Source organism: Lactobacillus amylolyticus DSM 11664, from assembly GCF_000178475.1.
Lineage (GTDB): Bacteria > Bacillota > Bacilli > Lactobacillales > Lactobacillaceae > Lactobacillus > Lactobacillus amylolyticus.
Genome location: NZ_ADNY01000056.1, coordinates 1 through 50,547, shown reverse-complemented (window position 1 = coordinate 50,547; position 50,547 = coordinate 1). Strand labels below are relative to the sequence as shown.

Here is a 50,547-nt window from a genome sequence, read left to right as displayed (position 1 = left end):
TAAAAATATATCAAACAATCAGTTTCAAAGCGATCTTTCTTTTGGCAAATGTGTAAAATAATGGAGAAATTTATAAATATGTTAAAATTTGAATGCAAAATAGAGGGGTGATTTTTTGGCAACTGAACTAATTGAAAACAAATTGAAATTCTTACCGGCCAAACCGGGATGCTATTTGATGAAAGATATTAACGGTACGGTGATTTATGTTGGCAAGTCGAAAAATTTAAAAAATCGTGTCCGTTCATATTTTAAAAGCAAGCAAGTTGGCAGAAGAGCTGAATTAGTTCGTGAAATTCGTGACTACGATATCATTACTGTTTCTACTGATAAAGAGGCCTTTCTGCTTGAAATTACTCTCATTAAAAAATATCAACCTTATTATAATGTGCAATTAAAGCAGGGAACAGGCTATCCTTATATTGAAATTACTAACGAACGTGATCCGCAAACCAAGCTGACCAGTGTGGTTCATAAGGATAAAGGCTATTATTTTGGACCGTATCCTAATGTCTATGCGGCACAGGCAACGCTTAAGTTTATTCAAAAAGTATTTCCATTGCGCCGTTGCAATGGCTATCAAGGCAGACCGTGTCTTTACTACCATATGGGACAATGTCTGGGAGCTTGTTTTAAAAAAGTGCCTGAAAAAGAATATGCAGAGCAGATCAAGAAAATAAAAAGCTTTCTAAATGGTGATATTGGCTGGGTTAAACAAGACTTAACGCAAAAGATGGAAACAGCTTCGCAACAATTAGAATTTGAACGAGCAGCGGAAATTCGTGATCAGTTAAAATATATTGAGGAAACAGTCGAAAAGCAAAAAATTATTTCTAATGACAACACTCAACGCGATATTTTTAATTTCTATGTTGATAAATCTTGGCTGTCAGTTCAAATCTTCTTTTTACGGCAGGCTAAACTATTAAGACGAGAAACAAGAATGTTTCCCTTGACTGATGCTGGTGAACCGGAAGATGAATTTGTTTCGTTTATCGTTCAGTTCTACAATCAAAGAAATCGTGTATTGCCAAAAGAAGTTTTAGTTCCCAAAGGAATTGACAATGAAGATTTATCCGAAGTCTTGCACGTGCCGGTGAGAACTCCGCAACGAGGCCAAAAGCGTGCTCTGCTTGAGATGGCTAAAGACAACGCTAAGCTAAAACTCGATGATAAATTCCGTCTGCTAGAATTAGGCAATCGTAAAACCAAAGGCGCGCAAAAAGAAATTTTTGCAGCTTTAGGTTTGCCTTACGGTCACATTATTGAAAGTTTTGACCACTCGCATATTCAGGGAGCGGATCCGGTATCGGCATTAGTAGTGTTCAAAGATGGTGAAACTGACAAGACTTCATATCGTAAATATAAATTAAAAGGTGAAGTTGAACATCAGAACGGTGGCGATGAATTGCGCAATACTCGTGAGGTAGTGCGCAGACGTTATGGCCGCTTACTAAGAGAGCATAAAAAGATGCCTGATTTAATTTTGATGGATGGTGGTCAGATTCAGGTCGAGGCTTGTGAAGACGTTTTGCGCAATGAGCTTAATCTGAACATTCCAGTTGCCGGTATGGTTAAAGATGATAAGCATAGAACCAATCACTTATTATTCGGCGATCCGATTAATGGGCAGCCGTTTAAACTAATTCCAATGGATCCAAAATCGCAGGGCTTTTATTTAATGACCAGAATTCAGGACGAAGTGCACCGTTTTGCGATCACTTTTCATAGAAGAACTCATGCTAAGAATGCTTTATCTAGTCGACTGGATTCAATTAAGGGTATCGGCCCAAAGAGTCGCAACAAGCTTTTGCGTCAATTTGGCTCAATGAAGAAAATCAAAGAGGCTTCAATTGATGAATTAAGAAATGCTGGTTTGACCCTAACCCAGGCACAATCTGTTAAATTAAGTTTGTAATCTCTGAAAGAATAGCTTATTATAGCCATTTCTGTGTTATTATATTAAAGTTAGAAAGACGGAAGGAGTTTTCACATGCCAACATTTGTAGATCAAACAAAAATTGAAGTTCAAGCCGGAAAAGGCGGAGATGGCATGGTTGCTTTCCGCCATGAAAAATTCGTCCCTAACGGCGGTCCAGCTGGTGGTGATGGCGGTCGTGGCGGCAGCATAATTTTTGTGGCTGATAGCGGCTTAAGAACATTGATGGACTTTAGATATCGGCGAAAGTTCAAGGCTGATAATGGTGAAAACGGTAGAATCAAGGCACAATATGGTCGTGCTGCCAAGGATCTTTATTTGAAAGTTCCTGTTGGTACGACAGTATATGATTTTGATACTAACGAAGTTATTGGTGATTTGGTTGAGAATGGTCAAGAGCTTGTGGTTGCTAAAGGTGGCCGCGGCGGAAGAGGAAACATCCATTTTGCTAATAGTGTTAATACTGCACCAGAAATTGCTGAAAATGGTGAGCCTGGTGAAGATCGCGTTCTGCGTTTAGAGCTGAAAATGTTGGCTGATGTCGGTTTGGTCGGCTTTCCTTCAGTGGGCAAATCAACTTTGCTGTCAGTAGTAACCAAAGCCAAACCAAAAATTGCGGCATATCAATTTACTACGTTAACGCCAAACTTGGGTATGGTAATCTTGCCTGATGGTCGCGACTTTTCAATGGCAGATTTGCCAGGATTAATTGAAGGTGCAAGTCAAGGCGTTGGCTTAGGGATGCAGTTTTTACGGCATATTGAACGTACCAAGGTTATTTTGCATTTAGTGTCAATGGATCCAAACAATGGTCGTGAGGCAATCGAAGACTATCATGTTATTAAAAAGGAATTGGCTAATTACGCCACTGACTTAACTAAAAAACGCGAATTGATCGTTGCAACGCAAATGGATATTCCTGGTGCTGATCAGAAGTATCAAGAATTTAAGGATGCATTAGCACAAGAGAAGATTGGTGAACCGGTTTATGCGATTTCCAGCGTAACTCATCAAGGCATCAATGAATTAATGCGCGATGCAGCTAACTTAGTAGAAAAAGTTGAAGAAGAACGCAGCCAAACTGAAGAAAAACCAGTGTCTGTTCAGAAGAATAAAGAATATAAATTCAAAGCACCAAAGACTAATGAGTTTACAGTTGAAAAAGTGGATGAACATGCATTTATCGTTAAAGGTGAGGGACTTGAACGATTGGTGCAAAGAATCAATTTGGATCACCAAGATGGAATTATGCTACTTGCACGTAAATTGAACAATCTTGGCGTTGATGAGGCCTTAAGAAAGGCTGGCGCAGAGAATGGCGATGATGTTGCAATTGGTGACTTTAACTTTGAATTTGTACAATAACTTGGAGAGTATTTGAGAATTTAATAATGAAAAAGAATCGGTTTATTACAGGATATTCGGGGCTCAGAGCATTAGCGGTAATTGGCGTTATTCTATATCATCTTGATCCGAATACGTTTGGTGGTGGCTATCTTGGCGTACTGATCTTTTTTGTGCTTTCAGGATATCTGGTTACTGACCATATGCTGCGGTCATATCAGGAAAAAGGTAGTTATGATAATAAACGATTTTACTCGCATCGGATTAAACGCTTATACCCGCAATTAATTGCTGTATTGTGGCTTTCCTCTGCCTGGATAGTACTTTTTCAAAGAAATTTACTGGCAAAATTAAATCAAATTGTGATCAGCAATTTGCTGAATGTTTATAATTTTTGGCAAATTTTAAATGGTCAAAGCTATTTTGAAAGATTTGTCAGTAATGAATCACCATTTACGCATTTATGGACGATGTCCATAGAAGGGCAATTTTATATTCTGTGGCCAATTGTCATCTTTTTATTAGTAAAATTTGCTCATTCTCGTAAACATATTTTTTGGATCATATTTGCCTTTTCACTGCTTTCTGCGTTAGAAATGGCAATTCTGTACCTTAGAGGGGCCGATATTAACCGAATCTATTATGGTACTGATACTCGCTTTTTCTCACTTGGACTAGGTGCTGCAATGGCAGTGATCTGGCCAGTTGAAGATTTGCGGTCATCGATTGCAAAGCGTAATAGTCGAATATTGGATCTGACAGGGTTGATTGCTTTTGTTGGCATGCTGCTCATGTTCTTCAGCAGTACAATGAACCCACAAACAGCATTTACATATTGTGGTGGAATGCTCATCTTCTCCATTTTGACGACAATTATGATTGCAATTATTGCGCATCCAGGCAGTCATTGGAATCGAATCCTTACTAATCCTGTCTTCAGTTGGATAGGTTCTCGCAGCTATGGAATATATCTGTATCAATTTCCGGTTATGATCTTCTTTGAAGATAAGATGACTGATATTGGCGATCACGCTACTCTTTATCATATTATTGAAATAATCTTGATATTGTTAATCAGCGAAGCAACTTATCGTTTGATTGAACGACCAATGGGACGAATTACGTGGCAAGGCACCAAAAATTATTTCAGTCATTTATTTGATATGAGAAATAATAATTGGTCTAAAAAAGTTATGGCCGCTTTTGTCGCTTTTGTTTTAATAATTGGCAGCATTGGAATAGCAATTTCACCAACAGCTAAAAGCGTTGACTTCAATAAAACGCAATTAGCTAAGAGAATTAAAGCCAATCGCGCAAAACAGAAAAAAGATAATCAAGCACTAATTAAAAAATTTAAAAAGACACCTAAGAAACAAAAGACAAGCAAGGTTGTTCAAAAGGCCAAAAAAGAAGCCAAAAAGCATCCAGTGAACAAGAGCTACGTTAAATATGGTATTTCTCAAGTTGATTTACAGTTGGCTCAACAAATGCCAGTAACGGCAATCGGCGATTCCGTAATGGCCAGCTCAAGCAATGACTTAAAGCAGTTAATGCCTAAGGCAATCATTGACGCTGCTGTGTAAAGGCAAATGAATGTTGCTTTTGGATTGCTAAGCAGCTATCAAAATCAAGGTGCACTTGCTGATAATGTCTTAATTGGTTTAGGAACCAACGGACCTTTCTCAATGGGTGATTTAGATCGATTGATGAATCAGGTTGGAAAAAAGCGGCATGTGTTCTGGATTAATACTCATGTACCAACTAGACAATGGCAAGATCAAGTTAATAGCTTGCTTGACCAAGCCCAAAAACATTATGATAATCTTACGGTTATTAATTGGTATAGATATTCAAAGAACCATCCAAATTGGTTCTATCAAGATAAAACTCACCCTACGCCAAAAGGATCGAAATATTATAGTGCATACATTGTAAAAACAATTGTGAAGCATGCAAAATTTTAGAATAGGAAAGTAGTTCATGGAATTACAATTTTTAGGAACTGGGGCTGGTCAGCCTTCAAAGCAGCGCAATGTTGCTGGACTGGCTTTAAAGCTATTAGACGAACTCAATGAAATTTGGTTGTTTGATATTGGTGAGGCTACACAGCATCAAATTTTAAAGACAAATATTCGTTTAAGAAAGGTAACCAAAATATTTATTTCACATAATCATGGAGATCATATCTTTGGGTTGCCCGGCTTGCTAGCCACGCGTTCTTTTCAAGGGGATGTAGGACCGTTAACAATTTATGGACCACCAGGTTTAGAGCAATTCGTTAAAACATCATTGCGCGTTTCACGTACTAAAGTTTCTTATCCAATAAAATTCGTTGAGTTAACTGAGGGCGGACTGATTTATCAAGGAAAAGATTTTAGAGTTTATACAGAAAAATTAGATCACCGAGTTCCGAGTTTCGGTTATCGTATTGTCGAAAACTCTCGGCCTGGTGAGCTTTTGATGAATAAACTTGCGAAATATCATATTCCAAATGGACCTTTATATGGTAAATTAAAGGCGGGCGAGCAAATCGCTTTGGCAGACGGTACTATTTTGAATGGAAAAGACTTCTTGGGACCAGCAAGACCCGGAAGAATTGTAACAATCATATACGATACTCGTTCAACCCCTAATATTGCCAAATTGGCGCAAAATGCGGATGTATTGGTTCATGAATCAACATTTGCTGGCAATGAAGCCAAGTTGGCTCATTCATATTACCATTCAACTTCTGTTGAAGCAGCGCAAGTTGCCCGTGATAATGGCGTAAAGAAATTGTGTTTAGACCATATTTCAGCCAGATATTTGGGCAATAAGGCTAAGCGTTTAGAAAAACAAGCTAAGAAAGTTTTTCCTAATACAATATTAGTTAATGATTTGGATCAAATTAATATTCAAATGAAAGGAACAAATTAAGATGAGTAATTCTTTAAGAAATAAGGTAGTCGTAATCACAGGTGCTTCTAGCGGCATTGGACGTTCAATTGTGCTAGAGAGTGCCGGACGTGGTGCAACAGTTATTTTAATTGCACGAAACGAAGGCAAACTAAATGAAATTGCTTCTGAAGCTAAAGAATTATCAGGAACTGATGCATATGTTTTCCCAACTGATATAGGTAAGGCAGATGAAATCAAAGCAACCTTTAAGAAAATTATTGCCAGCGTCCAACATATTGATTTCTTGGTAAATTGTGCCGGTTTTGGCAAGTTTGAAACCTTTATGGACAGTGATATGCAAGATGCCACCAATATGTTCCAAGTAAATGTTCTCGGACTGATGTACTTTACTCGTTTGGTAGGTCGGGTAATGATGGAAGAAAAGACTGGTCAAATTATTAACTTTGGTTCAATTGCCGGTAAAATTCCAACAACCAAATCTGCAGCTTATAGTGCATCCAAGGCTGCAGTGATTCAATTTTCAAATGTATTGCGCTTAGAATTGAAGCCATTTGGCGTTAAAGTTATGACGGTCAACCCAGGCCCTGTTTATACCAATTTCTTTAATATTGCTGACAAGACCGGTAATTACGTCAAAAATGTTCAAGCATTCATGCTTGATCCTAATGATGTTGCTTGGCAAGTTGTTCACTACTTCGGTAGCGATAAGCGGGAATTGAATTTGCCGATTAGCTTGGCAATTGCAGCAAAATTCTATAATTTGTTCCCAACGATAGGTGATATTATTTCACTCAAAGTGGCTTCTAGAAAGTAAGAAAATGAAATTGAAGAATAAACGACAGATAAATTTGATTATTAGTTTAATTTTAGCTTTATTAGCAGTAATTTTCGTTGTTTTAAATACAAAGCTAGTAGAAATCAATTTTGGATTGTTTTCATTTAAATTACCGTTGATTATTGTCTTAGTGGTGATGATTATCATCGGTGTTTTGCTAGGTTATTTTTTAGGACATGATCAGCAAATTACTAAGAAGAAAAATTAATAATCTTGATTTATCAGTGATTCAATAGTATCATTGAAGCATATGAGTGATTAGGCTCACTTTTTAGTGTGGTCGAAGCTTAAGTCTACAATAAAGGAGATCAAAATCAATGGCAGTTCCAGCAAGACATACTTCTAAACAAAAGAAACGTTCTCGTCGTGGTCATATTAAGTTAACTGTCCCAGCAATGCACTATGATGCAACTACTGGTGAATACCGTTTAAGCCACCGCGTTTCACCTAAGGGTTATTACAAGGGTCGTCAAGTTGTTAACAAGAACAGCGAAAGCGACAATAAGTAATTAAAGGACACCGGTTTGTGGTGTCTTTTTTTATGCCTAAATTCGAAGGGAAAATTATGAAATTAGTGTTTTTACATTCAAGTGATACCCATGGCTTTTTATTGCCGACAGACTATCAGAATAAAAACAATTATGAAGCGCCTTTTAGTTTGAGTCGAGTAAGTACTGCTATTAAGACTGAAAAAAATAAATTCGGCGCAGATCATGTTGTGGTGACAGATGCCGGAGATTGCTTGCAAGGATCTCCACTTGCTTCGTATGCACATTCTACTGGTGATTACCGGGACTTGGTAATTTTTACCGAAGCCTACAATAAAGTAGGCTACGATGCACGTTGTCTAGGAAACCACGACTTTAATTTTGGACAAGATTATTTAACCTATTATATCGATAACAATAAAGCACCAATCATCAATGACAATATTTTGGATGCAGAAACCAATGTACCAGCTTTTGGCAAAGAATATCAAATTATTGAAAAAAGTGGAATTAAGATTGGTATTTTAGGAATTACAACTCAATATATTCCGCACTGGGAACCTAAAGAAAACATTGCTGGGTTAAAATTTATTTCTGCTTATGAACAGATAAAGCATTATACAAAAATCTTAAAACCAAAAGTAGATATTTTGGCAGTAATATATCATGGCGGCTTTGAGAGCGATCCTGTAACTGGTGAAGTGACAGAACCACATCGTGGAGAGAACGAAGGCTATAAGATTTTAACCGAAATCCCGGAAGTAGATGTCTTTTTGACAGGACACCAACACCGCCGGTTAAATGTGGTATCAAAAAATACCGCAATTGTTCAACCAGGTTATCGTGGAGAAGCTATTGCGGAAGTTATGCTTGATATTGATGAAAAAACAAAAAAGATCAATAGCATGTCTACTAGATTAATTGATACTAAAGATTATGAACCTGATCCAGAAATTGTGGAGCTTGTTCATAATTTAGACGAACGAACTCAAAAATGGTTAGACCAGCCAATTGCTAATTTGAGTGAACCTGCACCGATTGAAGATGCAATGAAAGGGCGTTTGCAAGGAGCCCCATTTATTAATTTGCTGCAGCAAATGCAGCTTTGGTTTACCAAGGCAGATGTGTCTGCTACTGCTGTTATGAGTGAGAAGGCTAAGGGATTCGGCAAAGAAGTTACAATGCGTGATGTTTTGCTCAATTATCCTTATGCCAATCAGCTTTGTCGCGTAAAACTAACCGGTAAACAGCTGCGTCATATTATTGAACATAGTGCAAGTTTCCTAAAAAAGGATACTGATGGCAAAATCAAATTCCTTGATCGCTGGATCAAACCTAAGCCATTGCTGTATCATTTTGATGTCTTTTATCCAATCGAATACGAAGCAGATATTTCTAAACCAGCCGGTGAACGTTTAACTAAGCTTGTTTTAAATGGCAAGCCGATCGAAGATAATAAGATTTATCATTTAGCAGTCAACAATTATCGTGCAATGGGTGGCGGTTTCTATCCAGAATACAGCATGGATAAAATTGAATTTACGCTGGATAAAGATTATGTTCAAATGTTTTCGGAATATTTAACTCATGGGTCGATTAAAGTAGATACAAAACATAATTATCGTTTTTACTAAAAAATAAACCGTTAGTCATCTGACTAACGGTTTATTTTTTATTCTACTTAAGATTTGAAAACTTGCTTTTGTCTTTATGTGAATGAGCAGTGATGGTTGGAATAATTGCTGCAAAGAGGATACCAAAGACAACTCCAATAATAAGAGCTTCTTTTGGATTAAAAGCACTTTGGGTTAAAGGAGCAGCAATAAAGCCAATAACCATCATGTAAATAACGCTCCATACAATAGTTACGATATAGCGACCCATAATCATTCCTTCTTTCATCTCACGATTTTATCAAAAATAAAGAATGTTTTCAATCCATTAATTTAAAGGTGATTTGCTATACTATTTATAAAAGAACAGGAGGCCAAACAATGAAAATTGCAGCATTGCAAAATCTAAGTGCTTTTTCTTTGCTGGAAAGTCCAACTAGAGTTAAAGATTTGCTTACGACTGCCAAAAAAAGAAATTATGGTGCCGTTGCTTTAACAGATATCAACGTGACTTATGGATTGGTCAATTTTTTTGAGTTGGCTAAAGAGGTCGGCATTAAAGCTCTGCTGGGGATGCAAATCAGAATCAATGGTTTGATCGATCCTACTTCAAAATATGATTTGATTGCAATCGCCAAAAGCAATGCTGGCTACCATAATTTGTTACGCCTTTCTAGTGCAATCAATTTGCTGACAGATAATGGTAACAATAATAAAATTCTTACTCTAAAAGAATTGACTAAGTATTTAGATGAAATGGTTATAATTGTCCCGGCTAATCAGCATAGTGAGCTGGTAATGCTTTCGCAGCGTAATGATCAGTTGGGAGCCGATTTTGTTCGTGAATTAAAAGAGATTGTTCCTGCCACAAGTCAGCTATATTTAGGCGTTTACGCAAGCAAGAATCAAAATAATTACATTGATTATATTCAGTCTTTAGCAAAGCAATTTGCTTTACCTCTTGTTGCGACTGAAGATTGTCAGTATTTAAATCCGCAAGATCACTTTTTGCGTAAAACTTTGCAGGCAATAAAACAAGGGGATAAGCTGCAAGATATCGTTCCCCTTTCTAAACAAACAGGATCGCATTATTTGGCAGAGGGAGAAGAGCTTTTTTCTCGCTATCACGATTTCTACCTAGATCAAGCCTTGAATAATACTTGGAAAATCGCAGAAGAATGTAATGCTGAAGTGATTTTTCAAAAGCCAGTTCTGCCAAAATATCATCAAGATAAATTCGCTAGTTCGAAAGAGTATTTGCTTTATTTGGCTCAGAATGGCTTAAAGGCACGTTTTAAGGGTAAAAACGTCCCAGAAGCTTATCAAAAACGGTTGCGTTATGAGCTAGATGTAATAAATCGCATGGGTTTTGATGATTATTTTTTAATCGTTTGGGATGTAATCAATTATTGCCATAGAGTTGGCATTACTACTGGTCCCGGACGTGGGTCAGCATGTGGTTCTTTAGTTTCCTATGCCTTAAGAATTACCGAAGTCGATCCGCTAGAATATCATCTTCTTTTTGAAAGATTTTTAAATCCAGCTCGACATGAAATGCCTGATATTGACTTGGATATCCCCGATATTAGGAGAGACGATGTCATAAAATATATGTATCGTAAATATGGGATGGATCATGCAGCTCAAATTTTAACTTTTGGTACCTTGGCGGCAAAACAAGCGCTGCGGGATACTGGTCGCGTTTTTGGATTAAGTGTGGTTGAACTTAATAAATGGGCTGACGCTGTTCCATATTCAAAAGGAAAAATCACATTGAATGAAGCCTATCAGGAGTCTCGCCAGACGCGCTTGATTGTTGATTCAACATCTGAGAATAAGCTTCTTTTTCAAACGGCACGCGCTTTGGAAGGGTTGCCGCGCCATTATTCGATTCATGCGGCCGGATTAGTAATCAGTGATAATTCGATTGCCAGCATTTCAGGCTTGCAAGCCGGTCAATTGGGGATTCCTGTAACACAGCAAACCAAAAAATATGTTGAATCATTAGGTTTGTTAAAAATTGACTTTTTGGGTTTACGCAATCTAACCATTTTAGGCAATACCTTAGCTTTAATTAAAAGTCAGGGAATAAATATCGATCCCAACAAAATTCCGTTAAACGATGCAAAGACTTTAGAATTGTTTCGTACAGGTAAAACTGATGCTGTCTTTCAATTTGAATCTGAAGGCATTAGAAAAGTTCTTCGAAAGCTGTCACCTGATAATTTTGAGGATTTAGTTGCGGTTAATGCCCTTTACCGTCCAGGTCCAATGCAGAACATAGATACTTTTATTGCACGTAAAAAAGGGGAGCAAGCTATTGTTTATCCGGATCCAAGCTTGAAGCAAATTCTAGCTCCTACTTATGGCATCTTGGTTTATCAGGAACAGGTCATGCAGACTGCTCAAATCTTAGCAGGCTTTAGTTTAGGCGAGGCTGACCTTCTTCGCAGAGCCATGTCAAAGAAAAATCAAGCATTGATTGGACAAGAAAAAGCGAAGTTCATTGAAGGGACAATTCAAAAAGGTCACTCTAAGCAAGTAGGTGAACGCGTTTATCAATATATTGAGCAATTTGCCAACTATGGCTTTAACAGGTCGCACGCTGTCGCTTATACCAAAATTGCTTATTGGTTAGCCTATTTAAAGGTTCATTATCCAGCTGCTTTTTATACTGCATTGCTGAATTCTTCAGGGGCAAGCAAATTAAAGGCCCAAAATTATATCATGCAGGCGCAAGAAGCAGGAATTAGAATTTTGCCACCAGACATCAATCAAAGCGGTTTAGATTTTAAACTGCTAAAAGGACAAATTTTAGTGGGGTTAAAGGCAATCAAGGGACTGCGAAATGATTTTACGAAAAGCATTGTTCAGCTAAAAAAGCCGATAAAATCACTTGATGATTTTTTACGTAAGATTGAGCTGAAATATTTGCAGTTAGATCCAATTAGAGCGCTGATCATGGCAGGCTGTTTTGATCATTTAAATGATAATCGCAATGAATTGCTGGTAAATTGCAAAGAAATGATTGAAAATGTGCAATTAACGGGGCAAAATCTTTCACTGTCCGAACTTCTTGGGGATGCACCGATCAAGAAAGCAGCGGCTCCAACAAGCAGTCAACGCGCTGATATGGAAGAAAAAGTGTTGGGATTTTCTACCACAACTACACCATTGATCGTCGTTCAAAAGTATGCGCAAAAATTTAACGCTAAGGCCTTGAATCAAGTTGATATCAATGAAAACAGTGTCTGTGTTGGAAAGTTAATGAAATTAAAATTAATTAGAACCAAGAAAGGACAAACAATGGCTTTTGCCAGCTTTGCAGATTCAAGCAGTCAGCAGGAAGTTACGATTTTTCCGCGAATTTATGATCAAATACATTCAGTACTTAAAGAGGGCGACATTTATTTGCTGGGTGTAAAGTGTCAGGGCGATCGTTACAATTCTAGCAAAAAGCAATATTTGTTAACTAACTTGAAACGCGTGAACTTTAAAGAATAAATAAAATTTTTACCCTATTGTCAGTGGTGTAAGCGCTGTTATTTAAATTTACCATTAATTCAACAAATAAAAGGATTTTTTATGAGATTTTTAGCTCGAAAAATGGTAAGATTTAGTTGATGTGAGAAATTACACAAATAATCATGATGAGGTGAATTCATGAAACGGATTGGTATTTTAACTAGTGGTGGCGACGCCCCTGGTATGAATGCAGCAATCAGAGCGGTTACTAAGACTGCAATCCATCACGGACTTGAAGTAATGGGTATTCGTTATGGTTTTGCTGGCTTGGTTGCAGGTGACTTCGTTCCGCTTACTGCGGAAGACGTGGACCATACGATCAACCAAGGTGGTACTTTCTTGTATTCTGCACGTTATCCTGAATTTGCACAAGAAAATGTGCAAAAGAAGGGTGCAGAGCAATTAAGAAAGCACGGTATTGATGCTGTTATCGTTATTGGCGGTGACGGATCTTACCACGGTGCTTTAGCTTTAACACGTCTTGGTATTAATTCAGTTGGTTTGCCAGGAACTATTGATAATGACATTCCTTATACTGAATATACTATCGGTTATGATTCTGCCTGTCGTACTGCTATGGACGCAATCGATAAGATTCGTGACACAGCAAGCAGTCACCACCGCGTGTTCATTGTTAATGTAATGGGCCGTGAATGCGGCGACATTGCAATGCGTGTTGGTGTAGCTAGTGGAGCTGATGCAATCGTTGTTCCTGAACGTGACTATGATATCAAGAAGATTGCTAAGACTCTTAAGCAAGGCTTTGCTGATGGCAAAGACCATGGTCTTGTTGTATTAGCTGAAGGTGTTATGAGTGCTGATGACTTCAGAAAAGAACTTTTGAAGTACGGTGACTTTGACGCTCGTGCTAATGTACTTGGCCATATGCAACGTGGTGGTTCGCCAACTGTCGCAGATAGAGTAAATGCTACTAAGATGGGTAATTATGCTGTTAACTTACTTCTTGATGGTAAAGGCGGGTTAGCTGTCGGCATGGAGAATGGTAAGTTAAATACCCACGACATTCTTGATCTGTTTGATGGTAAACATGAAGGCGACTACTCACTGTTGGATGTTAATGAAGAAATGACTAAAGATTAGTCGATTTTTTGGAGAGGATTTTTTAAATAATGAAGAAAACTAAGATTGTTAGTACTTTAGGGCCAGCTTCAAACGATATTGAAACTATTACCGCTTTAGCAAAAGCTGGTGCAAACGTATTCCGTTTCAACTTCTCACACGGTGATCACGCAGAACACTTGGCACGTATGAAGATGGTTCGTCAAGTGGAAAAGGATACTGGCATGCTTCTTGGTATCGACCTTGATACTAAGGGTGCTGAAATCAGAACCACCGAACAAGAAGGCGGCAAGTTCACTATTAACACTGGTGACAAGATCCGTATTTCTATGGATGATACCAAGAAAGGTAACAAGGACATGATCCACGTTACCTACGAAGGTTTGTACGATGATACCCATGTTGGTGGTCACGTATTGATCGATGATGGTTTGGTTGACCTTTTGATCAAGGAAAAGGATGATGCTAAGAGAGAACTTGTTTGTGAAGCTCAAAACACTGGTGTCATCGGTTCAAAGAAGGGTGTTAACGCACCAGGTGTTGAAATCCGCCTTCCAGGTATCACTGAAAAGGATACTAACGATATTAAGTTTGGTTTACAACACGGTATTAACTTCATTACTGCTTCATTTGCACGTAAGGCTCAAGATATCTTAGATATCCGTAAGCTTTGTGAAGAAGCAGGTGCTGACTACGTTAAGATCTTCCCTAAGATTGAATCTCAAGAAGGTATTGACAACGCAGACGAAATCTTACAAGTTTCAGATGGTTTGATGGTTGCTCGTGGTGACATGGGTGTTGAAATTCCATTCATGGAAGTTCCATTTGTACAAAAGGACCTGATCAAGAAAGCTAATGCGCTTGGTAAGCCAGTTATCACTGCTACTCAAATGCTTGACTCAATGCAAGAAAATCCACGTCCAACTCGTGCCGAAGTTTCTGACGTTGCTAACGCTGTTCTTGATGGTACTGACGCAACTATGCTTTCAGGTGAATCAGCAAATGGTTTGTACCCAGTTAAAGCTGTTAAGGCTATGGCTGAAATTGACGAACGTACTGAAAAGGAATTGCTTAAGCGTAACACTTTAGCTCTTCAAAGATTCGAAGAATACAAGGGCTCAAACGTTACTGAAGCTATTGGTGAATCAGTTGTACGTACTGCTCAAGAATTGGGCGTTAAGACTATCATCGCAGCAACTAAGTCAGGTTACACTGCTCGTATGATTTCTAAGTACCGTCCAAATGCAGACATTATTGCTATGACCTTTGACGAAAAGATCCAACACTCATTGGGTATCGTTTGGGGCGTAATTCCTGTATTGACTAGAAAACCTAAGTCAACTGATGACATGTTCGAAATGGCTGCTAAAGTTGCTAAGGAAAAGGGCTTAGTTAAGAATGGCGACCTTGTAATTATCGTTGCTGGTGTTCCAGTTGGTGAATCTGGTACTACTAACGTAATGAAGTTACAAATCATTGGTAACAAGCTTGCACAAGGTTTAGGTGTAGGTAATGGCTCAGTTGTTGGTAAGGCTGTAGTTGCTAACTCAGCTGAAGAAGCTAACAGCAAAGTTAAGGAAGGCGACATCTTAGTTTCTAAGGTAACTGACCCTGACTACATGCCAGCTATTAAGAAGGCTTCAGGCTTAGTTGTTGAAGCTTCTGGTTTGACTTCACATGCCGCAGTTGTTGGTTTGTCATTAGGTATCCCAGTTGTTGTTGGTACTACTGATGCAACTGATAAGATTTCTGATGGTACTACTATCACTGTTGATGCACGTCGTGGTGCTATTTACCAAGGTGAAATCTCAAACCTTTAATCAATTAAGATTAATTAAAAAGTAAATAAAATAGTCAGCTAGCGCGGCTGGCTATTTTATTTTGCCCAAATTTTGGGTATACTGGTAAAAGGAATATGTAAAGTAGGAGATTAATATGCTTGGAACTATTCAAACTGGAAAAGTAACCGACCAAAATGAAAATGCATTTTTTGTCCAAATTGATGGAATTACTTATGAATTAAAAAAACATGAGCTAACTCAGGATGAAATTCCTAAAGTTGGCGATCAAGTCACAGGTTTTATTTATGATAATAAGAATCATGAACGTGAAATGACGCAATTTTTGCCTTTCGCTGGTCCAGATCAATATGGCTGGGGCAAGGTAACCGAAGTTCGTTATGGTTTAGGAGTTTTCGTTGATGTAGGCTTACCAGATAAAGACATCGTTGTTTCTATGGATGATTTGCCACTGGATAAAGAAAGGTGGCCTCGAAAAGACGATCGTCTTTTAGTTCGTCTTGAAACTGACAAAAAAGAACGAATTTGGGCAAAACTAGCAGATGAAAATATTTTCGAACAATTGTCTGCAAGTTTTCCAAACAATATGAACAACAAAAATGTATTTGCGACTGTTTACTCAAGTAGAGAAATAGGTGCATTCGTTTTAACGAATGAATATTATCTTGGATTTGTTCCTGAATCACAAATGGGTAGGACTTTGCACTTAGGTGAGCAATTTAAAGGTCGGGTAATTGGCATCAGTCAGTACGGTCGACTTAATTTAAGCAATTTGCCGCGTGCCTTTGAAGAAATCGATGATGATGCACAAATGATTTTGATGAGTTTGCGTCGTAAAGAGACCAAAACTTTACCGTTTTATGATAAGTCAGACGCTCAAGAAATTAAGAACTATTTTGGCATTTCAAAATCAGCATTTAAACGTGCATTGGGCCACTTATTAAAGGCAAAATTGGTTGTTGAAGATAAAGAAAACGGAACTATTACTTTAATTAAAGATCCTGAACAAAAAGATGACTAAATTAAATGATCAAATTGAAGATTATCTGCGTTTTGGACAAATTGAACGTGGATTAAGCGAAAATACGATAACTGCGTACAGACAGGATTTGACAGAGTTTTTAAATTTCTTGCAACAGGAAAAAATAGATTCTTGGCCGACTGAGGCAGTCGAAATAGATGCTTTTTTAGCAAGGCAAAAAGATTTAAATAAAGCTTCAAGTTCGATCAGTCGTATGATTTCTAGTTTACGCAAGTTTTATCAGTGGCTTGCTAGACAAAATATTCAAAAATTAAATCCAATGATTGAAATTGATTCTCCTAAAAAGCAGCGGCGTTTGCCAGTTGCTTTAACACAAGATGAAATGGATCGTCTGTTAGCTGCCCCAAACGTTGAGAAAAAGTTGGGTCTGCGTGACCGCGCATTATTAGAAATGATGTATGCAACTGGAATGCGGGTTAGCGAAGTAATCAATTTACAGCTAGAAGATGTTCATCCAGATTTGAAATTGATCAAGGTGTTTGGCAAGGGGTCAAAAGAACGTCTGGTTCCTGTAAGCAACATTGCTTTGGATTGGCTTGCAAAATATGAAAAAGAAGTTCGTGAATCTTTAGTTCTAAAACAAGGAAGAAATACAGAATTTGTCTTTTTAAATAATCGAGGTGGTTCTTTAACCCGTCAAGCTGTATGGCAAATTATTAAACACTACTGCCAGCTTGCAAATATCAATAAGGACGTTACTCCTCATACTTTAAGACATACTTTTGCTACGCACTTATTAGAAAATGGTGCGGATTTAAGGGTTGTTCAAGAAATATTAGGTCACTCCGATATCAGTACGACTCAGATATATACTAATTTGACACAAAAACATATTCTTGAGGTGTACATAGAAACACATCCAAGGGCTTAGGTGATTAGATGCTAATTCAATATAAAAAAGATTTTGAAAAAACAACAATGGGGTTGTTGTCTTATTTACCGGACTTTAAAAATCTTGACAATTTAAAAGATGAAATGAGATTAAATCAGGCCAAGAATGATTTTCAGCTTTTTCTGTATCGTAATGATGAATCGAATATTATTGGTGTGATTGGTACGCAAAATGATGATCATTTTATTGTAATTCGCTATCTTTCGCTAGCACCAGGATATCGTGATGAAGAGCATGAACGAAAAATTCTGTCTGATTTAAAGGATAATTATCCAAATAAAAAAATCACGGCTTTGCCCGAATTTACTTATTTATTGAAGCTGGACAAGAATAATGACTAAAAAAGATAATTTAACATTAGAACTGCCTAACTTTGAAGGACCATTAGATCTTTTGCTTCATTTGATCAGATCACAGAAAATTGATATCTATGATATTCCAATTGCCCAAATTACCAGTCAGTATCTGGATTATTTAAAAAAGATGCAGCAATTAAATTTACAAATTGCTGGAGAATATTTTGTAATGTCATCCACTCTTTTACGGATTAAATCGCAATATCTTTTACCTCAAAATGATTTTGTTGACGATGATGAACAAGCGGAAGACCCGCGAGATGAACTGGTTCAACAACTGGTGCAGTATTCTGTTTTTAAAAAGATATCAAGCTTTTTTAAAGAAAAAAATGAAGAAGCCCCAGTTGTTGTTGCAAAGGAACCAAGTATTTCTAAAGATCAAAAAATTCAACCATTACCGTTAGGACAAATTACTGAAAAAGAATTGATCGCAACTTTTGCGATGATCATCCACAAAATGAAACTTAAACAACCCAGTTCAGTAGCAATTAAAGTGCAGGAAACGCCAATCGGTGAAATGATTTCTTACTTAAAAGACAGAATTGATAAAGAAGGCAAAGTAAGTTTCTTTTCCTGTGTGCCGCGAATGAATAATTTGTCCGATGTAATCGGGCTCTTTTTAGCAAGCCTTGAATTATGTAAAAAGCACTTAGTTGTATTAAAACAAAACCGTACTTTTGGTGATTTAGAGATAGAAAGAAAAAATTAGCATGGCAACAAAATTAGGAAAACTTGAATCATTGCTCTATATAGCAGGTGATAATGGTTTAAGCATTAATAATCTATGTGAATTGCTGCATGTAACTGAGACAGAGCTTAATAATTTAACGGTTAAGCTTAAACGAAAATACGAAAATGATCCTGATTCTGGCTTGCAGGTAATTCAAATTAATGATTTATTCAAAATGACTACTAACCCCGATACGGGCGAAATAATCGAAAAGTACTTTTCAAAAGATTTGACTAAAACATTGAGCCAATCCGCACTTGAAATTCTTTCAATTGTGGCATATCGTCAGCCAATTACGAGAGTAGAAATTGATGATATTCGCGGTGTAAACTCGTCAGGTGCTTTGCAAACTTTGGTCTGGCGGGGATTAATTAAAGCAAATGGCAAAAAAGATGCACCAGGACATCCAAATTTATATATAACGACAGATTATTTCTTACAGTATTTTAATTTCAAGAGTTTGGCTGATTTGCCTTTAATTGAAGATTTTGAAGATGAGAATTTTGAAAATGAAAGACTAGATTTCGAACAGAATGATTCTGATCAAAAAGGAGAAGAATAGATGACTTTAGAAAGATTGCAAAAAGTTATTGCAGAGGCTGGGATCGCTTCTAGACGTAAAGCAGAAAAAATGATTGTAGCTGGACGTGTAAGAGTTGATGGCAAATTAGTGACTAAATTAGGTACCAAAGTCGATACATTTAGTACGATCACCGTGGATGATGAACCAATTGAACGTGAAAGTCTGCACACTTATCTTTTTTATAAACCACGTGGTGTCGTTTCGACAGCTCATGACGATAAGGGAAGAAAAACAGTAGTCGATTACTTTGATGATTTGCCATATCGTTTATATCCAGTAGGTCGTCTCGATTACGATACTTCTGGCTTGCTGTTGATGACAAATGATGGCAAATTAGCCAACCTGTTAATGCATCCCAAAAACGAAGTTCCTAAAGTATATGTGGCAAAAATAGAGGGAATTTTGGAACCAGATCAAATTATGACGCTTAAAAAGGGTGTCAAAGTGGATGGAAGAAAATGTGCACCAGCCAAGGTGAAGATTTTAAAGACAAATCAAAAGAAGAACAATCAAATTGTTCAATTAACCATTCACGAAGGTCATTACCATGAAGTCAAAAGAATGTTTAAAGCCGTTGGTCATCCTGTAGAAAAACTCTCCAGAGAGCGCTACGCTTTTTTGGATTTGCATGCGCTTACTTATGGACAATATCGCGAATTAACGCGTGAAGAAGTTGACAGATTGAAACAGGTTGACTAAACTTAGATTGAACAATTAAATATTAGTGTGTTGTCTTCAGGGTAGGGTGAAAGTCCCGACCGGCGGTAAAGTCCGCGACCCACGAGAGTGGTTGAATTTCGAAAGAATACCGATAGTTAAAGTCTAGATGGAAGAAGACAGACCAACTTAAAAGAAATTTATATTTGCTTTTAAAAGTCTGTTGCTGAAGCAACAGACTTTTTGTTTTTGTCTTAGGAGGAAAGTAAATATGAAGCGTAAGCATTCTAGCAATCTAACCAATTTGATTGCATTTGCTTTAATTGGCGCAATTGCATTCGTTGTTCAAAAATTTGAGTTTCCAATTATTCCTGGCGTAGGATTTCTAAAATTTGATTTTTCAGATGTGGTTATTACAATTGGAACCTTTTTGTTTGGTGCCTGGGCAGGAGTGCTCATTACACTGATTAGGACTTTATGTAGTTTAATTTTCGATGGTTTCGCGTTACCGACAATTGTGGGACAAATAGCTGCCTTTTTGGCAAGTTTATCGTTTGCATTGCCATTTTATTTTTTATCCAAAAAAGTATCAGAAGAAAATCGGCACTCACTTTCGAATCGGCTCAAACCCATTTTAGGCTTAATACTTGGAATTTTAATGATGACGCTTGTTCTGGCTTTAACGAATGCATTCATTTTAACTCCTGTATATGCATTGACATCGATGGCAAAAATCCCCGCAATTTCAAGTTATCAGGCCTTATACAACTTTACTGTAAAGAATTATTTGGGAGGATTGCTTCATTTGCCATCAATGCAGGCTTATATTTTTGGAATTATTGTTCCGTTCAATTTGCTCAAAGGTGCAGTTAACTCGGTGGTTGTATATATTTTGTTTGAAGCAACTTTAAAAAATATTAAACCGTCTGTACAAAAGAAATTTAACCTATAGCTATCAAAGACGCAATCTAATGCGTCTTTTTATTTTATTTGGCTTCACTGAGACCTATTCTATGCTAAAATTTGTTTAGTCAATAAATAGGAGGAAAGCCAAATGGATAACAATCCAAAAGGTCCTTATAAACATTATGAGCGACCCACTGAGGGCAGAGCCAATGAAGATGAAAAGTCGGGCGGACACTGGGGCATAGTAATCAGTGTTTTAATTATTATCTTGGCAGTTTTGGTGCCTGTAGTGCATAAAGTTGCATCACAGCATATTCAACAGACTGAACAGCCAACTGAAGTTCAAAAAGTAAAGAAGACTGAATCTAGTTCTGAAAATAAGACTTCAAAGAAAAGCAGCAGTTCTTCTGTTAAATCTAAAGCCAAGCAATCATCTAAAAAGAGCTCCGAAACGACTAAACAAAGCAGTTCAAGCAACTCAAGCGATAGTACGCCAGCTACCTATGTTGTACAAGATGGCGATTCATTAACTAGCATTGCTGAAAAATATGGCATGAGTGTTGATGAGTTAGCAAAATTGAATAATTTATCCGATACTTCTAATATTGCAGCCGGTGATACTCTTAAGTTGAAATAAAAATTAGGAAAGGATTGAAGGAGACCGTAAAGTCTCTTTTTTAGATAGAATGCAAGTAGCAATTGATGGTCCTGCTTCAGCAGGAAAAAGTACAGTAGCAAAAATTATTGCCAAGAAATTGTCTTTTTTATATATAGATACAGGTGCCATGTATAGAGCATGCACTGTAATTGCACGCAATCATGGCTTAGATTATGGTGATGAAAGTGGTATTTTAAAGGCAATTGGTCAAGATGGCATTGAATTAAAATCAGAAAACGGCGAACAAAAAGTTTATTCTGCAGGAAAGGACATTTCAGTCGAAATCAGAACTCCTGAGATCTCTGCCAATGTCTCACAAGTTTCTGCTTTGCCTAAAGTACGTGAAAAGATGACGACTTTGCAAAGACAAATGGCAGGCAAGACTGATGTAATCATGGATGGCCGTGATATTGGAACTACGGTTTTGCCAGATGCTGAAGTCAAAATCTTTTTAGTTGCTTCGGCTCGTTCAAGAGCAGAACGTCGTTTGCTTGATTTAAAACAACGAGGAATTAAATCTGATCAGACCGTTGATCAAATTGAGAAGGATATTGCAGCTAGAGATTATAAAGATTCTCACCGTAAAGTTTCGCCATTAAAAAAGGCAGATGATGCAATTGAAGTTGATACAACTAGCATGACAATTGACCAAGTTGTCGATCGAATTTTAAGTGAAATAAAAAAATCAAAAAAAATTGAAGAAAATAGCACAAAATAGTAGAAAAATATCTTAGTTTCCTTTAAAATGGGACATGATATTGGGAGGTACATATGTCAGAAAACAGTAATCAATTTTTAGACGCATTAAAGCAAATGCAAGGAGTTGAGGTCGGAGATATTGTTGATGTCGAAGTATTATACATTGAAGACGGCCAAATTGATGTTGGTGTAGAAAACGCTGGTGTCGAAGGTGTTATTACCCGTCGTGAATTCACTTCAGATCGCAACGCTGATTTGCGCGATTTAGTAAAAACAGGCGACAAATTCAAGGCTTTAGTTTTAAGAAGAGCTGGTGGAGATAAGGAAAACGGTGAATTCTTCTTCTCAGTAACTCGCTTAAAGGAAAGAGAAGCTTACAACAAGTTGCAAAAGGACTATGAAGCAGGTACTCCAATTGAAGGTACTGTAACTTCATCAGTTCGTGGTGGTTTGCTTGTTGACGTTGGTACTAGAGGTTTCTTACCAGCTTCATTAATTTCAAACCGCTATGTTTCAGATCTTAAGCCATACATGGGTAAGACTATGAAGCTTAAGATTACTGAAATTGATCCTAACAAGAACCGTTTGATTCTTTCACACAAGGATTTAATTGAAGAAGAACGTGAAGAAGCATTTGATAAGGTTGCTTCACAATTAGTTGTTGGTGATGTTATCGAAGGTAAAGTATCTCGCTTAACTAACTTCGGTGCATTCATTGATGTTGGTGGTGTTGACGGTTTGGTCCACATCTCCGAAATTTCTTACAAGCATGTTGACAAGCCAAGTGATGTTTTGAAGGTTGGTCAAGATGTTAAGGTTAAGGTCATTGGTATTGACAATGACAGAAATCGTATCTCCTTGTCAATTAAGCAAACTGAACCTTCACCATTTGAACAAGCTACTGCAAACTTACATGATGGCGATATTTTTGAAGGTGAAGTTAAATCATTAACTAACTTTGGTGCCTTTGTTGAAGTTGCTGATGGTATCCAAGGCTTAGTACACGTTTCAGAAATTTCAAACAAGCACGTTGACAAGCCAAGTGATGTTTTGAAGGTTGGTCAAACTGTTAAAGTTAAAGTTTTGAACATTGACCCGAGTGATAGAAGAATCTCACTTTCTATTAAAGCTGCAGATTCAAATGCTTCTTCAAACGAAAGTTCTCGTCCACGTCGTTCACGTAACGAAAACTCAGTAAACAAGAAGTACATGGGTAACGATGATAACGGCTTTGCTTTAGGTGACATTATTGGTGACCAATTAAAAGACCGTAAATAATCGTATTTAAGAAAAGCCGACTTCTGTCGGCTTTTTTTATTCTTAAAAGGAGGCTGAAAAAATGGTTTTACCAGTGGTAGCAATTGTTGGCCGCCCCAATGTGGGTAAATCAACACTTTTCAACCGGATTATCAAAGAACGTTTGGCTATTGTTGAAGATGAACCTGGTGTAACTCGTGACCGAAATTATGCTCAAGCTGAATGGATGGGACATAATTTCGATCTAATCGATACTGGCGGTATTACTTGGGAAGACGGAAAAATCGAAGAGGAGATTCGTGCTCAAGCAGAGATTGCCATTGATGAAGCGGATGTCATTGTAATGCTTTGCAGCGTTGTAAATGGCGTAACTGATCTTGATGAACGAGTTGCACAGCTGCTTTATCGCACTAAAAAGCCAATTATTTTAGCAATTAACAAGGCTGATAATCCTGAACTAAGAGCGGAAGTCTATGACTTCTACAGTTTAGGATTGGGAGATCCAATTCCAGTTTCTGGAAGTCACGGAACTGGGATTGGCGATTTGCTTGATAAAATTGTTAGCAAGTTTCCACGCGAACTTGATAAAAAAGATAAAGATACAATTTCCTTTAGTGTTATTGGACGTCCTAATGTTGGTAAATCTTCGATCGTTAACAAGCTTTTAGGCGAAAAAAGAGTGATCGTTGCCAATCAAGAAGGCACGACTCGAGATGCAATCGATACGCCTTTTATTGGTAAAGATGGAACAAAGTTTAGATTAATTGATACTGCGGGCATAAGAAGACGCGGAAAAGTTTACGAAAAGACTGAAAAGTATTCTGTAATGCGTGCATTGAGCGCTATTGATCGATCTGACGTGGCTTTATTAGTTCTTGATGCAAGTACAGGCATCAGAGAGCAAGACAAGCACGTGGCCGGATATGCACATGATGCGGGACGTGGTCTCATTATCGTTGTAAATAAATGGGATATTCCTAAAAAAGATAGTGGCAGCGGCAAAGATTTTGAACAAGTAATTAGACAAGAATTTCAGTATCTGGACTACGCTCCAATTTTATTTGTTTCTGCAAAAACAGGTCAAAGACTTGATCAAATTCCAGAAATAGTAAAAGAAGTCTATAAAAATGAAAATCAGCGAATTCAGTCTAGCGTCTTAAATGATTTATTGTTGGAAGCAAGCAAGCTTGTACCAACGCCTTTAGTAAAAGGCAAACGACTTCGGGTCTACTACATGACGCAAGTTAAAACTAATCCGCCAACATTTGTAGTCTTTGTAAATGATCCGGAATTAATGCACTTTTCATATCAAAGATTTTTAGTAAATCAATTACGTGAGAATTTCAATTTTGAAGGCACCCCAATTAAAATAATTCCACGAAAACGTAAATAAAATCATAAGAAAGCTTGTTGTGACAAGCTGTTTGTGATATTTTAGTTTTTAGGAAAAATTGATTTTGAACGATCATGATTCCTTATTCTTTTATAAAGGAATAATATTGAATTTCGATTCAATTTCAGGAGGTGAATTTCAAATGGCAAATAAGGCTGAATTAGTTTCTGAAGTAGCTTCAAAGACTGACTTAACTAAGAAGGAGGTTGCTGCTGCTGTTGAAGCACTCTTTAGTTCAATTCAAGAAAATCTTTCAAAGGGCAACAAGGTACAATTAATCGGTTTTGGTACTTTCGAAGTACGTCATCGTGCTGCACGTAAGGGCCGTAACCCTCAAACCGGTGCTGAAATCCAAATTCCAGCAAGTGAAGTTCCTGCATTTAAACCAGGTAAGGCACTTAAGTATGCTGTTAAGTAATTAATAGCTCATAAAAAGAATAAAGCGTTGGTCTTTTCTTTGACCAACGCTTTATTTTTATGTAAAAATAGAAGTCTGAATGGAGGATACTATGACATACTCAGAACAATTATTAGACGCGATTGAGAAGCATGATTTTTCGCAAGATAAGATTTTGTTAAAAAAGGCATTAGATCATGATCAACCAGAAATTTTGGCTTCACTAGCAGAAAATTTAACTGATTATGGATTTACCGATTTATCCAAGGATGTCTATCGTGCTTTGATTGCCAAGTTTCCCAATGAAGACTTATTTAAAGTATATTTAGCAGAAATTTTGTTAAACGATGGTCAGGATGATGATGGATTAAGTTTGCTTTACAATATTTCACCAAATTCTGATGCTTATTTGGAATCTTTGCTTGTTCAGGCTGATTATTATCAAACCAATGGTCTATTTGAAACGGCAAAAGATAAGCTATTGCAAGCACTCAAATTGGCCCCTGAGGAGGATGCAGTTAAGTTTGGACTAGCTGAACTCGAGTTTAATAGTGGCCAGTATGAGGAAGCTTTAGCCCACTATAAGGACCTAATCAAACGTCAGGATACTTTTGGTGAGGTTAACTTGATTCAAAGGCTGTTTCAGACAGAGGCAAAGCTTGGTCAATATGAAGAAGCTAGTCAAGTTATTAAAAAACACAGTAATGCGATTTTGGATATTGATAGCAAATATCAAGCTGGCTTAGTTATGCTTAGTGTTGGAGATGATGATCAAGCAATTAAATACTTAGATGAAGTCATTGACCAGAGCCCGGATTATGTTAATGCCTATCCGCTTCTTGCTCAAGCTTACCAGCATAAGCATGACGACGATCAGGTATTGCGTTCGGCTCAAGCTGGTTTAGCTTATAATGAATTAGATGAAACACTGTATTCGATGGGGGCTATGGCCGCAGCTAATCTGCAAGATTTCAAGACTGCAGAAGATTTGCTTCAGAAAGGTTTAGAAATTGCTCCTGATAATAGTGATTTGCGCTTGCAATTATCCAACTTGTATCTGCATGAACGCAAATATAAGGAAAACAATGCTTTATTTGAAAAACTCGATGATGACAGTATTGAGCCACAGGCGCACTGGAATTTGGCAGTTTCTTACGAAAATCTGGATGAAAGTGATAAGGCAAAAAGCGAATTCCTATTGGCTTATCCTGAGTTTCAAAAGAATCCTGATTTCTTGAAACAAATGATCTATTTCTTTAATACTGAACCTAATAGCAGTGAAATTGTTAAGCAGCTGCTTGATAAATATCTAGCCATAGTTCCCTCTGATGAAGAGATGCAAGATTTGGCTAATCGATTACAATAAAAAAATCGCAAATTTGCGGCTTTTTTATTTTCTAATGAATTTTCGATGTGGCTTTTTATATGTAAAACCTTCTCCTAAGGCCTCATGCACTTCGATAATCGTAACAAAGGCATTAGGATCTTCATTAAAGATCAGTTGTTTAATAGTTGGAATTTCACGTGGAGAAACGACTAAATAAATGATTCGTTTGTTATCTTGCTTGTAGCCGCCTAAAGCTTTTAGATAGGTAAAACCACGATTAAGTTTAAGATCAATCATTTCACCGATCTGTTGATACTTATCAGAAATAATTAACAAGCCTCTCGCAGTGTATGCGCCTTGTTGAACTGCATCCATAACTCTTGAGAGAATAAATGAAGCAAGAAGAGTATACATCATGTGCTTGATATCAAGATATGATAAGGATACGAATAAAACTACAGCATCGCAAAACAGCAGCATTTTTCCAGATGAAATACCATACTTCATCTGACAGATCCTAGCGATTATATCGGTTCCTCCAGAAGTTCCATTATCACGAAAGACCAATCCGAGTCCTAAGCCAGAGAGAGTCCCAGCTAAAGCGGCGGAAAGGAAGAGGTCGTGTTCGAGATTTAGTTGCGTTATAATTGGTACTAGGCGCCAAAATGATAAGAAGAAAGAAAGAGCAACGGTACCCCAAATTGTATAGGCGAGCAGTCGTTTGCCCATAAAACGGTACCCTAAAATAATTAGAGGAATATTTAATACCAAAGTGGTGAGTCCCATGTTAATGCCCCAAAAGTGCCGAAGAAGCAGAGCGATTCCGCTCAAACCTCCGTCGGCCAGTTTATTTGGCACCGAAATCATATCCAAACTTAGGGCATAAATGGCGCATCCCAAAGCGATCATAAATAATTCGAAAAAAGTATTTTTATTTAGTATTTTTTTCATCGCTTGTCCCTCCTAAATTCTCTATCCTAAAATTAACATATAATTATCTAAATTACATAATAAAACGGTGAAATAAAAAATTGATGATGAAATTAAAAAAATTACCTAATATTTTTCAAGATGCGATGCCGGTTTTGAAAATATTAGAACAAGCAGGTTATGAAGCATATTTTGTTGGTGGTTCAGTTAGAGATGTTTTATTGGGCCGACAAATTCATGATGTTGATATTGCCACAAGTGCTTACCCCGAAGAAGTTAAAGAACAATTCGCTAAAACGATTGATACTGGAATTAAGCATGGCACAGTCACTGTACTTTATAACGGCAACAGCTATGAAATTACAACTTTTAGAACTGAATCTGGCTATCAAGACTTTCGTCGACCGGATCATGTTACTTTTGTACAGAATTTAGATGAAGATCTTAAAAGACGTGACTTTACGATCAATGCATTGGCAATGAATACCGATGGTCAAATTCTGGATCTTTTTGATGGTTTGAGTGATTTAAAAAAGAAGGTCATCAGAGCTGTAGGCGACCCAGAGAAGAGATTTCATGAAGATGCTCTTCGCATGATGCGGGCAGTTAGATTTATGAGTCAACTCAAATTTGACTTAGAAGAAAATACCCAAAAAGCAATCGAAGATCACCATCAATTGCTAAAAAAGATCTCGGTTGAAAGAATTCGGGATGAATTTGTCAAAATGGGCTTAGGGTCAAATGCAAGAGAAGCTTTTCAGGTCTTTCTTGATACCAAACTAAGTGAGGATGTACCTGATTTTGCTGGTAAAAGCGAGTTGCTATCTGTTTTTCCTCAATTGCAATTTAGTCCTGCCTTGGAAACCAGTTTATGGTCAATAATTATTATTCTGCTTAAAATTCAAAATGACAAAATCGGGACCTTTATGCGCGATTGGAAAAATTCTAATGCAATGACGAATGAAGTTGAACAAATTGTTTCATTTTTTGATGTGCTTTCTGATCATGTGCCTGGCGATTATGAATTGTTTGAAATCGGCAAAAAAAATTTGCTCAATACAATTGATGTTGCGCATATTTTAGGTCAGCCGGTTGATTCAGAAGCCTTAGTAGATCGTTATTTAGCTTTGCCAATTAAAGATACTTCAGAATTGGCTGTAGATGGGCGCTTTTTAATTGAAAATGGTATTCGTCCTGGACCTAAATTAGGGCAGCTCCTGGAAGAAATTAAACAAGAAGTTGTTGCTGGAAATTTGGAGAATAGTGAAGCAGCAATTGGTGAATTTTTAGAAAGCAAATAAAAAAGTTTGGTTAACAAGACCAAACTTTTTTTATTAAATATTAAACATAAAGCAAAACCGAAAAGTACATCAAAATTGAACCTAACATTACGAACAAGTGCCAAATAACATGAATAAACGGAATATTTCTCATACTGTAGAGAATGGCACCAACGGTGTAAGCAATTCCACCGCCAACAAGCAGCCAGAAGCCAACAGGTGTCAACCGTACATAGAGATAACTGCCCGATAGGATTACAAGCCAACCCATTGCAACATATAAAATTGTGTCAAAAATGACATGCTTGCCGCGATTGAAAATGTAATAAATGATGCCAATAATTGTCAGTCCCCAAATTAGGCCGAAAAGAGTCCACCCCCAGGCCCCGCCGATGGCCACCAAGGAATAAGGGGTATAGGAACCAGCAATTAAAAGAAAAATCGATGAATGATCAAAAATTTGAAAAACATTCTTGGCTCTGGTAAAAATTAAACTATGATATAAAGTAGAAAATAAATATAGTAAAACGAGGCATGAACCATAGATCGTAAAGGTCACAATTCTCATTGCATCCCCAGTTGAAGCGGCTTTAACGATTAAAACCACTAGTCCAGCGACTGCTAATCCAAAGCCAACTCCATGGGTAATTGCGCTGAAAATGTTGTCAAGGATGTAATAAATTTTTGATCTTTGTTTAGGCTCCTGCCAAAGTTCTTTTAATTTCATGATAAAACAATTCCAATCAATCTTTTTTCTTAACTAATTTTTTTGATATACTAACTGTATTGTTACTTGCTCATATTTTATCATAAAAAGTGAGCAACTTAGAATTGAGGGCGAATACGTTGTCAAAATTTAAGATTATGACGGATTCTTCCGTCCAATTAACTCAAGAAGAAATTAAAAAATATAATATTACTGTTGTACCATTAACGATTACAATTGATGGCAAGAATTATGTTGATGGTGTTGACATTTCCAGACGCGATTTTGTCAAAAAGATGAATGAATCTGAAGAATTGCCCAAAACCAGTCAACCTTCAATCGGTCGTTTTGTAGATGTAATTAAAGATTTAACTTCCGACGGAAGCGAAGTCATTGGAATTTTCTTATCCAAGACTTTGAGTGGGACGATTGATGCGGCAAGACAAGCAGCTGAAATTGCTGGAAAATCAGATGAAGTTCACATTGTTGATTCTGAATTGACTGATCGAGCAGAAGGCTTTCAAGTTTTGGCAGCTGCTAAAGACAGTCAAGCAGGTAAAACGCTTGATGAAATTTTGGCTCATGTCGACCACATTAAGAAAAATCAAAAATTGCGGATGATGGTTGTTAATCTGAATAATTTGATCAAGGGTGGACGTTTAGGCCCATTAGCCGGTAAAATAGCCACTCTTCTTAATATTCGAATTGAATTGCACATGCCTGGTGGCAATCTAGAAGTGGCTAAAAAGGGACGTGGCAAGAAATTTTCTAAAGCTTTTGACCAACGTGTATTGGATGATATTGCCGTAAATAAAGATAAAATTCATGAAGTAGGCATTTCATACGTTGACACTCCCGAAGTGATGGAAAAATTGGCTCAAAAAATTAAAGAGATAAATCCAGAAATCAATGTTCTAGTTCAAGAAACAAGCCCAATTATTGCAACTCATGCAGGTCATGGTGCTTATGCGATTCTTTATTATACGGAGTAAAAATGGCATATCGAGAAAGTTTTTATCGTTTTTTAATGACTCAGAGAGATCCGGATTCAACTGACGAAGTTGCACAATTCGCTAATGATGCTCAGCATGATCAAACTTTTCCAAAACAAGAACAGGATTATGAAAAGTTGTCGGACTATTTGGAATTGAATGCTGGTTATTTGCCAAGCATGACAATTTTCGATCGTGCTTATGAAATGTATCGCGAAAAAATGAGTTATTAATGCAAATTTAAGTCCCTCCAAGGGACTTTTTTATTTAAGAAGGAAATTTTATGCATGCAATACTTCTTGCAATCGGTATGTGCCTAGTGGCAAGTGCAACAATGATTATTCAGAATTGTTTTTTGAGAAAGATTTCTGTTAATTATATTGCTCTAGTATTAGGAATGATCTTGGCCTTAGTTTTTGGCAACGAATTAATATCGTTTAAGCCAGAACTGTTTATGGGATTGATCATTGCACCTTTGCTGTTTTTTGAAGGTCAAAAAATCGTCTTTACAATATCGCGCGTAGTTGGAAGTCAATTATTAGTATCACTGTAATTATGATCTTATTAATTGCTGTCGCTGCTTCTTTCAGTTTAAAGTGGCTGTTAGGTCTTTCACTTCCGCTTGGCCTTATTTTGGCTTCAATATCTGCTCCAACAGATGCGACGGCAGCCGAATCCGTCACTAATGGCTTAAAGCTGCCAACAATTGTTGAGCATCATCTGAAAAATGAATCTTTGTTCAATGATGCTTCCGGCATTATTTTGCTTAACATGGCAATCAGCTGGTATTTATCCAGACAGCTGGAAATTGCGCATACAGTTGTCGATTTTCTGTATTCAATGCTTGGAGGTATTATTTTTGGCTTAATCGTTTCCGCGATTTTGGTTTTATTTAGACAGGGGCTTTTACGGCGTAATTTAAAGTTCGTCCAAAGTACTTTTCATCCTACTACAGCCATTCTTTTGCTTTAGGTGGGGTGCATGGTGCAGTTACTTTTGCTCTTGCTTACACGCTGGATCAAGCTCTAATCAGCAGTGGACGCTTTCATTTGATTTTATTTAGTGAAGCAGCACTGATTATTTTTAGTTTATTGATTCCTACCGTCATTTTTCGTTTTATTTTGCCAAGACAAAAATCTGATGAAGAACAAGAGGCCGCCATTGATCAGGTTAAAGTAGAAATGGTCAATTATGCTCTAAGTGAACTGAAAAAACTGTATCTGCCAAAGAAGATCCGTAAACAGCTTGAGTTCGATTTGCATGCACAAATTGATAATACTTCAATGCGTGATTTTTTGAGAGAATTGCGTAAATCAATTAAGCAAAAAGAGCCATCTGCGGATGAATTGGAGTTTAGGGATGAAATATATCGTTATGCTTTTCGCCTTGAGAGAAATTATCTAGGACAAATTGCTCAGCAAAAGCAAGAATACCGTGAAGGTTTTCTGTCATTGTATCGTGAGATTCTGCTAGCTGAAGTTCTATTTTTGCATTCTGAAGATGAATAAGTTATAAAATGGTATAGATAAAAGGAGAAGTAAAATGGCAAAAATTCAATGGTATCCGGGGCATATGAATAAGGCCCGTAATCAACTTGAAGATAAGTTGGGCTTAATTGATGTCTTTGTTGAAGTTCTTGATGCTAGAATTCCAGAATCATCAAGAAATCCTATGATTGAAGAACTAGTGGGCAAGAAACCACATCTGATTATTTTAAACAAGGCGGACTTAGCAGATCCTGTCATGACCAAGCTTTGGCAAAAAAAGCTGCAACAGCCTGGAAAATTTGTGATTGCAATGGATTCGCTGCATAATACGAATATGAAATTTTTGATCAATATGATCAAAAAGGCAGCGATGGCAAAAACCAAAAAACTTGAAGCAAAGGGTGCATCTAATCCAACCATTCGTATCTCACTAGCTGGTGTTCCAAATTGTGGCAAATCAACGATTATAAATCGTTTGGTAGGGCGCAATGTTGCTGAAGTTGGCAATCGGCCAGGAGTTACTAAGGGTCAAAGCTGGCTGAAAACAAAATATAATATTCAGATTTTGGATACACCAGGGATTTTATGGCCAAAGTTTGAAGATCAAGCTGTTGGCTACAAACTGGCTGCGTTTGGTGCAATTAAAGATACAATTTTTCATGCAGATGATGTTGCTTTGTTCGTACTTAAGAGTTTGCGAAAATATTATCTCAAGGATCTAATAAAATTTGCACGCTGCCCAAAAGAAGAGATCGAGAAAATTGGAGATCAAGATCTCTTATTGGCAATGACAGAGGTATACGGCATGCGGGATGATTATGATCGATTTAGTCTCTATATGCTTCAACGTTTGCGCAAAGGTAAAATTGGAAGGATTACTCTAGATCGGTTATGACAATTAAAGAAATAAAAGCACTTCTTAATAGTGGACAGGTTTCCTCTGATGAGCTTGAGCAATTAAAAAGTGACTCTAGAAGTGGCGTACAGAAATTATTGGCATCTTATCAGCAAAAGCAAGAGAAGCTGGCTAAAAAGAAGTCAGCCTTTCTTGAGCGTTTTACTTATGAGAAAAAATTTTGGCAAAAGGGTCAGATTGTAGCTGGTGTAGATGAAGTTGGTCGTGGTCCTCTTGCTGGCCCAGTAGTAACTGCAGCAGTAATTATTGACGATCACTTCGATTTGCTTGATGTTAATGATTCTAAAAAATTGAGTCCACAAAAACGATTGGCTCTTTATCCGAAAATTTTATCTGAGGCAATTAGTGTAGCTGTGGGTGTAAAAAGCCCGCAAGTAATCGATCAAATTAACATTTATGAGGCTGATCGACAAGCAATGGCAGAAGCCGTGCTTGATTTAGATCAGAAACCTGATGCGCTTTTGGTCGATGCGATGAACGTACCTGTCGACTTGCCACAAGTAAAGCTCATTAAGGGGGATGCCAAGTCTAATTCTATTGCCGCTGCTTCAATTGTGGCTAAAGTATTTAGAGATAAATTGATGGATGATTATGCTAAAATTTATCCTCAATATGATTTTCCAGATAATGCTGGATATGGGACAGCAAAGCACTTGGCTGCACTAAAAAAATATGGGCCGACTCCAATTCACCGTAAGACGTTTGCACCGGTTAGCGATTTTTTTAAGTAAAAATTTTATAAAAATTGAACTTTTTTCGGTAAAAATTCTCTATTTTGCGTAATTAGTAATGGAGGGTTTTTATTTCATGAATAAAACAGATTTTTTACTTAGATTAAAATTGCAAAAAGGTATTGGCTATGTAAAAATGTTGCAAATTGCGATGCAACTGGATACCGAAGAGATCGATCCAATTCAATTGAATGCTTTGGATTTGCCGCTTGCTTTAAGAGAGACTTGTTTAAAAGCATATCAGGATGATCGGGCCGGGTTAGCAGTTTCAAGAATTAGTCAGCAGTGCAAAGTAATTAGCTTTTTCGACAATGAATATCCTGAAAGACTGCGTCAAATTTATCAGCCACCGTTAATTTTGTTTGCTCGTGGCAATTTGGAATTACTGAATCAGAAGATCGCAACGATCGTTGGTTCTCGGCTTGCGACTGCTTATAGTCAAGAAGTAATCAACAAAATGGTACCGGGGTTAGTTAAGCAGAAAATCGTTATTGCCAGCGGTCTTGCCAAGGGAGTAGATACTATGGCTCACCAGGCTGCCTTAGGTAATAATGGCAGAACGATTGCTGTCCTGGGTAATGGGCTCAATCATTTTTATCCAATGCAAAATCATTTCTTGCAAGAACAAATTGCCTCTTCTGGACTTTTGCTGAGTGAATATCTTCCCGATACACCGCCACGGCCTTTTAGGTTTCCACAGCGGAATCGACTATTGGCAGGCATCAGTGAGAGCGTCATAGTAACAGAGGCAAAAGAAAAATCCGGTTCACTTATCACGGCCAATCTGGCTTTGCAAGAAAATCGAGATGTCTACGCTGTGCCTGGACCTGTTACAAGTGTTTTATCGGAAGGGCCTAACCGGTTAATTGAAGCCGGTGCAACACCGATTATTGATTATGAATTGAAAAAAGAAAGATTTGACAACTTAGAGAGTAGTATTTTATTCTCTGAATAGCGTACATTTTAAAATAAAAAATAAGGAGGCATTCAATGCCTACTAAAACAAAAACTAAAAAAGGCAGAAGCAAAAACAAGAAAACTTTAGTAATCGTGGAATCACCTGCTAAAGCAAAGACAATCGAAAAGTACTTAGGACACAACTACCATGTAATTGCCTCAAAAGGTCATATTCGTGATTTGCCAAAATCACAAATGGGGATCGATTTTGATAATAATTACAAGCCAAAGTATATTTCAATTCGTGGTAAAGGCGACACAATCAAGGAATTGAAGAGCGAAGCTAAAAAGGCTAAAGATGTCTATTTAGCATCCGATCCCGATCGTGAAGGGGAAGCGATTGCTTGGCACATAGCACACGCACTAAATCTTGATGAAAAGGCTAAGAATCGAGTAACTTTTAACGAAGTTACTAAAGATGCCGTCAAGGAAAGTTTTAAGCATCCCCGTACTATTGATATGGATACAGTTAATGCTCAGCAGGCGCGGCGAGTTTTAGACAGAATTGTGGGTTACTCTTTATCGCCAATTTTGTGGGCTAAGGTTAAGAAGGGCCTTAGCGCTGGACGTGTTCAGTCAGTAGCTCTTAAATTGGTAATTGATCGCGAAAAAGAGATCAAAAACTTTAAACCAAAAGAATACTGGACGATTGATGCGGAATTCAATAAAGATAAAGAAACATTTAAATCCAGTTTTTATGGTGTTGATGGCAAAAAGAAAGAATTGCCTAATATAGATGCCGTCAAAGAAATTTTAGCCAAAATCGATAAGAAAAAGGCATTTTCAGTTGAAAAAGTAGTTACCTGTGAAAGACGCAGACAACCAGCTGCTCCTTTTACCACTTCAACTATGCAACAAGAAGCTAATAAACGCCTAGGGTACCGAACAAGAAGAACTATGAGCATTGCTCAGCAATTATATGAAGGAATCAGTTTAGGCAGACAAGGGACTGTTGGTTTAATTACTTATATGAGAACCGACTCTAAGAGAACCTCACCAGTTGCTCAAGCAGAAGCTTCAAAGTTTTTGCATGAAAAATACGGTGCACAATATGCGGCTAAGAGTCAACGACACTTCAAGAATCAGGAAGATGCTCAAGACGCCCATGAAGCTATTCGTCCTACTAGTGTTTATCGTACACCAGAGTCATTAAAGAAAGTTTTAACGACTGAGCAATATCGCTTATATAAACTTATTTGGTCACGCTTTGTCGCTAGCGAAATGACGCCTGCCGTTTATGATACGGTTAGAGCAGATATTGTCCAAAATGGTGTTGTATTCCGGACTACTGGTTCAAAGATGAAGTTCGCTGGTTTTACCAAAGTTTATGATAACCAGCAGGAGAAGAATATTGAATTGCCTGACTTAAATGAGGGCGATCAAGTAAAAATGAAAAAGTCTGATAATAAGCAGCACTTTACATTGCCTCCTGCAAGATATACTGAAGCTAGTTTGGTTCATGCGCTTGAAGAAAATGGCGTTGGTCGTCCATCTACTTATGCACCGACAATTGATACTCTTCAACGTCGTTATTATGTAAAACTTGAGGGACGTTCAATCGTGTCTACAGAATTAGGTGAAATTGTTGATGGCTTGATTGAAGAATTTTTCCCTGACATTACGGATGTTGATTACACGGCTCGGCTTGAAAGCGACCTTGATAGCGTTGAAGACGGAAATAAAAACTGGGTTAAGGTAGTTGATGAATATTACCATCCATTCAAGAAAGAATTAGATAAGGCTGATACGCAAATTGAAAAGGTTCAGATAAAAGATGAGCCAGCTGGATTTAATTGTGACATTTGTGGTGCGCCGATGGTTATAAAAATGGGCCGTTATGGCAAATTTTATGCTTGTTCTCGTTTTCCAGATTGTCGCAATACTAAGCCAATTGTTAAAAAGGTTGGCGTTATTTGCCCAAAATGCGGCAAAGGCGATGTTGTCGAGAAAAAGTCAAAGAGAAACCGTAAGTTTTATGGTTGTTCTCGTTACCCTGAATGTGATTTCGTATCCTGGGATCAACCAATTGGCAGAAACTGTCCAAATGATGGTCACTTTTTAGTTCAGAAGAAATCAAAGAAGGGACTTACAGTTCTTTGTCCAAATGGCGATTATCGTGAAGAGCCTCGCGAAGATAAATAAAACAAAAAAATGAAGATAAATAAAACAAAAAAATTGTGTTAATATCATCAAACTTTTTCGGTTTGATGATATGTTTATATAAGAATATTTTTTTAAAAAAGGATGATTAAATGCCCGAAAAAGTTACAGTGATTGGCGGGGGACTGGCAGGAAGCGAAGCAACTTGGCAAATTGCCAAACGTGGTATTCCTGTAGATCTTTACGAAATGCGCCCTAGAAAAATGACGCCAGCGCATCATACTGGTGAATTCGCGGAACTAGTTTGTACGAATTCAATGCGCTCAAATCAATTATCTAACGCCGTTGGCCTTCTAAAAGAAGAAATGCGACAATTAGATTCATTAATTATGCAAGCTGCAGATAAAACTCAGGTACCAGCCGGAGGAGCGCTTGCTGTAGATCGTGATCTTTTTAGCGATTATGTTACTAAAAAATTGCGGAGTTTTGATAATGTAACAGTTCATGATGAAGAAATTACCGAAATTCCCAAAGAAGGAATTGTGGTAATTGCCACAGGTCCACTCACGAGTGATGCTTTAGCAAGTCAAATTCAAAAGTTCTCAGGGACTGACAGTCTGCATTTCTTCGATGCGGCAGCACCAATCGTTGCAGCAGATTCTATCGATATGAATATTGTCTATAAGAAATCTCGCTATGACCGTGGTGAAGCGGCTTATCTTAACTGTCCAATGGATAAAGAACAATATGAGAAGTTTGCTCAAGAACTAGTTCATGCAGAAACGGCTGAAATGCATGGCTTTGAGAACAATGATGTTTTTGATGGATGCATGCCAATTGAAGTAATGGCTGCACGTGGCGCCAAAACAATGCTATTTGGACCGTTAAAACCAGTAGGATTGGAAGATCCAAAAACAGGAAAAACGCCTTATGCAGTAGTCCAATTGCGTCAGGATAATGCAGCAGCTTCAATGTACAATCTTGTTGGTTTTCAAACTCACTTAAAATACGGTGAACAAAAACGAGTCTTTTCACTTATTCCTGGTTTGGAAAATGCCAGATTCGTTCGTTATGGCAAAATGCACCGAAATACTTACATGGCTTCACCAGAAGTATTAAATGCAAGTTATGAAGCAAAGCAGCAAAAGGGTCTCTTTTTTGCTGGCCAAATGACTGGCGTGGAAGGCTATGTCGAAAGTGCAGGTTCTGGATTAGTTGCGGGCATTAATGCAGCGCGTGAAGCTTTAGGAAAAGATACCGCTGTCTTTCCGGTTGACACTGCTTTAGGTTCGATGGCAAATTATGTAACTACAACTGACGCTAAGCATTTTCAACCTATGAATGCAAGTTTTGCACTTTTGCCAAGCTTGGAAGGCAAAAAGATTCGCAATAAAAAAGAAAGACATCTTAAGATTAGTGAACGCGGATTAAACAGCTTAGCGGCTTTCAAAGATAAAGTGTTGGATTAATGCCTAAAAATGATAAATTAGCCTTGTTTATTTCGTATTTAAAAAATGAACGACAGTACAGCAAAAATACAATTCTTTCTTATCAAACGGATTTGCTAGAGGCAAAATCTTTTTGGCGAGAAAATGGTGGTTTTGTTGATTGGGATAAGATTCAGACACGTGATATCGAAGTTTATCTTCAATCAATGGCTGAACGAAAATTATCCAGAAATTCGCAAATGAGAAAAATGTCCAGTCTGCGATCGTTTTATCGCTTTCTAGCGAAGAGAAAATTAATCAAGGTTGATCCAACGCAAACGATTGTTTTACGCACGGAAGAGCGCAAATTGCCTCAATTTTTTTATGCACCTGAAATGAAGCAAGTAATTTCTTCTTTACAGGGCAATACAGCTTTAACTGAGCGAAATCTTGCATTATTCGAATTGTTTTATACAACCGGGATGCGAGTGAGTGAAGTTAGCAGCTTGAAAATAAATCAAGTAGATTTTGATCTGCAAATGATACTTGTTCATGGAAAGGGCAATAAAGATCGTTATGTGGCATTTGATGATAAGACGAAAAGTGCTTTGCAAAATTATCTTGAAAACGCAAGGCCAAAACTGCTAGGATCCAAGGCTGATCAAGATTTTATCTTTTTAAACAATCAGGGTCAGCCTTTGACAGATCGCGGGATTGAATATATCATGCAAAGGACATTTAATAAGGCCGGAATAAGCGGCAAAGTGCATCCGCATGAATTGCGCCATACTTTTGCGACTGCAATGCTGAACAATGGTGCTGATTTGAGAACAGTTCAGGAGCTATTGGGCCATGAAAATTTATCAACGACTCAAATCTATACTCATGTGACAATGGCACACTTGCAAGATGAATATCAAAAATTTTTCCCAAGAAATTCACGAAAGGATAAAAAGACAAAATGACAACAATATGTTCCGTAAAATTTAATGGTAAGACTGCAATTGCTGGGGATGGTCAAGTAACTTTAGGTGAAAAAGTTATTGCCAAGGCAAGTGCTAAAAAGATTCGTCGAATTTTCCATGATCGTGTAGTAATTGGCTTCGCCGGCGGTGTTGCCGATGCAGTAAGTTTGCAAGAAATGCTTGAAGGCAAGCTTGAAAGCTACAGTGGCGACTTGAGAAGAGCGGCTGTTGAAATGGCACGATCATGGCGTAAAGATCCTACTTTGCAAAAATTGAATGCAATGCTGATTGCTTTTGATGATAAAGACCTTTTATTAATTTCTGGCAATGGGGAAGTACTTGAACCTGATGAAAATGTAGTAGCAATTGGTTCCGGTGGCAATTATGCTCAAGCAGCAGCGATTGCGATGACTCGTCATGCGAAAGAAATGAGTGCAAGCGATATTGCTCATGAGGCGGTTAAAATTGCTTCAGGAATTGATGTCTTTACTGATGATCAGATTACAACTGATGAACTATAGGAGGTAGTTATGGCTATTAAGACTCCAAAAAAGATTGTAGAGTTATTAAATCAATATATTATTGGTCAAGATGAAGCTAAAAAATCAGTAGCTATTGCTTTATATAATCGTTACCGTCGGATGCAGCTTCCTAAGCAAATGCAGAAAGATATCACACCTAAAAATTTATTGATGGCTGGACCAACTGGTGTAGGTAAAACAGAAATTGCTCGTCGCTTGGCTGATATTGTTGAAGCTCCTTTCGTTAAAGTTGAGGCAACTAAATTTACCGAAGTAGGTTATGTTGGTCGAAATGTTGAATCAATGGTTAGAGACTTGGCAGCTAAGTCTGTTCAAATGGAAGAAAAGAAAGAATTTGAAGAAATTCGACCAGAAGCAGCCAAAGAGGCTAATAAAGAATTAGTTAAGGCTTTGGTTCCAGGCATCAAGCACGAACACCATTATGATTCTGTTTTCAGTTTCTTAAATAATTTAGATGACGAAGAGTTTGACGATGAAGAAGTAAACGATGATATTCGTAATAAGCGAATGACTATTGCAGAGCAACTGAATAAGGGATTGCTTGAAGATCGCGATGTAACGATTGAAGTTGAGGAAAAGCCTAAAGCTAGTCCAATGAGTGACATGATGGGTCAAATGGGCATGGACATAGGCTCAATGCTTAGCAATATGATACCGAAGAGAAAGATAAAGCGAACTTTGCCAGTCAAAGATGCACGTGAATTATTGATTAACGAAGAATCACGTAAAATGGTTGATTATGACAGTCTTTATCAGCGAGCAATTGAACGTGCTCAAAATAACGGAATTATTTTCATTGATGAAATTGATAAAGTAATTGCTGGTAACAAAAAGACTTCTGGTGAAGTTTCTCGTGAAGGTGTTCAACGTGATATTTTGCCAATTGTTGAAGGTTCAACAGTCCAAACAAAATTTGGTCCTTTATCAACTGATCATGTCCTGTTTATTGGTGCTGGAGCTTTTGCTGAATCAAAGCCAAGTGATCTTATTCCGGAATTGCAAGGACGTTTTCCAATTAGAGTTCAATTAGACGCACTTACGAAAGATGACTTTGTTCATATTTTAAAGGATCCAGAAAACTCATTATTAAAGCAATATGTAGCTTTGATGAAGGCTGATGGCATCAAATTGATTTTCACTCAAGAAGCGGTTGATCGAATCGCAGAGATTGCTTATGAAGTCAACCAAGGGACAGATAATATTGGGGCTCGTAGATTGTCTACCATTCTTGAAAAATTGCTTGAAGATGTTCTTTATGAAGGTCCTGATATGGAAATGGGCGAAATCACTGTAACGGAAGCTTACGTTGAAGAAAAACTTAAGGATGTAATCATCAATAAAGACCTTACTAAGTTTATTTTGTAGAAAATACAAATGAAAGAGACAATATTTTTGTTGCCTCTTTTATTTTTTGTGAGGCTTGGTCTATATCAATAAAAGCGCTATTATGATACAATCAACGCTAAGGGATCACATTGTTATTGTTTTTATATGGATAAAGGTAATAAAATGAATTACACAATTAAAAATAATATGTTGAAGGTCACTATTTCAAGCAAAGGCGCAGAAATTCAAAGCGTTAAGGGCGTCCATAGTGATTATGAATATATGTGGCAAGCAGATCCCGCAATTTGGGATCGGCATGCACCAGTTCTTTTTCCAATTGTTGGTCGTTTAAAGAATGATCAATATACTTATCAAGGGAAAACTTATCATTTAGGTCAACATGGATTTGCAAGAGATTGTGAATTTATAGTTGAAAAGCAAAGTGATGAAAGTATTACATTTTTGCTTAAAGATAGCGAAGAAACGCGTAAGGTTTATCCATTCAAATTTGAATTAAGAGTAAACTATAATTTAATGAATAATTTGTTGGAAGAAAACTTCATTGTGACCAACAAGACTGATGGTGAAATGATTTTTGGCATCGGCGGACACCCTGGTTTCAATTTACCAGTTGATGATCTTCAAGTTAAAAAAGAAGACTTTTACTTTGCAACGCAGCCATCAGAAGCAAGAGTAAAGATTCCAATCAGTAAACAAACAGGCTTGCTAGATTGGGCAAATCGTTCATTGGCATCAACTGATAGTTTAATTGGCTTAAGCGATGATTTATTTAAGAATGATGCGCTGATTTATCAATTGAGTGGTCACGATAATAAAATTTCAGTTAGAACCGAGAATAGTAAATTCCATATTAATGTATGGACTAGAAATGCCCCATTCGTTGGAATTTGGTCACAATATCCAAAGACAGCTAATTATGTCTGCATTGAGCCATGGTGGGGAATTGCCGATCGTTCTGATGCGGATGGCAAATTGGAAGATAAGTATGGCATGAATCACCTAGCAAAGGGTGAAACCTTTAATGCTGGCTTTAGCATCACTTTCCATAGTGAAAAATAAAAAGAAGTCTTGGTGAAATGCCAAAGCTTCTTTTTATTTTGAGGTAAGTCATGAAAACAATTAACTTAGGATATTTCAAGAATTTTGGAACGGCACGTCTTGAAAAATTAAAAAGATATTTGCAAAAAAATCTGCAATTAGAAATCAGATTAATTCCTCTGTATCAGGATCAAATAGAGGATTCTTTTGAAGAAAATAAAATTGATCTTGCTTTAACAGATCCTCGCGATCATGGTTACTCAAATTATCAGGTAATTAAGGTCAGTGAGTTTGGCTTAGAAGCTGTACTACAAGCAGGGAATTTTATGTCTGGACAACAAACAATAGAAATAAGTGAATTAGATAAAATTCCTAATCTGCTTGTTACGCAAAAGAATGAAGAGCAAGGAGAATTGCATTATCATCGTGATTTATTAGGAATAAAAAGTCCATTTCTTGCCGTTGATAATTTTAATGAGGCAGCATTAATGGCTGAATCAGGATCAGGTTATTTCTTGCTTAATGAAGATACTGCTAAATTCTTTGAAAGCCCCAAATTGCAGAAAATGTTTTTATTGAAAGACGGAATACAGCTTAAGCAAGAATACGTAGTCGTTATGAAAAAAGAGCCAACAAACGAGGTTAAGCAAGTTGCTCAAGCCTTAAAAAAGAATTTAGACTTTTAACTTGCGAACAAAAGTTTGTATCGATATAATAAAAGAGTAAAAAACCAACAAGGCTTTATCCTTGTTGGCTCTCTTTATTTTTAGTTTACTTATTATGATGAGATTTTTTGTACCAGTAATATAAACCAAAGGGAATCATGTTCTCTTCATGATGTTCTAGACGAACAATATTGCTTCTGTGGCTCCAGTAAATCAAAACCACCAATAATCCACTGATAATGCTTAAGGCAAGGTCATGGAAAAAGAATGAGGCAATGAAGATCAATACGATTGAGATTAGGCTCGTTAGCGAAACCATACTAGTTATAAATAATATTGGGAAAAATATTACTGCGCAAATCAAGAAAAAGTTCAAATTATAACCCAGCAAAAAGCCGGCAGAGGTTGCAACTGCTTTACCACCTTTGAACTTCAAGAAGATTGAAAAAGCATGGCCTAATATTGCCGCTAAACCAAAAATTAAGCATAAATAATGTGGACCCAGGTTAAATATTACTGGTAAAATTGTCGCAAGCGTTCCTTTAAAGAAATCGATTAGAAAAACGGCAATTCCTGCTTTCGGACCTAAAACCCTAAAGGTGTTAGTTGTGCCAATATTTCCCGATCCGTATTGACGGATATCTTTATGGAAAAAAGTTTTTCCAATAATCACACCAGTCGGAAATGAGCCGATTAAGTATGCTAAAATAAGTAACAATGCTATTTTTAAGATAGACATAATTAACAACTCCATTTAATCTAAAGCTATTTTAGCAAAGTTTGACTTGTAAATATATGGAGTTGCCAAAATTAAGTAATAAAAGTGGAGGAATTTTAGTGGCTAAAGCTAATACTTATGATGATTCTTCAATTCAAATATTACATGGACTAGAAGCTGTCAGAAAACGCCCTGGCATGTACATCGGTTCAACTGATATTCACGGTCTAAACCAATTGGTTTACGAAATCGTTGATAACTCAGTTGACGAAGCGATGGCCGGTTATGGTAAAGAGATTAATGTAACTATTCATAAAGACAACAGTGTAACTGTTAGGGACTTTGGACGTGGAATGCCAACTGGAATGCATAAATCCGGAAAACCAACGATTGAAGTTATTTTGACAGTCTTGCACGCTGGTGGCAAATTTACTGAACAAAACTATAAGACCTCGGGCGGCCTTCATGGGGTAGGTTCATCAGTAGTTAATGCTTTATCGAGCTATTTAAAAGTTAGAGTGGTTCGTGGAGGTAAAGCATATGAAGAAGAATTTCAAAATGGTGGTCATCCAATCGGTACTTTAAAATGTGTCGGTGAGACCAATGACAAAACAGGTACTACGATTACCTTTAAACCAGATGCCACAATTTTTTCAACTACTAAGTACAAGTACGAAACAATTCAAGAAAGAATTCGCGAATCAGCTTTCTTGCTGAAGGGCGTCAAATTCACATTAACGGATGAACGTGATCCAGAACATCATGATGTTTTTCAATATGATGATGGTATTAAATCCTTTGTTAAATACTTGAATGAAGGTAAAGGTACAATCAGTGATGTCTTTTACTTTGAAGGCAAGCAAGATGGAATGGAAATTGAATTCAGTGGTCAATATAGTGATGGCTATTCTGAAAATCTCGTTTCATTTGTAAACAATGTTAGAACTGCTGATGGTGGTACTCATGAAGTGGGTGCACGCAGTGGCTTTACTAGAGCATTCAATGATTATGCTAAAAAGCAAGGCTTGTTTACCAAGAAAGATAAAAACATTGATGGTTCAGATTATCGTGAAGGTTTGAGTGCTGTTTTATCAGTTAAAATTCCTGAAGAACTGCTTGAATTTGAAGGTCAGACCAAAGGTAAATTAGGAACACCTCAAGCTCGTTCCGCTGTTGATGCGCTTGTTTACGAGAAGATGTCTTATTATCTCATGGAAAATGGTGAGTTAGCCCAAGAATTAGTTAAGAAAGCTCAACGGGCCAGAGATGCTCGTGAAGCGGCCAAAAAGGCACGTGACGAAAGTCGAAATGGTAAAAAGCGGCGCAAGAAAGAAGTACTTTCCGGGAAACTAACACCAGCACAATCGAAAAATCCAAAGAAGAATGAATTGTTCTTAGTCGAAGGGGATTCAGCTGGTGGTTCCGCAAAACAAGGCAGAGACAGACGTTTTCAAGCAATTTTGCCTTTGCGTGGAAAGGTTTTGAATACACAAAAAGCAAAGTTGCAGGACATTTTCAAAAATGAAGAAATTAATACAATGATTTACACCATTGGTGCAGGAGTTGGAACAGAGTTTAAAGTTGATGATTCCAACTACGATAAAGTCATTATTATGACTGATGCCGATGACGATGGTGCACACATTCAGATTCTGCTTTTAACTTTCTTCTATCGTTATATGCGGCCAATGATCGAAAAAGGCAAAGTTTATATTGCTTTGCCACCTCTGTATCGTCTTCAAAAAGGACGCGGCAAGAAGGCAGAAATTAAGTACGACTGGACTGATGAAGAATTAGCTGAAGATGAAAAGAAAATGGGCAGAGGCTATTCTCTTCAACGATTCAAGGGATTAGGTGAAATGAATGCCGAGCAGTTGTGGCAAACAACTATGAATCCAGAATCAAGAATGCTAATTCGTGTTCGAATTGATGATGCTGCATTAGCTGAACGAAGAGTTACTACACTAATGGGTGATAAAGTAGCAGCAAGAAGAAAATGGATTGAAGAAAACGTTAAATTTAGAATGGGCGAAGATGGCTCACTTCTGGATGCAGATAATGATTAAGAAGGTATAGATTTTAATGGCGAATAAAGAAAGAATTCGGGAGATGCCGTTAGAACAGGTAATGGGAGAACGTTTTGGACGATATTCAAAGTATATTATCCAGGAACGTGCCTTGCCTGATATCAGAGATGGATTAAAACCTGTTCAACGCCGTATTTTATATGCAATGTATCAGGATGGAAATACCTTTGATAAGCCCTTTAAAAAGGCTGCCAAAGCAGTAGGTAACATTATGGGTAATTTCCACCCTCACGGAGATAGCTCTATCTATGGTGCTTTAGTTCACTTATCTCAAGACTGGAAAATGCGTGAGCCATTGGTAGAAATGCACGGAAACAATGGTTCTATGGATGGTGATGGCCCAGCTGCTATGCGTTATACTGAGTCACGTTTGAGCAAAATATCCAATTTATTGTTGCAGGACATTGATAAGAATACCGTAAAAATGGTATTAAACTTCGATGATACTGAATATGAACCAACTGTTTTGCCAGCTCAATTCCCCAATTTGCTAGTTAATGGTTCAACAGGAATTTCCGCAGGTTATGCTACTGAAATTCCACCACATAATTTAGCTGAAGTAATTGATGCAACAATTTATTTGTTGAAGCATCCCGAAGCTAGTCTGGAGGATTTAATGCAGTTTGTTAAGGGACCGGATTTTCCTACAGGTGCCGTTATTATGGGTACAAAGGGAATTAAGGAAGCCTATCAAACCGGACGTGGAAGAATTCAAGTTCGTGCAAAAACAAGCATTCAAGAAATTAGGGGACATCGGCAAGAAATTGTTGCTACTGAAATTCCTTTTGATGTCAATAAAGCTTTATTAGTTAAGAAAATTGATGAGATAAGACTCAATAAAGAAATTGATGGTATTGCTGAAGTTCGTGATGAGACTGATCGTCATGGACTCTCAATAGTTATTGAATTAAAGAAGAATGCAGACGCAGAAAATATCTTGAATTATTTATTCAAGAATACAGATTTGCAGGTCTCTTATAACTTCAATATGGTTGCAATTGACCATATGACACCTGTTCAAGTAGGTTTGAAGAGAATTTTATCTTCCTATCTTGAACATGATGAAGATGTGATTACTAAGCGAACTAAGTATGATCTAGACAAAGCTGAAGCTCGTTTAGAAATCATTCAGGGCTTAATCCATGCGATGGACATTCTTGATCAAGTTATCAAAACAATTCGGGCATCAAAAAACAAAGCAGATGCTAAAAAGAACTTGATTAAGGAATTTAAGTTTACTGAGCGGCAAGCCGAAGCAATCGTATCATTACAATTATATCGGTTGACGAACACTGATGTTGATGCTTTGATTGCAGAACAAAATGATCTGAATAAGAAAGTAGCTGTTTACCAAAAGCTTTTATCAGATCGTGCTACTCTTGAAAAAGAAATTATTAAAGAACTAACAGCAGTTAAAAAGAATTTTGCTAGTCCAAGAAGAACTCAAATTTCACACGAAAGTGCTAAAGTCGAAATCGATGAAAAAGCATTGGTTGCTGATGAACAAGTAAGAGTTTTGGTAAGTCGTGATGGCTATTTAAAGCGTTCATCATTGCGTTCTTACCAGTCATCTGACGAGGCAGATAATGGATTGCCTGAAAATGATAAGGTTGTTTATGAAAAAACTTTATCTACTTTAGATAACTTATATTTGTTTACTAATCGTGGGAATCTTATTTATCGACCTGTTCACGAGTTAACTGAAACCAAGTGGAAAGAAACAGGTCAGCACCTATCACAGGAAGTTGGGTTGGCTACTGACGAACAAATTATTCGCGTATTTGACTTTGATAAGCTTGATAAGAATGTTGATTTTTTGATGGCCACTAATGATGGCTACATCAAACAAGTAAAATTGAGTGATTTGCAACCTACCAGAACTTATCGATCACGTGCAATTACAGCAATGAAGATGAAATCTGAAGATAGTAAGATGATTCGGATTGATTTAATTAAAACAAACAGCGGAGAGATAACTTTATTTACTCATCGTGCATATGCTGTTAAATATGATGTTTCCGAAATATCTGAATTTGGTGGTAAAGCTTTGGGTGTAAAGTCGGTTAACTTAAAAGATGATGATTATGTAGTAGGCTACGTCTTGGTACAACCAGAATTTGCTGATTTGATCAAAGTCGGTTTAATTACCCAACGTGGAGCCTTTAAGCAGTTTAAGTTAAGCTTAGTTAATAAAGTATCTAGAGCTAAACGTGGGGTAATGGTTCTAAGAGAATTGAAGACTAAACCACATAGAATAGCTGCAATAGCTGCCTATGGTCAAAATCACGTTCTAAAGATGACAACGTCAAGTGACCGGCATATGGATATTAATACAAATAAATTTCCATTAGGGGATAGATATTCTAATGGTTCATTTGTAGTTGATCCAACTGTAGATGGAACTCCTGTAAGCCTTGAATTAGGGGCACCTTTGAGCAACGAAAACAAACAGGTTTCTGATCTATTCTAAATAAATAATAAAAGCGCTTACGGAGTGTTAAGACAAATGTTTTGACACTCCGTATTTTTGGGTAGACAATGTATCTAGGTATAGGGTAAAGATTATTGTTTTATCAAGAAAGGAAGCTAATCAAAATGCCAAAAACAGATACAATACTTTCAGCAAAGTCACTTCGATATTTTTTACAATTAATTGATACAATGAATTATACCCAAGCTGCACAAATACTTGGTATTACACAGCCAGCATTGACTCAACAAATTAAAAAGTTAGAGCATGCAATTGGTGCGCCTTTATTTGGACAAATGGGGAAGAAGCTTTACCTTACTGAAGCTGGTAAGGAAATGCAGTCAGCCGCAGTTGAATTACTAGATACAATAAATTCTGTAGTCGATGATATTCAAGAATTTACTCAAGCTGATAAAGGTAGTATTTCAGTGGGTGTCTTAGATACAATTGATATTGAAATTTTCAGACAATTTGTTGTTGAATTTAATAAAAATTATCCAAGAATCCAATTGAATATTCTTACTTATAATCGTCAAGAATTATGGCGCAGACTGGATAACAACACGATCGATTTGGCGATCATGTACTTGCCGGATAATACTAAGCGGGACGAAATCAATTTGCAGCATCAATATGATCATATGGAATTGTTCAAAGATCGTTTAATGATTTTGACGCATAAAGATACAGTCGAAGCTAAGCAAGCATATCCAATTTCTAGATTTACTAGAAGAAAATGGGTTTCTTACCCTGAAGGTTCTTACTTAACGCAATTAATGAAAGACTATTTCGGCGATAAGAACAAGCCGATTGTTTCTTTGACTTTTTCAAAGGCAAAGTACTTGATTGAAACCGCACAAACTACCGAGTATGATACTTACATTAGCAAATCATATTATTTAGCACATAAGAAAGATATTAATCTTACTCCGGTTTATGTGAAAGATGATAAGGATTTTGAGATTGCGATGGTATATCGCAAAGGAAAGGTAGAAATTCCAAGAATAAAAAACTTGTTAGAAGAATGGAAGAAATTCTTGGATAAAAAGGATTATTCTAGTAGACTAGAGTAGACGCTAGAAAAAAGAGAGGAATTTTTAATGGAAAAAGAATTAGTTTTTGGTCACCAAAATCCAGATACTGATGCAATTGGCACTGCAATTGCATTTTCATATTTACAAAATAAATTGGGTTACAATACTGAAGCTGTTGCTTTAGGTGAGCCTAATGACGAAACTGCTTATGCTTTAAAGAAATTTGGTTTTAAAGCACCACGTGTTATTACTAAGGCTGCAGATGAAGTTAAAGCAGTTATGCTTGTTGACCACAACGAGCCTCAACAAAGTGTTTCTGACATTGATAAAGTTAAGGTTACTCATGTTGTTGATCACCACAGAATTATGAACTTCAACACGGCTGATCCTTTATACTACCGTGCAGAACCAATGGGTTGTACTTCAACTATTGTTTGGAAGATGTTCAATGAAAAGGGTATTGAAATTCCTGAAAAATTAGCGGGATTGATGCTTTCAGCAATTATTTCAGATACTTTGCTTTTGAAGTCACCAACTACAACCGATTATGACAAGAAGGCAGTTGAAGCCTTGGCTAAAATCGCTGGCGTGGATTATCAAGAATATGGTTTGGCCATGCTTAAAGCTGGTACTAATATTTCTGATAAATCAGAAGAAGAATTGATTGATTTAGATGCTAAGAGTTTCAGCTTAAATGGCAAGAACGTTCGTATTGCTCAAATTAATGTTGTTGATTTGCCAGAAGCTTTGGAACGTAAAGAAGCATTTTTAAAAGCTATGAGTGCATCAGCTAGCGATAACAATTATGATATGTTCATGCTTTTGATTACTAACATTCTTGATTCAGATTCAGAAGCTTTGGTTGTAGGTTCTGATGAAACTAAGGCTTTGTTTGAAAAAGCATTTGGTAATAAGTTAAGTGATTCAGAGGTTAAATTACCAGGCGTTGTTTCTCGTAAGAAGCAAGTTGTACCACCATTAACAAAAGCTTTTGAAGGCTAATTTCATTATTAAAGAGAAAATAAAAATGGCCGAGTTGAAAAACTTGACCATTTTTTGTTAAAAGCAAAGGAAAAAGAAAATGACATATCCTCAACTTGATTTAAAGAATTACAAAGGGCCAAAAGCTACAATAGATACCAAGCATGGTCAAATTACAATTCAATTATTCGATAAATTAGCACCAATGACTGTTGAAAATTTCACTCGTTTAGCTAAAAAGGGCTATTATGATGGAACTACTTTTCATCGAGTAATTAGTGACTTTATGATTCAGGGTGGTGATCCAGAAGGAAATGGTACAGGCGGTGAAAGCATCTGGGGTCATCCGTTCGAAGATGAGTTTACTGATCAACTATTCAATTTACGCGGAGCACTTTCAATGGTTAATTCAGGTCCAAATACAAACGGAAAGTCAATTCTTTATTGTTCAAAATAAAAACATGCCTAAGCGGTATATTCGCGAAATGGAACCAGCTGGCTATCCTAAAGAAATAATTCATGCTTATAAACAGGGTGGTACCCCTTGGCTAGATGGAAGACATACTGTTTTTGGTCAAGTAATTGATGGGATGGATGTTGTTGATAAAATTGCCAAAGTGAAAAAAGATAAAGCTGACAAACCACTTGAAGCAGTGGTAATTAATAGTATTAATATTAATGAATAAAAATACACGCTTCTGAATTGAAACGAGTTAAAAATTTCAATTCAGAAGCGTGTATTTTTATTAGTTGTTA

General features: G+C 37.1%; 47 protein-coding genes, 2 pseudogenes and 1 riboswitch. Of the genes and pseudogenes, 45 read left to right on the top strand and 4 right to left on the bottom strand.

Going from position 1 to position 50,547, the window contains the following annotated elements; all coding sequences use genetic code 11:
- The first annotated feature begins 115 nt into the window (after positions 1 to 115).
- The 8 genes and pseudogenes from uvrC (at position 116) to HMPREF0493_RS06530 (ending at position 9,138) form a co-directional block, all read left to right on the top strand.
- Complete coding sequence (uvrC, locus tag HMPREF0493_RS06565; RefSeq protein ID WP_006352561.1) at positions 116 to 1,918, top strand: excinuclease ABC subunit UvrC; 1,803 nt, start codon at positions 116 to 118, stop codon at positions 1,916 to 1,918.
- Between the two features lie 75 nt (positions 1,919 to 1,993).
- Positions 1,994 to 3,304, top strand: a complete 1,311-nt coding sequence (gene obgE, locus HMPREF0493_RS06560; protein WP_006352560.1) for a GTPase ObgE — start codon at positions 1,994 to 1,996, stop codon at positions 3,302 to 3,304.
- Between the two features lie 26 nt (positions 3,305 to 3,330).
- Positions 3,331 to 5,247, top strand: a pseudogene (locus tag HMPREF0493_RS06555) (acyltransferase family protein).
- Positions 5,248 to 5,263: 16 nt separating this feature from the next.
- Positions 5,264 to 6,199 (top strand): ribonuclease Z, encoded by a 936-nt coding sequence (gene rnz / locus HMPREF0493_RS06550; protein WP_006352557.1) that lies wholly within the window; start codon positions 5,264 to 5,266, stop codon positions 6,197 to 6,199.
- Position 6,200: 1 nt separating this feature from the next.
- Positions 6,201 to 6,995 carry an SDR family NAD(P)-dependent oxidoreductase gene (locus HMPREF0493_RS06545; protein ID WP_006352556.1) on the top strand — a complete coding sequence of 265 codons (795 nt, stop codon included), beginning with the start codon at positions 6,201 to 6,203 and terminating at the stop codon, positions 6,993 to 6,995.
- A 4-nt stretch (positions 6,996 to 6,999) separates the two neighbouring features.
- The gene (locus tag HMPREF0493_RS06540; RefSeq protein WP_006352555.1) at positions 7,000 to 7,224 is read left to right on the top strand and encodes a lipopolysaccharide assembly protein LapA domain-containing protein; all 225 of its coding nucleotides are present in this window, start codon (positions 7,000 to 7,002) and stop codon (positions 7,222 to 7,224) included.
- 109 nt (positions 7,225 to 7,333) lie between these two features.
- Entirely contained in the window at positions 7,334 to 7,525 is a 192-nt protein-coding gene (rpmF, locus tag HMPREF0493_RS06535; RefSeq protein ID WP_006352554.1) for a 50S ribosomal protein L32, read from the top strand.
- A gap of 56 nt (positions 7,526 to 7,581) precedes the next feature.
- Positions 7,582 to 9,138 (top strand): bifunctional metallophosphatase/5'-nucleotidase, encoded by a 1,557-nt coding sequence (locus HMPREF0493_RS06530; RefSeq protein ID WP_040457362.1) that lies wholly within the window; start codon positions 7,582 to 7,584, stop codon positions 9,136 to 9,138.
- 43 nt (positions 9,139 to 9,181) lie between these two features.
- On the opposite strand, the gene HMPREF0493_RS06525 is transcribed toward HMPREF0493_RS06530, so the two are convergent.
- Positions 9,182 to 9,388, bottom strand: coding sequence for a YjzD family protein (locus HMPREF0493_RS06525; RefSeq protein ID WP_040457360.1), 207 nt, complete (start codon positions 9,386 to 9,388; stop codon positions 9,182 to 9,184).
- A 110-nt stretch (positions 9,389 to 9,498) separates the two neighbouring features.
- Here HMPREF0493_RS06525 and HMPREF0493_RS06520 point away from each other — a divergent pair, with 110 nt between their 5' ends.
- The 16 genes from HMPREF0493_RS06520 to HMPREF0493_RS06445 all read left to right on the top strand — a co-directional run bounded on the left by HMPREF0493_RS06520 (position 9,499) and on the right by HMPREF0493_RS06445 (position 26,457).
- Positions 9,499 to 12,621 carry a DNA polymerase III subunit alpha gene (locus tag HMPREF0493_RS06520; RefSeq protein ID WP_006352551.1) on the top strand — a complete coding sequence of 1,041 codons (3,123 nt, stop codon included), beginning with the start codon at positions 9,499 to 9,501 and terminating at the stop codon, positions 12,619 to 12,621.
- Between the two features lie 159 nt (positions 12,622 to 12,780).
- The gene (gene pfkA / locus HMPREF0493_RS06515) at positions 12,781 to 13,743 is read left to right on the top strand and encodes a 6-phosphofructokinase (RefSeq protein ID WP_006352550.1); all 963 of its coding nucleotides are present in this window, start codon (positions 12,781 to 12,783) and stop codon (positions 13,741 to 13,743) included.
- Between the two features lie 29 nt (positions 13,744 to 13,772).
- Entirely contained in the window at positions 13,773 to 15,542 is a 1,770-nt protein-coding gene (gene pyk, locus HMPREF0493_RS06510; RefSeq protein ID WP_006352549.1) for a pyruvate kinase, read from the top strand.
- Positions 15,543 to 15,657: 115 nt separating this feature from the next.
- Positions 15,658 to 16,542 (top strand): CvfB family protein, encoded by an 885-nt coding sequence (locus tag HMPREF0493_RS06505; RefSeq protein ID WP_006352548.1) that lies wholly within the window; start codon positions 15,658 to 15,660, stop codon positions 16,540 to 16,542.
- On the top strand, positions 16,535 to 17,434 hold the full coding sequence (xerD, locus tag HMPREF0493_RS06500; RefSeq protein ID WP_006352547.1) for a site-specific tyrosine recombinase XerD: 900 nt from the start codon (positions 16,535 to 16,537) through the stop codon (positions 17,432 to 17,434). The genes HMPREF0493_RS06505 and xerD overlap by 8 nt, the downstream gene beginning before the upstream one ends.
- Before the next feature lie 8 nt (positions 17,435 to 17,442).
- The gene (locus tag HMPREF0493_RS06495; RefSeq protein ID WP_006352546.1) at positions 17,443 to 17,796 is read left to right on the top strand and encodes a hypothetical protein; all 354 of its coding nucleotides are present in this window, start codon (positions 17,443 to 17,445) and stop codon (positions 17,794 to 17,796) included.
- Positions 17,789 to 18,520: a segregation and condensation protein A gene (locus tag HMPREF0493_RS06490; protein WP_006352545.1), complete on the top strand. Its 732-nt coding sequence runs from the start codon at positions 17,789 to 17,791 to the stop codon at positions 18,518 to 18,520. The genes HMPREF0493_RS06495 and HMPREF0493_RS06490 overlap by 8 nt, the downstream gene beginning before the upstream one ends.
- A gap of 1 nt (position 18,521) precedes the next feature.
- Positions 18,522 to 19,103 (top strand): SMC-Scp complex subunit ScpB, encoded by a 582-nt coding sequence (gene scpB, locus HMPREF0493_RS06485; protein ID WP_006352544.1) that lies wholly within the window; start codon positions 18,522 to 18,524, stop codon positions 19,101 to 19,103.
- Positions 19,104 to 19,823, top strand: a complete 720-nt coding sequence (locus HMPREF0493_RS06480; RefSeq protein WP_006352543.1) for a pseudouridine synthase — start codon at positions 19,104 to 19,106, stop codon at positions 19,821 to 19,823.
- A 28-nt stretch (positions 19,824 to 19,851) separates the two neighbouring features.
- Positions 19,852 to 19,966: riboswitch (FMN riboswitch) on the top strand.
- 86 nt (positions 19,967 to 20,052) lie between these two features.
- Positions 20,053 to 20,733, top strand: coding sequence for an ECF transporter S component (locus HMPREF0493_RS06475; RefSeq protein WP_006352542.1), 681 nt, complete (start codon positions 20,053 to 20,055; stop codon positions 20,731 to 20,733).
- Between the two features lie 102 nt (positions 20,734 to 20,835).
- Positions 20,836 to 21,324, top strand: a complete 489-nt coding sequence (locus tag HMPREF0493_RS06470; protein WP_006352541.1) for an SAG1386/EF1546 family surface-associated protein — start codon at positions 20,836 to 20,838, stop codon at positions 21,322 to 21,324.
- Positions 21,325 to 21,373: 49 nt separating this feature from the next.
- Positions 21,374 to 22,063, top strand: coding sequence for a (d)CMP kinase (gene cmk / locus HMPREF0493_RS06465; RefSeq protein WP_006352540.1), 690 nt, complete (start codon positions 21,374 to 21,376; stop codon positions 22,061 to 22,063).
- Between the two features lie 53 nt (positions 22,064 to 22,116).
- The gene (gene rpsA, locus HMPREF0493_RS06460) at positions 22,117 to 23,322 is read left to right on the top strand and encodes a 30S ribosomal protein S1 (RefSeq protein WP_006352539.1); all 1,206 of its coding nucleotides are present in this window, start codon (positions 22,117 to 22,119) and stop codon (positions 23,320 to 23,322) included.
- 61 nt (positions 23,323 to 23,383) lie between these two features.
- The gene (gene der / locus HMPREF0493_RS06455; RefSeq protein ID WP_006352538.1) at positions 23,384 to 24,694 is read left to right on the top strand and encodes a ribosome biogenesis GTPase Der; all 1,311 of its coding nucleotides are present in this window, start codon (positions 23,384 to 23,386) and stop codon (positions 24,692 to 24,694) included.
- A gap of 142 nt (positions 24,695 to 24,836) precedes the next feature.
- On the top strand, positions 24,837 to 25,112 hold the full coding sequence (locus tag HMPREF0493_RS06450) for an HU family DNA-binding protein (RefSeq protein WP_040457365.1): 276 nt from the start codon (positions 24,837 to 24,839) through the stop codon (positions 25,110 to 25,112).
- Positions 25,113 to 25,203: 91 nt separating this feature from the next.
- Positions 25,204 to 26,457, top strand: a complete 1,254-nt coding sequence (locus HMPREF0493_RS06445) for a tetratricopeptide repeat protein (protein ID WP_040457357.1) — start codon at positions 25,204 to 25,206, stop codon at positions 26,455 to 26,457.
- 24 nt (positions 26,458 to 26,481) lie between these two features.
- Here HMPREF0493_RS06445 and HMPREF0493_RS06440 read toward each other — a convergent pair whose 3' ends face one another.
- Positions 26,482 to 27,369: a YitT family protein gene (locus HMPREF0493_RS06440; RefSeq protein WP_006352535.1), complete on the bottom strand. Its 888-nt coding sequence runs from the start codon at positions 27,367 to 27,369 to the stop codon at positions 26,482 to 26,484.
- Positions 27,370 to 27,452: 83 nt separating this feature from the next.
- On the opposite strand from HMPREF0493_RS06440, the gene HMPREF0493_RS06435 reads away from it, so the two are divergent.
- Positions 27,453 to 28,649, top strand: a complete 1,197-nt coding sequence (locus tag HMPREF0493_RS06435) for a CCA tRNA nucleotidyltransferase (RefSeq protein ID WP_006352534.1) — start codon at positions 27,453 to 27,455, stop codon at positions 28,647 to 28,649.
- Between the two features lie 40 nt (positions 28,650 to 28,689).
- Here HMPREF0493_RS06435 and trhA read toward each other — a convergent pair whose 3' ends face one another.
- Positions 28,690 to 29,355 (bottom strand): PAQR family membrane homeostasis protein TrhA, encoded by a 666-nt coding sequence (gene trhA / locus HMPREF0493_RS06430; protein ID WP_006352533.1) that lies wholly within the window; start codon positions 29,353 to 29,355, stop codon positions 28,690 to 28,692.
- 119 nt (positions 29,356 to 29,474) lie between these two features.
- On the opposite strand from trhA, the gene HMPREF0493_RS06425 reads away from it, so the two are divergent.
- The 15 genes from HMPREF0493_RS06425 to HMPREF0493_RS06355 all read left to right on the top strand — a co-directional run bounded on the left by HMPREF0493_RS06425 (position 29,475) and on the right by HMPREF0493_RS06355 (position 42,522).
- Positions 29,475 to 30,326 carry a DegV family protein gene (locus tag HMPREF0493_RS06425; protein ID WP_006352532.1) on the top strand — a complete coding sequence of 284 codons (852 nt, stop codon included), beginning with the start codon at positions 29,475 to 29,477 and terminating at the stop codon, positions 30,324 to 30,326.
- A gap of 2 nt (positions 30,327 to 30,328) precedes the next feature.
- Positions 30,329 to 30,559: a YozE family protein gene (locus HMPREF0493_RS06420; protein WP_006352531.1), complete on the top strand. Its 231-nt coding sequence runs from the start codon at positions 30,329 to 30,331 to the stop codon at positions 30,557 to 30,559.
- A gap of 50 nt (positions 30,560 to 30,609) precedes the next feature.
- Positions 30,610 to 30,879, top strand: a complete 270-nt coding sequence (locus HMPREF0493_RS09105; protein ID WP_006352530.1) for a hypothetical protein — start codon at positions 30,610 to 30,612, stop codon at positions 30,877 to 30,879.
- Positions 30,880 to 30,881: 2 nt separating this feature from the next.
- Positions 30,882 to 31,298, top strand: coding sequence for a cation:proton antiporter domain-containing protein (locus HMPREF0493_RS09100; protein WP_006352529.1), 417 nt, complete (start codon positions 30,882 to 30,884; stop codon positions 31,296 to 31,298).
- Between the two features lie 5 nt (positions 31,299 to 31,303).
- Positions 31,304 to 31,834, top strand: a complete 531-nt coding sequence (locus HMPREF0493_RS09095; protein ID WP_006352528.1) for a cation:proton antiporter — start codon at positions 31,304 to 31,306, stop codon at positions 31,832 to 31,834.
- Between the two features lie 34 nt (positions 31,835 to 31,868).
- Positions 31,869 to 32,708 (top strand): ribosome biogenesis GTPase YlqF, encoded by an 840-nt coding sequence (gene ylqF, locus HMPREF0493_RS06400; protein ID WP_006352527.1) that lies wholly within the window; start codon positions 31,869 to 31,871, stop codon positions 32,706 to 32,708.
- Positions 32,705 to 33,460 carry a ribonuclease HII gene (locus HMPREF0493_RS06395; RefSeq protein WP_006352526.1) on the top strand — a complete coding sequence of 252 codons (756 nt, stop codon included), beginning with the start codon at positions 32,705 to 32,707 and terminating at the stop codon, positions 33,458 to 33,460. Before ylqF ends, HMPREF0493_RS06395 begins: the two co-directional genes overlap by 4 nt.
- A gap of 76 nt (positions 33,461 to 33,536) precedes the next feature.
- Complete coding sequence (dprA, locus tag HMPREF0493_RS06390) at positions 33,537 to 34,415, top strand: DNA-processing protein DprA (protein WP_040457353.1); 879 nt, start codon at positions 33,537 to 33,539, stop codon at positions 34,413 to 34,415.
- 35 nt (positions 34,416 to 34,450) lie between these two features.
- Positions 34,451 to 36,559, top strand: a complete 2,109-nt coding sequence (gene topA, locus HMPREF0493_RS06385; RefSeq protein ID WP_006352524.1) for a type I DNA topoisomerase — start codon at positions 34,451 to 34,453, stop codon at positions 36,557 to 36,559.
- 110 nt (positions 36,560 to 36,669) lie between these two features.
- The gene (trmFO, locus tag HMPREF0493_RS06380; protein ID WP_006352523.1) at positions 36,670 to 37,986 is read left to right on the top strand and encodes a methylenetetrahydrofolate--tRNA-(uracil(54)-C(5))-methyltransferase (FADH(2)-oxidizing) TrmFO; all 1,317 of its coding nucleotides are present in this window, start codon (positions 36,670 to 36,672) and stop codon (positions 37,984 to 37,986) included.
- A complete protein-coding gene (gene xerC / locus HMPREF0493_RS06375; protein WP_006352522.1) occupies positions 37,986 to 38,909 on the top strand; it encodes a tyrosine recombinase XerC in 924 nt (307 codons plus the stop codon). The genes trmFO and xerC overlap by 1 nt, the downstream gene beginning before the upstream one ends.
- Positions 38,906 to 39,430, top strand: a complete 525-nt coding sequence (gene hslV, locus HMPREF0493_RS06370) for an HslVU peptidase proteolytic subunit (protein ID WP_006352521.1) — start codon at positions 38,906 to 38,908, stop codon at positions 39,428 to 39,430. The genes xerC and hslV overlap by 4 nt, the downstream gene beginning before the upstream one ends.
- 9 nt (positions 39,431 to 39,439) lie before the next feature.
- On the top strand, positions 39,440 to 40,816 hold the full coding sequence (gene hslU, locus HMPREF0493_RS06365) for an ATP-dependent protease ATPase subunit HslU (RefSeq protein WP_006352520.1): 1,377 nt from the start codon (positions 39,440 to 39,442) through the stop codon (positions 40,814 to 40,816).
- Between the two features lie 144 nt (positions 40,817 to 40,960).
- A complete protein-coding gene (locus HMPREF0493_RS06360; protein ID WP_040457350.1) occupies positions 40,961 to 41,857 on the top strand; it encodes an aldose 1-epimerase family protein in 897 nt (298 codons plus the stop codon).
- A 50-nt stretch (positions 41,858 to 41,907) separates the two neighbouring features.
- Complete coding sequence (locus HMPREF0493_RS06355) at positions 41,908 to 42,522, top strand: LysR substrate-binding domain-containing protein (protein WP_006352518.1); 615 nt, start codon at positions 41,908 to 41,910, stop codon at positions 42,520 to 42,522.
- 85 nt (positions 42,523 to 42,607) lie between these two features.
- Here HMPREF0493_RS06355 and plsY read toward each other — a convergent pair whose 3' ends face one another.
- Complete coding sequence (plsY, locus tag HMPREF0493_RS06350) at positions 42,608 to 43,240, bottom strand: glycerol-3-phosphate 1-O-acyltransferase PlsY (RefSeq protein ID WP_040457349.1); 633 nt, start codon at positions 43,238 to 43,240, stop codon at positions 42,608 to 42,610.
- Positions 43,241 to 43,338: 98 nt separating this feature from the next.
- Between plsY and parE the strand changes: the two genes are divergently transcribed.
- From parE to HMPREF0493_RS06325, 5 genes and pseudogenes are all read left to right on the top strand, one after another.
- Positions 43,339 to 45,285: a DNA topoisomerase IV subunit B gene (gene parE, locus HMPREF0493_RS06345; RefSeq protein ID WP_040457347.1), complete on the top strand. Its 1,947-nt coding sequence runs from the start codon at positions 43,339 to 43,341 to the stop codon at positions 45,283 to 45,285.
- 16 nt (positions 45,286 to 45,301) lie between these two features.
- Positions 45,302 to 47,776, top strand: a complete 2,475-nt coding sequence (parC, locus tag HMPREF0493_RS06340; RefSeq protein ID WP_006352515.1) for a DNA topoisomerase IV subunit A — start codon at positions 45,302 to 45,304, stop codon at positions 47,774 to 47,776.
- Between the two features lie 125 nt (positions 47,777 to 47,901).
- Positions 47,902 to 48,849, top strand: a complete 948-nt coding sequence (locus tag HMPREF0493_RS06335; RefSeq protein ID WP_006352514.1) for a LysR family transcriptional regulator — start codon at positions 47,902 to 47,904, stop codon at positions 48,847 to 48,849.
- 27 nt (positions 48,850 to 48,876) lie between these two features.
- Positions 48,877 to 49,812 carry a manganese-dependent inorganic pyrophosphatase gene (locus HMPREF0493_RS06330; protein ID WP_006352513.1) on the top strand — a complete coding sequence of 312 codons (936 nt, stop codon included), beginning with the start codon at positions 48,877 to 48,879 and terminating at the stop codon, positions 49,810 to 49,812.
- 79 nt (positions 49,813 to 49,891) lie between these two features.
- Positions 49,892 to 50,477, top strand: a pseudogene (locus HMPREF0493_RS06325) (peptidylprolyl isomerase).
- Positions 50,478 to 50,547 lie beyond the last annotated feature (70 nt).

Excerpts from the sequence above, each read along its gene's own strand:
- obgE (WP_006352560.1), top strand. The coding sequence starts at position 1,994 with ATGCCAACATTTGTAGATCAAACAAAAATTGAAGTTCAAGCCGGAAAA.
- rnz (WP_006352557.1), top strand. The coding sequence starts at position 5,264 with ATGGAATTACAATTTTTAGGAACTGGGGCTGGTCAGCCTTCAAAGCAG.
- HMPREF0493_RS06545 (WP_006352556.1), top strand. The coding sequence starts at position 6,201 with ATGAGTAATTCTTTAAGAAATAAGGTAGTCGTAATCACAGGTGCTTCT.
- HMPREF0493_RS06540 (WP_006352555.1), top strand. The coding sequence starts at position 7,000 with ATGAAATTGAAGAATAAACGACAGATAAATTTGATTATTAGTTTAATT.
- rpmF (WP_006352554.1), top strand. The coding sequence starts at position 7,334 with ATGGCAGTTCCAGCAAGACATACTTCTAAACAAAAGAAACGTTCTCGT.
- HMPREF0493_RS06530 (WP_040457362.1), top strand. The coding sequence starts at position 7,582 with ATGAAATTAGTGTTTTTACATTCAAGTGATACCCATGGCTTTTTATTG.
- HMPREF0493_RS06525 (WP_040457360.1), bottom strand. The coding sequence starts at position 9,388 with ATGGGTCGCTATATCGTAACTATTGTATGGAGCGTTATTTACATGATG.
- HMPREF0493_RS06520 (WP_006352551.1), top strand. The coding sequence starts at position 9,499 with ATGAAAATTGCAGCATTGCAAAATCTAAGTGCTTTTTCTTTGCTGGAA.
- pfkA (WP_006352550.1), top strand. The coding sequence starts at position 12,781 with ATGAAACGGATTGGTATTTTAACTAGTGGTGGCGACGCCCCTGGTATG.
- pyk (WP_006352549.1), top strand. The coding sequence starts at position 13,773 with ATGAAGAAAACTAAGATTGTTAGTACTTTAGGGCCAGCTTCAAACGAT.
- HMPREF0493_RS06505 (WP_006352548.1), top strand. The coding sequence starts at position 15,658 with ATGCTTGGAACTATTCAAACTGGAAAAGTAACCGACCAAAATGAAAAT.
- xerD (WP_006352547.1), top strand. The coding sequence starts at position 16,535 with ATGACTAAATTAAATGATCAAATTGAAGATTATCTGCGTTTTGGACAA.
- HMPREF0493_RS06495 (WP_006352546.1), top strand. The coding sequence starts at position 17,443 with ATGCTAATTCAATATAAAAAAGATTTTGAAAAAACAACAATGGGGTTG.
- HMPREF0493_RS06490 (WP_006352545.1), top strand. The coding sequence starts at position 17,789 with ATGACTAAAAAAGATAATTTAACATTAGAACTGCCTAACTTTGAAGGA.
- scpB (WP_006352544.1), top strand. The coding sequence starts at position 18,522 with ATGGCAACAAAATTAGGAAAACTTGAATCATTGCTCTATATAGCAGGT.
- HMPREF0493_RS06480 (WP_006352543.1), top strand. The coding sequence starts at position 19,104 with ATGACTTTAGAAAGATTGCAAAAAGTTATTGCAGAGGCTGGGATCGCT.
- HMPREF0493_RS06475 (WP_006352542.1), top strand. The coding sequence starts at position 20,053 with ATGAAGCGTAAGCATTCTAGCAATCTAACCAATTTGATTGCATTTGCT.
- HMPREF0493_RS06470 (WP_006352541.1), top strand. The coding sequence starts at position 20,836 with ATGGATAACAATCCAAAAGGTCCTTATAAACATTATGAGCGACCCACT.
- cmk (WP_006352540.1), top strand. The coding sequence starts at position 21,374 with ATGCAAGTAGCAATTGATGGTCCTGCTTCAGCAGGAAAAAGTACAGTA.
- rpsA (WP_006352539.1), top strand. The coding sequence starts at position 22,117 with ATGTCAGAAAACAGTAATCAATTTTTAGACGCATTAAAGCAAATGCAA.
- der (WP_006352538.1), top strand. The coding sequence starts at position 23,384 with ATGGTTTTACCAGTGGTAGCAATTGTTGGCCGCCCCAATGTGGGTAAA.
- HMPREF0493_RS06450 (WP_040457365.1), top strand. The coding sequence starts at position 24,837 with ATGGCAAATAAGGCTGAATTAGTTTCTGAAGTAGCTTCAAAGACTGAC.
- HMPREF0493_RS06445 (WP_040457357.1), top strand. The coding sequence starts at position 25,204 with ATGACATACTCAGAACAATTATTAGACGCGATTGAGAAGCATGATTTT.
- HMPREF0493_RS06440 (WP_006352535.1), bottom strand. The coding sequence starts at position 27,369 with ATGAAAAAAATACTAAATAAAAATACTTTTTTCGAATTATTTATGATC.
- HMPREF0493_RS06435 (WP_006352534.1), top strand. The coding sequence starts at position 27,453 with ATGATGAAATTAAAAAAATTACCTAATATTTTTCAAGATGCGATGCCG.
- trhA (WP_006352533.1), bottom strand. The coding sequence starts at position 29,355 with ATGAAATTAAAAGAACTTTGGCAGGAGCCTAAACAAAGATCAAAAATT.
- HMPREF0493_RS06420 (WP_006352531.1), top strand. The coding sequence starts at position 30,329 with ATGGCATATCGAGAAAGTTTTTATCGTTTTTTAATGACTCAGAGAGAT.
- HMPREF0493_RS09105 (WP_006352530.1), top strand. The coding sequence starts at position 30,610 with ATGCATGCAATACTTCTTGCAATCGGTATGTGCCTAGTGGCAAGTGCA.
- HMPREF0493_RS09100 (WP_006352529.1), top strand. The coding sequence starts at position 30,882 with ATGATCTTATTAATTGCTGTCGCTGCTTCTTTCAGTTTAAAGTGGCTG.
- ylqF (WP_006352527.1), top strand. The coding sequence starts at position 31,869 with ATGGCAAAAATTCAATGGTATCCGGGGCATATGAATAAGGCCCGTAAT.
- HMPREF0493_RS06395 (WP_006352526.1), top strand. The coding sequence starts at position 32,705 with ATGACAATTAAAGAAATAAAAGCACTTCTTAATAGTGGACAGGTTTCC.
- dprA (WP_040457353.1), top strand. The coding sequence starts at position 33,537 with ATGAATAAAACAGATTTTTTACTTAGATTAAAATTGCAAAAAGGTATT.
- topA (WP_006352524.1), top strand. The coding sequence starts at position 34,451 with ATGCCTACTAAAACAAAAACTAAAAAAGGCAGAAGCAAAAACAAGAAA.
- trmFO (WP_006352523.1), top strand. The coding sequence starts at position 36,670 with ATGCCCGAAAAAGTTACAGTGATTGGCGGGGGACTGGCAGGAAGCGAA.
- xerC (WP_006352522.1), top strand. The coding sequence starts at position 37,986 with ATGCCTAAAAATGATAAATTAGCCTTGTTTATTTCGTATTTAAAAAAT.
- hslV (WP_006352521.1), top strand. The coding sequence starts at position 38,906 with ATGACAACAATATGTTCCGTAAAATTTAATGGTAAGACTGCAATTGCT.
- hslU (WP_006352520.1), top strand. The coding sequence starts at position 39,440 with ATGGCTATTAAGACTCCAAAAAAGATTGTAGAGTTATTAAATCAATAT.
- HMPREF0493_RS06360 (WP_040457350.1), top strand. The coding sequence starts at position 40,961 with ATGAATTACACAATTAAAAATAATATGTTGAAGGTCACTATTTCAAGC.
- HMPREF0493_RS06355 (WP_006352518.1), top strand. The coding sequence starts at position 41,908 with ATGAAAACAATTAACTTAGGATATTTCAAGAATTTTGGAACGGCACGT.
- plsY (WP_040457349.1), bottom strand. The coding sequence starts at position 43,240 with ATGTCTATCTTAAAAATAGCATTGTTACTTATTTTAGCATACTTAATC.
- parC (WP_006352515.1), top strand. The coding sequence starts at position 45,302 with ATGGCGAATAAAGAAAGAATTCGGGAGATGCCGTTAGAACAGGTAATG.
- HMPREF0493_RS06335 (WP_006352514.1), top strand. The coding sequence starts at position 47,902 with ATGCCAAAAACAGATACAATACTTTCAGCAAAGTCACTTCGATATTTT.
- HMPREF0493_RS06330 (WP_006352513.1), top strand. The coding sequence starts at position 48,877 with ATGGAAAAAGAATTAGTTTTTGGTCACCAAAATCCAGATACTGATGCA.